A 52,435-nucleotide genomic window follows, 5' to 3' on the forward strand; every position below is an offset into this window, starting at 1 on the left:
TCACGGCGCGCCCCTGCACCGCCCCGGCCGGGACGAACTGGCCGACTGCCTGCGGGAGGTCGGCGCGGTCGTCGTCCTCGACGACCTCGGGTTCGGCGGGGCCGCCCTGGACGAACTGCTGGACGCCACCCCCGAGTGCGCCTTCCTGCTCGGCGCCACACCGGACGTGCCCGCCCCGTCCGCCGACTCCGGTGTCGAGGAGATCGCCCTCGACGGCCTCGACCGCGCGGCCGGCCTGGAACTGCTGGAGCACGCCGTCGGCCGGCGCCTCACCGAGGACGAGTCGAACTGGGCCGGTGACCTCTGGTTCGAGTCCGAGGGCCTGCCGCTGCGTTTCGTCCAGGCCGGCGCCCTGCTGCGGCAGCGCGACCGGCTGCGCGTCGGCACCAGCGCCGTCGACGAGTTCGGCGTCTTCGAGGACACCCCGCCCGAGGACCTGCCCGAGGACGCCGTCGAGGGCGTCGAGATCCCGCTGCCCTCGCTCGGCGAGGCGGCCGCCCCCGCCCCGCTGCTCGCCTCCCGGCTCAGCACCTCCGCCCGCGCCACCCTGAGGTTCGCCGTCGCGCTCGGCGGTGAACTCCCGCACCAGGCACACCTGCCCGCGCTGGTCGGCGACACCCACGCCGACGCCGCGCTCGGTGAACTGGCCGCGTGCGGACTGATCTCCGCCGTCGGCTCCCGCTACCGGCTCGCCGCCGGTGTGCCGGCCCAGCTGGAGGCCGCCGGGTACACCGACGAGGCCGAGGCGCAGGCACGTACCGCCGCCCAGCACTACGCCTGGTGGACCGGGCACCCCTCCGTCACCCCGGAGCGGGTCTGCGCCGAGGCCGACGCCGTGCTCGCCGCGCTCGGCCTGCTGTCTCCGCCCGCCTCGTCCGGCGGCGAGGGCGAGCCCAGCACCGCCGTGCAGCTCGCCCGCTCCGCCGCACCCGCGTTCGCCGCGGGCCTGTACTGGAGCGCCTGGGAGCGGGCGCTGCGGGCCGGCGCGGAGGCCGCCCGGCTCGCCGGGGACGTGGCGGAGGAGGCCTACTTCCACCACGAGCTCGGCATCCACGCCCTGTGCACCGGCGACCTCGACCGTGCCCGCGCCGAGCTGGAGGCCTCCGTCGCCCTGCGCGGCGCCCTCGCGGACAAGCGCGGCACCGTCGCCGGACGCCGCGCGCTGGCCCTGGTCGCCGACCGCTCCGGCATCCCGATGACGCCGACCGCGGGGGAGGAGGTGCCCGACGCCCACTTCGAGGAGTCGGTGTCGCCGCCCCGCGGGGTGCCGACGGCCTTCCCGGAGCTCCAGCCGCCCGCCGACACCGGGCTGGTCGTCCACCGCACCGTGCCCGTGCCGGGGCCCGCGCCCGGTTACAAGGCGGCCGGCGGCCTGAAGGGCATGGCCAGGCGCAACCTGGTGGCGGCCGGCGCGGGCGCGCTGCTCGTGGCCGTGCTGGGCACGGTGGTCACCCTCGGAGCCACCTCGGAGAACGAGGTGGGCACCCCGTCGGAGAACGTCGGTGTCAACCCGTCCGCGAGCCAGGGCGTCGACGACGGCAGCCTGGGCGCCGACCCGCGTGCCGACGAGAACGGCGACACCGGTGACGCCACCAGCCGGCCGACCGACCCCGGCCCGGACGGCACCCTCGGCACCTCGGACGACCCGACGCCGACGGCCACCGGGTCGGGCGAGCCCTCGGACGACCCGAGCGACACGACGGAACCGGACGACCCGACGACCGGCACCGGTCCGACGACGCCCACCGAGCCGCCGGAGTCGTCCGTCGAGCCGTCGGACTCCGACAAGCCGACGGATCCCTCGGACGACCCGACGGAACCCAGTGAGGAGCCGACCGAGGAGCCGACCGAGCCGACCGAGCCGGCCGAGCCCACCGAGGAGCCCTCGTCGCCCGAGACGTCCAACTCGGCGAGCGGCCCCGCCCCCTCCACTCCGGCCGAGACGGCGTCGGAGGCGAGCGGTCCGGCGAGCGCCCCGCAGAGCAGCGACGCGGGCACGCCCGGCAACTCCGGGACGACGGTGATCTGACGGACGTCACCGCGCGGCGAAGGGCCGGATTCCTCTCCTGAACCCGAGGAGAGGAATCCGGCCCTTCGCATATGCCGTGGTGACGTGACGGCGGGCACCGCGGCGACGGGCACCGCGGCGACGGTCAGAACAGGCGCAGCTTGTCGTCCTCGATGCCCCGCATCGCGTTGTAGTCGAGGACCTGGCAGCCGATGCCCCGGTCGGTGGCGAGCACCCGGGCCTGCGGCTTGATCTCCTGGGCGGCGAACACACCGCGCACCGGGGCGAGATGCGGATCGCGGTTCAACAGCTCCAGATAGCGCGTGAGTTGCTCCACGCCGTCGATCTCACCGCGCCGCTTGATCTCCACTGCGACGGTCTGTCCCTCGGCGTCGCGGCAGAGGATGTCGACCGGGCCGATGGCGGTCATGTACTCGCGGCGGATGAGGGTGTAGCCCTCGCCGAGCGTCTCGATGCGGTCCGCCAGCAATTCCTGGAGGTGCGCTTCCACGCCGTCCTTGATCAGGCCGGGATCGACGCCCAGTTCGTGCGAGGAGTCGTGCAGGACCTCCTCCATCGTGATGATGAGTTTCTCGCCCGCCTTGTTGACGACGGTCCAGATCCCCTCCTCGTCGCCGGTGCCCTCCTTGAGGGCACAGGGCGGCGACATCCAGTTCAAGGGCTTGTAGGCCCGGTCGTCGGCATGGATGGACACGCTGCCGTCCGCCTTGACCAGGATCAGACGGGGTGCCGAGGGCAGGTGCGCGGTGAGCCGCCCGGCGTAGTCCACGGAGCAGCGGGCAATGACGAGACGCATGGTCGGCAACGCTACTCGACGGGCCGGGGTCGATGCGATTCGCCCTCACGGGCACCCCGCCGACGCACCCGCGCACAGCACCGCGGCAGATCCCGCACGGCTCCCGCACGGCTCCCGCACGGCTCCCGCACGGCTCCCGCACGGCTCCCGCACGGCTCCCGCACGGCTCCCGCCACCGACTCCCGAGAGCCCCTCCAGGCCCACGCGGCGCGTCCCGTATCTCCTGGAAAACGCGTGTTCGCCGATGGCCGATTACCGGCCCACAGGAAGTCCCGCATCCGGGGATTCGCCTGGTGCGGTCATGGTCCGTTGCTTACGGTATTGAACGGGAGGTCGCGAGGTGTGTACGCAGCGTGTCCACATGTGCGAGCTCCCGTATCTGTCAGGCAACCCCCGCGCCGCGGGGGTGCGAGAGGAGAACCCATGTCGCTCGACGTCTCACCGGCCCTACTCGAACAGGCCGAGCGAGGCGAGGTCGACGAAGCTGACTTCGTCGACTGCGTCCGGACCTCCCTGCCCTACGCATGGGAGATGATCAGCTCCCTGGTGGCCCAGCTGAAGGTCGACGGCGGAGAGTTCGCCGACAACCAGACGCCCCCGCCGGACGAGCAGGCGCGCGGTCAGCTGCTGCGTGCGCTCGCGAGTGACGCGATACGCGGCGCCCTGCAGCGGCACTTCGGTGTCCGGCTGGCCTTCCAGAACTGCCACCGGGTGGCTGTGTTCCCGCTGGACTCCTCGGTCGACGACAGGCTGGCCAAGTTCACCTCGGTCCGCGGTCAGCTGCTGAACCAGTCACCGGAACTGCGCGACTGCTGACGCGCCACGTCGGTCGCTTGCCGCTCCGTACGCGGGAGGTGCGGTTTTTCGTACCGGGCGGCAAGCCACTGTCTGACCCCCGGCTCGTTCAGGGCCTGTCGGCGAGTTGGGGGATCACCTCGCAGCCGAGCCGCCGCACGGTCTCCTCGGTCGCCGCGAGGTCGCCGGAACCCTCGACGAGCAGCGCGAACCGGGAAATGCCGGTCCGCTCCCCGGTCGCGGCGAGCCGGTCCGCGCACAGCCGCGGGGTGCCCACCGGGTGCAGCCCGCAGAGCAGTTCGGTGTAGGCCAGCGGGTCACGCATCCGCCGCCGGCGGCCGTCCACGGTGACATGGGCCCCGAGCCCCTGCCGCAGCCAGCCCGGCATCGCCTTCAGCAGCACCTCCGCCGCGTCGGTGCGCCGGTCGGCGATCTGGCAGACACCGGCCGACACATGGGACGCGCGGCGGATCTCCGGCTCAGGCCGCCCGCACGCGCGCGCGTGCCGCGCCCACAGGGCGACCATCTCGGCCTTCTCCTCGTCCCCGACATGCATGCCGAGCAGCATCGGCAGCCCGCGCTCGGCGGCGAGCCGCACGCTCGCCGGGGAGGTGCAGGCGAGCACGACCTCGGGGCCCGCGGCCTCGGTGAGGGCCTCCGACGGGCGTGGCACGACGGGCACTTCACGGAAGCGGTACCGCTCCCCGTCGGCCGCGACGGACGGCTCGCGCAGCCAGCGCACCAGCAGGTCGAGCGATTCCGGGAACCCCTGCTCGTACGCCTTCAGGCCGGCGCCGAACACCTCCAGGTCGACCCACGGCCCGCCGCGCCCGACGCCCAGCGAGAACCGGCCGCCGCTGGTGACGTGCAGCAGCGCGGCCTGCTCGCCGAGCGCCACCGGGTGGACGGTGGGCAGCACGCTCACCGCCGTACCGACACGGATGCGGCGGGTGCGGCCGAGCAGTAACGCCGCCAGGGTGATCGCCGAGGGACAGGTGCCGTACGGCACGAAGTGGTGCTCGCCCAGCCAGACCGCGTCCAGCCCCGCCTCCTCCGCCAGTTCGGCGGAACGGACCGCCCGGTGCAGCGCCTCCCCTTCGCCCTGCCCGGGGAACCGGGCGCCCAACACGAAACTTCCAACGCGCATTGCTTTCCTGCTTCCTCGGCTCCGACACGGAAGCTCCCCCGCAGGGCATAACCGTCTGACACGTGCCGAGGACACGGCCGGGAGGGGGAATGCGCTGATTGTCTACAGAATGGGCGGTTCGGGAGCCGGTGTTGTGCCGCCGTGAAGGGAGGCTTGTGATGATTGGTTCCGTACACGCACCCGGCTCCGCCCCGCGTAGGCTGGACGCGGTCCCTGCATCCTGTATAGCCCCGTGAGGTGTCCTGTGTCCCCGCGTCGCAACCGAGCGAAGGGAGCCGGTTCGTCCGGCTGGAGCGCCGAGGACGACCGGGCCGGGCGCTACGGCGGCTGGCAGTCCGCCGAGAGCTGGCAGGGCGAGGAGTGGAACGTACGGCACGTGGCGGGGGCCGGCGCCCAGGGCAAGGCGTACCGCTGTCCCGGCTGCGACCAGTTGATCCCGGGCGGGGTGCCGCACGTGGTGGCCTGGCCGGACCACTCGGGGGTCGACGAACGCCGGCACTGGCACAAGTCCTGCTGGAACGCCAAGGACCGCCGCACCACGCGGGTGCAGCGGTCCCGTAACGCGCCGAGGTTCTGAGACCCTAGACGTCCCGCCTTCCGAGGAGGGTGAAGGCGCCGCCCAAGACCACGGCCGTGAGGCCGAGCATGATCCACAGTGGGTCCCAGCCGGACGGGCCGGACGTGCTGAGGGAGTTGGCGTAGAAGATGCTCAGCTGGTTCGGGATGGAGTACTCGAACAGCGCGGTGCGCACGTCCTCCAGAGACGAGGCGAACATGAACATCGCGATCACCAGCGGGGCGAGCACGGCGCCGATCATGAGGGTGATGGCGCCCGCCGAGTGCCGGACGATCGAGCCGACGGCCAGCGAGAGCGTCCCGAGCAGCGCGATGTAGAGCGAGATGCCGACGGTGGCCTTCAGCCACTCGCCTCCGGTGGGTTCGCTTACGTTGTTGCCCTCCAGCATCGCCACGTGCAGGAAGGCGACGACCGTCACGGACACCAGCGCGACCACGAAGGCGATCAGGAAGAACACCAGGGCCTTCGCCGCGAGCACCCGGCCGCGCGAGGGGCAGGCGACCATGGTGGTGCGGATCATGCCGGTGCCGTACTCCGAGGCGGTGGTCAGCACGCCCAGCGTGATGATGCACATGATGCCCAGGAGCAGCCCGAAGAAGCCCATGGACAGTGCGTTCTCACCGCCGAGGTCCGGGTCGGTGCTCGCCACCACCACACCGGTCAGCAGGCCGATGCCGACGACGAGGAGCACGAACACACCCAGCGTCCACATCGTGGAGCGCACCGACTTGATCTTCGTCCACTCGGAGGCGAGCGCATGCCCGAAGTGGGTGCGCACGACCGGGATCGGCGAGGTGTAACCGGGGTACGGGGATCCGGGCGCAGCCGTCTGCCATGCGGGCGCGGCCTGCTGCGTCGGGGGCTGGGGCGTGCTCATCGGGCGTCCTCGGGCTTGGTCACGTCGGAGCCGGCCGGGCCGACCGGGGCAGCGGGGGCGGCGGGGGCGGCCGACGGGGGAGCGGCCGGGGCGGCGCCCGGGCCGGGCTGCGGGACGGGCCGGGCGTACGGGTTGGCCACCGGCGCGCCCGGGGCCGCTCCAGGGCCGCCCGGAGCGACGTACGGGCCCGCGGGGGCCTGCGGCGCGCCCGGCGCCGCCGCGAACTGCTGACCGCCCTGCTGGGGCGGCGGCGGGGCGTACCAGCCGGGCTGGCCCTGACCCGGCACGGCTACCGGCGGCTGCGCGCCCGGCGGGAGCGGTTCCCGGAACCCCTCCTTCTGGTCGGTGGTCGAGCGGTAGTCGACCACGCCCTGCGTCATCCGCATGTACGCCTCCTCCAGCGAGGCCTGGTGCGGGGACAGCTCCCACAGCCGTACGCCGGCCTCGTGGGCGATGTCGCTCAGGCGGGGCAGCGGCAGCCCCATCACCCGCAGCGCGCCGTCCTGCTCGGGCAGTACGTGGCCGCCCGCCTCGGTGAGCGCGACGGACAGCTTCTCGCGCTGCTGCGGTTCGCTGTCCGGGGTGCGCACCCGGGCGAAGTCGGCGGAGTTCGCGGAGATGAAGTCCTTCACGCTCATGTCGGACAGCAGCTGCCCCCGCCCGATCACGATGAGGTGGTCGGCGGTCAGCGCCATCTCGCTCATCAGGTGGGAGGAGACGAAGACCGTGCGGCCCTCCGCGGCGAGCGTCTTCATCAGGTTGCGCACCCAGAGGATGCCCTCGGGGTCGAGGCCGTTGACCGGCTCGTCGAAGAGCAGCACCTGGGGGTCGCCGAGCAGCGCGGCGGCGATGCCGAGCCGCTGGCCCATGCCCAGGGAGAAGCCCTTGGAACGCCGCCGTGCCACCTCGTGCAGCCCGACCACGCCCAGCACCTCGTCGACGCGGCGGGCCGGGATGCCGGACAGCTGGGCCAGGCTCAGCAGGTGGCTGCGGGCGGACCGGCCGCCGTGCACCGCCTTGGCGTCCAGCAGGGCGCCGACCTTCCGGGCGGCGTTGGGCAGCCTGCGGTAGGGATAGCCGCCGATCGTGACATGGCCCGCGGTGGGGTTGTCGAGACCGAGGATCATCCGCATCGTCGTCGACTTGCCCGAACCGTTGGGTCCGAGGAAGCCGGTGACGGCGCCGGGCCGCACCTGGAAGGAAAGGTTGTACACAGCGGTTTTGTCGCCGTACCGCTTGGTCAGGCCGACTGCCTCGATCATGCTCCGCCCCATCGAGAGGTTCAGGACAACGGGGGCGCACACCCCCGTAAGGGTTAGGAGGATATCGAGAGGCTGACGGTTCCGCCCAAGGCGAGGTAAAAACCGGCCCGTCCTCCGCCGCCTCACGGGGCCTGTCCGGTGGATCACGGCGCGGACGCGGGGCCCGGCACGCCTTTCCGCCGCGTTGCCGTCGGTCGCCGGCCCCCGACTCCCGGCTTCTCCCCGTGGGCGCGAGGGACCCCCGTCGTGTCGACTCCCTCCTCCGCCTCGCGGTCTCCTCCGCCTCGCGGTCTCCTCCGCCTGGCCGTCGCACACACCGGACCCCGCTCGGCCCAGCCGGAAAGGTGCCGCCGGCCACCTCCGGCCCGATCCGCCGGACAGGCCCTACGCGTCGCGCTTCTTCAGCAGCAGGTAGCCGCCGGCGAGCGCCGCGATCACCCACAGCACCATGATGCCGAGTCCGCCCCAGGGGCCGTACGGGGTGTCGTCGTCGAGCGGCGTGACCACCTGCATGATCTTGCCGCCGGCCTGGTCCGGCAGGAACCGGCCGATCTTCCTCGTCGCGGGAACGTTGCCCAGGATGCCGGAGATCAGGAAGAAGAACGGCATCAGGATGCCCAGCGACAGCATCGGGGAGCGCAGCATCGTGGCGACGCCCATGGAGAACACCGCGATCAGCGTCATGTACAGGCCGCCGCCGATCACGGCCCGCAGTACGCCCTCGTCGCCCAGGGACGCCTTGTGCTCGCCGAGCATCGCCTGCCCGAGGAAGAAGGCGGCGAAGCTGGTGGCCATGCTCACCACGAGGGCGAGCGCGGTCGCCACGCCGAGCTTGCCGGCCAGGAAGCCGCCCCGCTGCGGCACGGCCGCCAGCGAGGTGCGGATCATGCCGGTGCTGTACTCGTTCGACACCACCAGCACCCCGAACACGATCATCGCGAGCTGACCGAGACTCATCCCCGCGAAGCTGATGAGCGTCGGGTCGAAGGAGAGCCGGTCCCGGGCGTTCATGGTGTCGAACCCGTTCGCCGACAGGGCCGAGATCAGCATGCCGAGCGCGATGGTGACGACCACCGCCAGGGAGAGCGTCCACACGGTGGACGCCACCGACCGGATCTTGGTCCATTCGGACCGGATGACCTGTGCCGCCGCCATGCTCAGCCCTTCTTCCGGCCGTCGCCCCACTGCTGCCCGTCGCCCCACTGCTGCGGGGGCGCGGGCGCGTCGGAGTGCGCGTGGTACTCCACCGACTCCGCGGTCAACCGCATGAACGCCTCCTCCAGGGAGGCCCGCTGCGGGCTCAGCTCGTGCAGCACCAGCTGGTGCCGGGCCGCCAGCTCCCCGATCCGCTCCGCCCCGGTGCCGTCCGCCTCCAGCGCCCCGCCGCTCTCCACGACCGTGACACCGGCCTCGTGCAGCACGTCCAGCAGCCGCTCCCGCTGCGGGGAACGGATCCGGACGTAAGCACGGGAGTTGTGCGCGATGAAATCGGCCATGGAGGTGTCGGCGAGCAGCCGGCCCTGCCCGATGACGACGAGGTGGTCGGCGGTCAGCGCCATCTCGCTCATCAGGTGGGAGGAGACGAAGACCGTGCGGCCCTGCGCGGCGAGCGTCTTCATCAGGGTGCGGATCCAGTGGATGCCCTCGGGGTCGAGCCCGTTGACCGGCTCGTCGAACATCAGGATGCGCGGGTCGCCGAGCAGCGCGCCGGCGATGCCGAGCCGCTGGCCCATGCCGAGCGAGAACCCCTTGGCCTTCTTCCCCGCCACCGACGACAGCCCCACCGTGTCCAGCACCTCGTGCACCCGTCGCCGGGGGATGCCGTTGCTCTGGGCGAGGCACAGCAGATGGTTGAAGGCGCTGCGGCCGCCGTGCACGGCCTTGGCGTCGAGCAGGGCGCCGATGTACTTCAGCGGGTCCTTGAGCCCGTCGTAGTGCTTGCCGTCGATCCGGACGTCACCGGCGGTGGGCCGGTCCAGGCCCAGCATCATCCGCATGGTGGTGGACTTGCCCGCGCCGTTGGGGCCGAGGAAGCCCGTGACGATGCCCGGTCCGACGGTGAACGTCAGGTTGTTGACCGCCACCTTCTCGCCGTACCGCTTGGTCAGCCCCTCGAGCTCGATCATGCGGCAACGCTAGAACGGGACAAAGCCCTCTGCCACCTCAGTGGCAGAGGGCCTCACCGATGTTCAACCACGGTCTTCCGGCCAGTAACCGGAACCCCTGGCTACCGCGTCTGCTGGGCCGGGACCCCGCGGGAGGCGGGCTCCTCCTCGGCCGGCGAACCGGCCGCGGCCACCGCGGCGCCCGTGAGCGTCGCCAGCATCTCGCGGACGTTGGTCAGCTGGGCGTTGATGGAGTCGCGGCGGTTGGTCAGCGCCGCCAGCTCCCGCTCGGATTCCGAACGGATCCGGTCGGCCTTGGCGTTGGCGTCGGCCACGATGTCCTCGGCCTGGCGCTGGGCGGTCTCCACCGTCTGGCGGGCCCGGCGCTCGGCGTCCGTGCGCAGCTTCTCGGCCTCCAGGCGCAGCTGCTCCGCCCGGTGCTCGATCTCGGCCAGACGCTTCTCGGCCTTGGCCTGACGCGACGCCAGGTCGCGCTCGGACTGTTCGCGGCGCTTGGCGAGGTTCGTCTCGAAGTCGGCGGCGGCCTGCGCGGCCTTCGCACGGGTCTCCTCGAAGAGGGCGTCCGCCTCCTCGCGCTTGGACTGGGCGTCCCTCTGGGCGTCCGACCGCAGCTGCGCGGCCTCGCTCTGCGCCTTCTCGACGATCCGGACGCCGTCGTCCTCGGCCTTGGCCTTGCGCTCGGCGGAGTACGACTCCGCGTCGTTGCGCACCTGCTGGGCGGCGGACTCGGCGAGCTCGCGGTGCTGCTCGGCCGCGCGCCGAGCCTCCTCACGGAGGTCCTTCGCCTCCTCCTCGGCCAGGCGCAGGATCTTCTCCACCCGCGCGCCGAGCCCCGCGTACGACGGCTCGGCGTCGGTGACCTGGGCCTGGGCGTTCTGCGTCTCGAGGTGGAGCTCTTCGATGCGCTTTTCCAGAGCGGTGATGCGGGCGAGAGCGCTGTCACGGTCGGAGACGAGCTTGGAGATTCGTTCGTCCACCTGAGCGCGGTCGTATCCACGCCGCACAAGCTCGAAGCCGTAGGGGGAAGTGTCGCTCATGGGGTTCCTGTCGAATGAGACCGGTGAGGTGATAGGGGAATCCTAGGGGCCGAAGCGCTGTGTCATCGAGCGGATGCACGTTTGATACGGAGAATGACACCCCTTTTGAGTGGCCGCCCCCCGGAGTGCTTGCCAAGTTCATGCTCAAAACCCCTTACTGGCAAGGGATTTGACCTGTCAGTAAGGGATTTCACTCACCCTCGAAGGATTTTACCCGGTTCGTCACGAGAAGCCCTAACTGTCCGAAGACTTGCTCCGCTGGCCGGGCGTACCGGCCGCCGCGGCCGCCTTCACCCCGTTGTCCTTGCCGCCGCCAGGCGCCTCGAACGACTCCAGTGCCTCCAGGACGTCCTGCACGCGTGAGATCTCGACGTTGATGTCCTCGCGCCGCCGCACCAGGACCTCCAGCTCGCGCTTGCCCTCCTCGACCGTGGCCCGCGCCTCGCGGACCGCCTCGGCCTTCAGCTCCTCGGCCTCCTTGACCAGCGCGGCCTTCTTCTGCTCGGCCTCCTTCAGGAGACCCTCGGCCTTCTTCACCGCGGCGATACGCACCTTGCCCGCCTCGGAGTTGGCCTCGGACACGATCTCCTTGGCCTTCGCCTGCGCCTTGGCCAGCTGCTCCTCGGACGCCTTGATCAGCGCGTCGCAGCGGTCGCCGGTGGACTTCATCGTCTCGGACGCCTCACGGCGGGCCCGTTCGTGCAGCTCCTCGATCTCCCTGGTGATCCGGTCCCGCAGCTCCTCGGCACGCTCCCTGGTGCGGGTCGCGTCCCGGCGGGCCCCGATCAGCAGCTCGTCCGCGTCCGTACGGGACTTCTCCACCCGGGAGTTGCCCTCGACCGTCGCCTCGGAGACGAGCCGGTCCGCCTCGGCACGGGCAGCGCCGACCATCGAGTCGGCCTGGGCCTCCGCGTCCGCGGTGGTCTTCTGCGCCTGCTGCTGCGCCTCGGTGAGCAGCTTGTCCGCCTCGGCGGCGGTCTCCGTGATGAGGGTGTCGACCTGCTCGGCCGCCTCCGAACGCCGCTTGTTGGCGTCCTTGCGGGCCTCGTCGAGGGTGCGCTCGGCCTCCTCGCGCGCGGATGTCAGCATCCGGTCCGCCTCCCGCTCCGCGTCGGCCTTGAGCCGCGCGGAATCGGTACGGACCCGCTCCGCGTGCTGCTGCGCCGAACCGACCGTCTGGGACGCCTCGGCCCGCAGCCGCTCCGCGTCGCCGGACGCGTCCGCGATCAGCTTCTCGGCCTTGGCCACCGACTCCGTGCGCAGCCGGTCGGTCTCCGCGGCCGTCTCCGCGGTGAGCCGCTCCGCCTCGCCGCGCGCCTCGGTGATCAGGGTGTCCACCTGGGCCGCCGCGTCCGAACGGATCCGGTTGGCGTCCTCCCGGGCCTCGGCGCGGGTGCGCGCCGCGGTCTGCTCGGCCTCGGCGACCGCGTCCGACGCCTCCGTACGCATCCGCCGGGTGTGCTCGGAGACCTCCGAACGGACCCGCTCCGCCTCGGTGATCGCCTCGGACACCGTGCGCTCGGCGAGCGCCTTGGCGGCCTCCGTCTCCTCCTGCGCCTCGCGCCGCAGCCGGCCCGCGTCCTCGCCGGCCCGCTCCCGCTCCGCGTAGGCATCGGCCCGGACCCGCTCCGACTCCTCCTGCGCCTCGCGGCGCGTGCGGTCCGCCGTGTGCTCGGCGGCCTGGCGCAGCCCGGTGATCTCGTCCTGTGCCTGCTCGTGCAGCCCGGTGACCGAGTCCCGTACCTGCTGGGCGTGCTGCTCGGCCGCCGACACCATCTCGGTGGCGCGCCGGTCTGCCTCCCCGACCAGCCGTACGGCCTCGGCCTGTGCCTCCTCCACCCGCTTGCGGGCGGACGCCAGCAGTTCCTCGCTCTGCTCCCGGGCCCGTTCGCGTTCCTGGTCGGCCTCCGTGCGGGCCGCGCCCAGCAGCTGCTCGGCCTCGCGCCGGCGCCGGGCGGCCTCCTCCTGCGCGACCGCCAGCGTCTCCTGCGCCTCCGCGCCGAGCCGCTCGGCGGCGGCCAGTGCCTCGGCCCGCATCCGGTCGGCGCCGTCCTGCGCCTCCGACTTCAGCCGCTCCGCCTCCGCCGCGGCTTCCGACCGCAGCCGCACGGCCACGGACTCGCCCTCCGCGCGGGAGGCCGACGCGTCCGCCGCGGCCTCGTCGCGCAGCCGCTCCGCCTCCGCCTGTGCCTCCTGCCGGAGCGCACGGCCCCGCTCCGCCGCCTCGGTGCGCAGCCGCTCGGCCTCGTCCGCCGCCTCCCGGCGGATACGGGCCGCCTCCTCGCGGGCGTCGCTCAGCGCCTGCTCGGCCGAGGCGATCCGCTCCTCGGCCTCCGTGTGCAGCCGGGTCAGCTCCTCGGCGGCCTCCGCGCGGCGCGCGGCGACGGTCCGCTCGGCCTCCTCGTGGACCTCGCGCGCGGCCCGCTCGGCGTCCTCCTTGAGCGCGTCGGCCTGCTCGACGGCGTCCGCGCGGTGCCGCTCCGCCTCCTTGCGGGTGCGCTCCAGCGTCTCCTCGGCCTGCCGGCGCAGCGCCGTGGCGCGCTCTATGGCCTCGGTACGGACCTTCTCGCTGTCCGTCTGCGCGGTGGAACGCAGCTCGTCGGCGTCCGCCTTCGCCTTGGCCAGCAGCTCCTCGGCGGACCGGGCGGCCTCCTCGATCTGCGACACGGCCTGCTTACGGGCCTCCGCGCGGATCTTCTCGCCCTCGGCGACCGCGTCGGCGCGCAGGTGCTCGGCCTCGCCGCGCAGCCGGCGGGCCTCCTCCTGGAGCTCGACCGTCTTGGCCCGGTACTCCTTGGTGTCGTCCTTCGCCGCGCCCTTGAGCTGCGTGGCGATGTCGTGCGCCTCGGCCCGCAGCCGGTCCGCCTCGGCCTCGGCCTCCCGGCGGATCCGCACGGCCTCCTCGGCCGCCTCCCTGGTGGTCCGCTTGGCTTCCTCCGACGCCTTGTTGAGCACGTCCTCGGCGGTCCGGGCCGCCTTCGACAACTGGGTGGCGCTCTCCTCGGCGGTGAGCGTACGGGCCCTCTCGGAGGCCTCCGCGACGATCTTCTCCGCCTCCGCGCGGGCGTCGGCGACGATCTGCTCGGCGTCCGCCTTGGTGGTCTCGGCCTCCTTGGTGGCCTCGGTGACCAGCCGGGCGACCTGCTCCTTGGCCGTGCGCGTACGGGTCTCGTTGGCGGACTCGGCGGAGGCCAGCGCCTTCGACGCGGCCTCCTTCGCCTCGGCGAGCACCTTGTCCGCCTCGGCGCGGGCCGCGCGCAACGCCTCCTCGGCGTCCGTCATGCGCTGCTCGGCGGCCTTGGCGAGCTCCTGGGCCTCGCGGCGGGCGGACTCCGACTCGCTGGCCGTCGACGTCCGCAGCTGCTCGGCGTGGTCGGTGGCCTCCTGCGCCTGCGTGGAGGCGGCGTTCAGCAACCGCTCGGCGTCCGCGCGGGCCCGGCGCAGCGTCTGGTCGGCCTCCGTGCGGGCGGCCTCGGCCTCGCTGCGCAGCCGGTGACGGGCCTCGGCGGTCACCCGCTCGGCCTCCGCGCGGGCGGCTGCCAGGGCCTGCTCGGCCTCCGCGCGGGACTCGTCGAGGAGCCGGCGGGCCTGCTGCTCGGAACGGGCCCGCACCTGCTCGGCCCACGCCACGTTCTCGTTGACGTGCGACTCGACGGTCTGCCTGCGCTCCGCCAGCTCCTGGTCGAGCTGCTGGCGCCGGGTCACCGCCTCCTGGTGCAGCTCGGCCTGGAGCCGGGCCGCCTGCTCGGCGTGCTCCTGGAGGATCCGCTGGGTCTGCGCCCGGACCTGGCTCAGCTCGCGTTCGGCGTCCGCGCGGAGCTGGTCGGCCTGCACCTGCGCGTTGCGCAGCAGCTGCTCGGCCTGGTAGCCGAGGTCACCGCCCTCGTAGGCGGGCCGGGACATGATGGTGCGCCGCGCCTCGTGCAGCTTGGCGCGCAGCACCTCGACCTGGTAGCCGAGGTCGTCGGCGTGCTGGATCGCCTTTTCCCGCTCGGTCTTCAGCCGCTTCATCTCGGCTTCGAACCGAGAGAGGTGGTCGACGTCAGCCGCCGGATCTCGCTCCTGGCTCTCGTAGCCCCGCACTGCGCGGTCCCATCCGTCCCCTGGTCGCAACTCTGGCCGAGTCCCGTCCATCCGCCGAACGGGACCCCCGGGGAATGGTGTCAGATCAACGGAGGAACATGCGCCGCCGACCCCGCGCTCGCCCCCGAAACCCGGACCCCGGTACGTCCTGCTGTCAAGGCCGGCGACGCTCACCCGAACGGAGGCAGTCGTCACCCTTCTGACGGCAGGACCCGATCGCCCTGGATCGAGCGGCGACCGCACCCAACCCTACCGGCCCTTATGTACGTGGGTCAGTGCTCAGGTGACTCAACTGGCGCCGAAGTGACCAGTTCTGTCAGTACGCCATGGCAGTCCTTGGGGTGCAGGAAGGTGATTCGTGACCCCATGGAGCCGCGTCGGGGCTCTTCGTACAGGACACGTACCCCCTTGTCCTTGATCGCGGTGGCCTCGGCGTCGACGTCCGCCGTACCGAAAGCGATGTGGTGGACCCCCTCGCCGTTCTTCGCGAGCCACTTCGCGACGGTGGAGTCCTCCCGGGTCGGTTCCAGCAGCTGGAGGTAGGAGGCGCCTCCGTCCGAGGTCTCGTTGATCTTCAACATGGCCTCGCGCACGCCCTGCTCCTCGTTGACCTCGGAGTGGAACACCTCGAAGCCGTAGGTGGCCCGGTAGAACTCCACGGTCGCGTCGAGGTCGTGGCAGGCGATTCCGATGTGGTCGATTCGCGTCAGCATGGAATCAGTGGAGCGTTACCGGGGCGGTTACGCAACGTGCGCGCGATCACACCGACGGCCCGATGACGGGGCGGACCGCAGCTCAGTACATTCGAAGTAAACCCTCGTTCACTCCTCGGCTGTGCAGCCGGAAGGGGATCGCAGCTCATGGCTTCCGCATCTTCCGAAACGTCCGCACCATCCACATCGTCCGCGGCGAACGGCACGACGTCCGTCATCGTCGCGGGTGCCCGGACCCCGATGGGCCGGCTGCTCGGCTCGCTCACGTCCTTCTCCGGAGCCGACCTCGGCGGCTTCGCGATCAAGGCCGCCCTCGACCGTGCGGGGATCGGCGGCGACCAGGTCCAGTACGTGATCATGGGGCAGGTGCTCCAGGCCGGGGCAGGGCAGATCCCGGCGCGTCAGGCCGCCGCCAAGGCCGGCATCCCGATGAACGTCCCGGCGCTCACCGTCAACAAGGTGTGCCTGTCCGGCCTCGACGCGATCGCGCTGGCCGACCAGCTGATCCGGGCCGGCGAGTTCGACGTGGTCGTCGCCGGCGGCCAGGAGTCCATGACCAACGCCCCGCACCTGCTGCCGAAGTCCCGGGAGGGCTTCAAGTACGGCGCGGTCCAGATGATCGACGCCATGGCGTACGACGGTCTGACCGACTCCTTCGAGAACGTCGCCATGGGCGAGTCCACCGAGAAGCACAACACCCGCCTCGGCATCGGCCGCCCGGAGCAGGACGAGATCGCCGCCCTGTCCCACCAGCGGGCCGCCGCAGCGCAGAGGAACGGCATCTTCGAGGCGGAGATCACCCCCGTCGAGATCCCGCAGCGCAAGGGCGCCCCGGTCCTCTTCAGCCGGGACGAGGGCATCCGCGCCGACACCACCGCCGAGTCGCTGGGCAAGCTGCGCCCCGCCTTCGCCAAGGACGGCACGATCACCGCCGGTTCCTCCTCGCAGATCTCGGACGGTGCGGCGGCCGTGGTCGTGATGAGCAAGGCCAGGGCGCAGGAGCTGGGCCTCGAGTGGATCGCCGAGATCGGTGCCCACGGCAACGTGGCGGGACCCGACAACTCCCTGCAGTCGCAGCCGTCCAACGCGATCGCCCACGCCCTCAAGAAGGAGGGCCTCGAGGTGTCCGACCTGGACCTCGTCGAGATCAACGAGGCCTTCGCGGCGGTGGCCGTGCAGTCGATGAAGGACCTCGGAGTGTCCACGGAAAAGGTGAACGTCAACGGCGGTGCCATCGCCCTGGGGCACCCGATCGGGATGTCCGGCGCCCGGCTGGTGCTGCACCTGGCGCTGGAGCTGAAGCGGCGCGGCGGCGGCATCGGCGCGGCGGCGCTGTGCGGCGGCGGCGGGCAGGGTGACGCGCTGATCGTGCGGGTACCCAAGGCCTGAGCCGACCATCGTCCCTTTCGTCCGTAGGTCTCGACGGGTCTTACTTGTGAACGGAGCAGTGATGCAGGACGTCTCCACTCTGGTGGCACGGGCCAGGGAGGGCGCGCCGCGTGCCGTGGCCCGGCTGATCTCCCTGGTGGAGGGGGCGTCCCCGCAGCTGAGGGAGGTCATGGCGGCCCTGGCGCCGCTGACCGGCAACGCGTACGTGGTCGGTCTGACCGGTTCGCCGGGCGTCGGCAAGTCGACGTCCACCTCGGCGCTGGTGAGCGCGTACCGCAGGCAGGGCAAGCGGGTCGGCGTCCTGGCCGTCGACCCGTCCTCGCCGTTCTCCGGCGGCGCGCTGCTCGGCGACCGGGTCCGGATGTCGGAGCACGCATCCGACCCCGGCGTCTACATCCGTTCCATGGCGACCCGCGGTCACCTGGGTGGTCTCGCCTGGTCCGCGCCGCAGGCCATCCGCGTCCTGGACGCGGCCGGCTGCGACGTGGTCCTGGTGGAGACGGTCGGCGTCGGTCAGTCGGAGGTGGAGATCGCCTCCCAGGCCGACACGTCGGTGGTGCTCCTCGCGCCCGGCATGGGCGACGGGATCCAGGCGGCCAAGGCCGGAATCCTGGAGATCGGCGACGTCTACGTCGTCAACAAGGCCGACCGCGACGGCGCCGACGCCACCGCCCGCGAGCTGAACCACATGCTGGGCCTCGGTGAGTCCCGCGCCCCCGGTGACTGGCGGCCCCCGATCGTCAAGACCGTCGCCTCGCGCGGGGAGGGCGTCGACGAGGTCGTCGAGGCTCTGGAGAAGCACCGCGCGTGGATGGAGGAGCACGGGATCCTGGCGGAGCGCCGGCTGGCCCGCGCGGCCCGCGAGGTCGAGACGATCGCCGTCACGACCCTGCGGGAGCGCATCGGCGACCTGCACGGCGACCGGCGCCTGGGCGCGCTGGCGGAACGGATCATCGGCGGCGAGCTGGATCCGTACCGCGCGGCGGACGAACTGGTGGCGGGGCTGACGCGGGGCTGAGGCGGGGCCGGGCCGGCGGGGGACCACGTGAAGGGGGCGGTCCGGAGACCTGCTCATAACTCCGCTCAGCGGTCGTCGCGGCCGTCGGCACCGTTGTCGTCCCGGTCGTCCCGGTCGTCCCGGTCGTCACGGTCGTCCCGGCCGTCGTCGTCGCGGCCGTCCGAGTCGTCGTCCGCGGTGACCTTGCCGCTGTTCAGGCCGATCAGCACCTCCCGGTCGTCCCCGCCGTCGGTGACCGTCCCGACCTCCCAGCCCTTGGTGTCGTCGTCGTCCAGGTCCACCGACGTCACGGTGCCCTTGGCGGCCGCCGCCTTCGCGGCCTCCCCTGCCGTCACCGACGTGTCCTTCAGCGCGGCGCGCACTTCGGCGGTGTCGTCGTCATCGTCGTTGTCCCGCTCCGAGCCCAGGACCTTGCCGCTGCCCGGGTCGATCCACACGCTGTGCCGGGCGTCGCCGCCGCCGAGGATGTCGACCTCCCAGGCCGCCCTGCCGCGGTGGTCGTCGTCATCGTCGTCGTCCATCTCGACGGAGACCGCGGTGCCCGACCGGTGCTTCAGCGCGGCGGCGACGGCCTCGGCCGCGGTCACGTCGGCGGAGAGCGCCCGGGAGTCGTCGTCGTCCAGGTCCTCGCGGTCGTCGCGGTCGTCGTCACCGCCGTCGTCGTCGTGCCGGTCGTCCCGGTCGGCGTCGTTCCGGTCGTCGTCGTCCGATCCCCGCGTCTCCACCTGGTTCGTGGCCGTCGGCTCGTCGTCCCCCGAGACCGCGATGGCCGTCGCGGTGCCTCCACCGACCAGTGCCGCGGCGGTGACGACGGCGATCACGATGTTGCGCTTCATGTGGGTTCCTCCCCAGTCGCTGTGCTTTCGACGTCCTCAATCTCGCCGATCGATGCTGAGAGGAACCTGAAACCGCCTGAAGTGATCTTCAGGTTCGCTCTGCCACCCTGGACCGATGCGCCTGTTGATCGTGGAGGACGAGAAGCGGCTGGCCCTGTCCCTCGCGAAGGGTCTGACCGCCGAGGGATACGCCGTGGACGTCGTCCACGACGGCCGGGAGGGCCTGCACCGGGCCACGGAGGGCGCGTACGACCTCGTGATCCTCGACATCATGCTGCCCGGCCTCAACGGCTACCGCGTCTGCGCCGCCCTGCGCGCCGCCGGACACGACGTGCCGATCCTGATGCTCACCGCCAAGGACGGTGAGTACGACGAGGCCGAGGGCCTGGACACCGGCGCCGACGACTACCTCACCAAGCCGTTCTCCTACGTCGTCCTCGTCGCCCGGGTGAAGGCGCTGCTGCGCCGCCGGGGGCAGGGCGCCGGGGCCTCGCCGCTGCATGTGCTCGGGGACCTGAAGGTGGACACCGCCGCCCGCCGGGTCTTCCTGGCCGAGGACGAGGTGACGCTCACCGCCAAGGAGTTCTCCGTGCTCGAGCAGCTGGTGCTGCGGGCCGGCGAGGTGGTGTCCAAGCCGGAGATCCTGGAGCACGTCTGGGACTTCGCCTACGAGGGCGACCCGAACATCGTCGAGGTCTACGTCAGCGCCCTGCGCCGCAAGCTGCGCGCCGGGCTGATCCGGACCGTGCGCGGCGCCGGGTACCGGCTGGAGACCGCGCCATGACCCGCCTGTTCGGCTCGGTCCGCTCCCGGGCGACGCTCGGCGCCACCCTCGTGGTCGTGGTGGCCCTCGTGGTCACCGGTGCCGCGGTCCTGCAGGCGCTGCGCTCCAACCTGACCGCCGAGGCGGGCACCCAGGCGGAGCGCACGGCGCGGGCGGTCGCCGCCGAACTCGCCGCGCGGACCCCGTACGACCAGCTGTCCGGGCTGGACGGCGAGACCGGGCCCGTGCAGGTCGTCGACGGGGACGGGAACCTCGTCGCGGCCACCGAGGACCTGCGGTGGATCACCGGCACGACCACCGACCAGGTCGAGCCCCGCCCGTCGTCCTCCCCTTCGCCCTCGCCCTCCGCGTCGGCGTCCCCCCCGCCGTCGGCCCCGGCCCGCGACGACGACGATGACGATGACGACGACGGCGATGACGACGGCGATGACGACACCGAGGCTCCGCGGAGCCCTGCCGCCCCGGAGGACTCCGGCGAGTCCGAACCGTCCCTCGCCCCCGGCGAGACCAGCGGGCAGACCACCTTCGCCAGCGGTGCCGCGACCCTGGACGACGAGACCGCGGACTACCGCTTCGCGGCCGTCGACGTGCGGACCCACGAGCGGGGCCTGCTCACCGTCCACGCGGGTGCCCCGCTGGCCGCCGAACACAGCGCCGTACGCACCGCGCTGACCGTGATGCTGATCGGCTTCCCGCTGCTGGCGGCGCTGGTCGCCGGGATGACCTGGGTGGTCACCGGGCGTGCCCTGCGTCCGGTCGCCGGTATCCGCGAGGAGATGGCGGCGATCACCGCGTCCGAGGACCTCACGCGCCGGGTCCCGGAACCGGCGACCCATGACGAGATCGCCCGGCTCGCCCGCACCACCAACGAGACGCTCGCCGCCCTGGAGGCGTCCGTGGGGCGTCAGCGGCGATTCGTCGCCGACGCCTCGCACGAGCTGCGCAGCCCGATCGCCTCCCTGCGCACCCAGCTGGAGGTGGCCGCAGCGCACCCCGAACTCCTCGACCTGGACGGCGCCGTCGAGGACACCGTGCGGCTCCAGCACCTCGCCGCCGACCTGCTGCTGCTCGCCCGCCTGGACGCGGGGGAGCGGCCCGTCGACGCGCGGGTCGACCTGGCCGCGCTGGCCCGCGAGGAGGCGGCGGGACGCACGGGGGTGACCGTGGACGTGGCGCCGGGGGAGGCGGCGGAGGTGACCGGGTCGCGGGGGCAGCTGGCCCGGGTGCTCGGCAACCTGCTCGACAACGGACGCCGGCACGCCCGCGGGACGGTCTCGGTGACCGTGCGCCGGGAGGGCGACTGGGCGGTGCTCGGGGTCGCCGACGACGGCGACGGGGTGGCCGAGGCCGACCGGGAGCGGATCTTCGAGCGGTTCGTCCGGCTGGACGCCGCCCGCAGCCGCGACGACGGCGGGGCCGGTCTGGGCCTCGCCATCGCGCGGGACGTCGCGGTACGGCACGGCGGGACACTCACGGCGGGTGCGGCTCCGGCGGGCGGAGCCCTGTTCGAACTTCGCCTGCCGCTCGCCTGAGGGGCGGGCGCGTCAGAAACGCCCGCGCTCTCCGCGCAGGTGCTCGGCGATGGGCTTCAGGGCCTTGTCCAGCTCGCCGAGGGCCTCGGGGGAGAGCAGGTCGATGAAGTGCCGGCGGACCGACGCCACGTGATGCGGCGCGACCTCCTGCATGGTCTCCATGCCGAGGTCGGTGAGGACGGCGAAGAGGCCGCGCCGGTCGGACTCGCAGTTCTCCCGCCGGACCAGGTCCGCGTTCTCCATACGGGTGACCTGGTGCGAGAGGCGGCTCTTGGACTGGAGGGTGGCGGCGGCGAGGTCGCTCATCCGCATCCGGCGGTCCTCCGACTCGGAGAGGTTCACCAGGATCTCGTAGTCGTTCATTGTCAGGCCGAAGGGCTGCAGATCCTTTTCGAGCTGGTACGTCAACAGCCTGTTGACCTCCAGGTGGGTGCGCCAGGCGCACTGCTCCGCATTGGTCAGCCAGCGCGTGGCCGTCTCGGTCTCCATGAATGAAGTCTACCTAAGAAGTTGAAAGGCGAACTAGTGAGGGTTTCCCTGTGACGGTGACGGCGTGCACGCGTTCGATGTCACACTCCGCAGACTACCGCTCACAGACCGAAGCGACGCTGGAGGTCTCCCAGCTGTCCGGGAAGACGCGGTGCCCCCGCGCCCTGTCCGTGTGCTCCGGGCGCCCCGCCGCCGGGCACTCCCGGCTGCTGCGGAGTGGCCCCCGTGGACTGCTCCGGCATCAGCGACTCGGACGACTGCAGCAGTACGGTGCCGGCCCCCACGAACTCGAACTGGTGCTCCTCGCCGGAGGCCCCGCCGAGGCCCGTCAGCGCACGTAGACCACCCATGACGCCGGTCATGTACCCGTGGTCGTAGTGGTGGCACGGGGAGGGGCAGTCCGCCCACCCGACCAGCGCCTGCGGGTCCACCCGGAGCGGGGGTTCCATGAACACCACCGGGCCGTTGGACGCGGCCACGAATTTTCCGGTTCCGATGAGCGTCAGGAAACCCGGCACGATCGACTGCTTCAGCGACAGACTTGGCTGAAAAGCGAGCAGATTGCCCGAGCGAATGGTCAGGTTGCCGTCCTCGAGGTCATACGAATCCACGTCGAACGCCCGGTCGGCGAGGAGCATCTTGCCCGAGCCCTCCGCCACGACCCAGTCGCTCGCGTGCAGAGGCGAATGAAACGACGTACGGACCATCCGGTCGAGCCGGCCGTGCCCGATGCCGTTGAACTCGATCGTGCCGTAGTAGGCGATCATCTTCCCCTTCTGCAGGAACCACCGGCTCCCCGCGAGCTCCACGCAGAAGGTGTAGTGATCGACGTTGTCGTCGGACGGCAGCGTCGTCGGGTCGAAGACCGTCACGCCCGGCTGCGGGCCCGCGCCCGGGATCCCGTACGTACTCACAGTTTTTCCTCCGAGGCCTGGACGAACACCGCGCCGCTGCCGCTGAGCTCCAGCTGGAACGCCTCGCCGGAGCCGCGCCCCACCATGTCCCGCCAGCCGAGCGCGGTGGACAGCCTGTTGCGGACGTCGCCGTGATGGGCGACGTAGGCCTGCGGATCGACGTGGATCGGGCGCTGCGGCGTGATCGGGATCTCGATCACACCCCCGTGCGCCATGACCGCCACGGAGCCGTGCCCCTTGAGCGTGGTGGTGAACAGGCCCTGCCCGGAGACCTGGCCCCGGACCATGCCCATCACCCCGCCCTGCGAGCCCAGGAACATCGTGCCCTGCTCCAGCGTGCCCTCGAACGCCAGCAGGCGGTCCGCCTCCACGTACAGGGTGTCCCCGGAGAGGTCGATCACCTGGATGTGGTGGCCTCCGTGCCCGAACAGGACCGTGCCGTTGCCCTCGACGGTCATCAGGGGCGTGTCCTCGCCCGCCACCCGCCGGCCGATCATCGAGCGGAGCCCGCCCTGGCCGCCCGTCGTGCTGGGGGTGAAGCCGACCTCGCCGCGGTAGGCGAGCATCGCGCCCCGCTGGCTGAACAGCCGCCGGCCGGGTACCACGGTCGCCTCGACGACCTTCGAGTTGATCTCCTGGAAGGGCATGTCAGACGTCTCCCGCGATCGTGTTCCGCTCACTGGGCTGGACGTACACCAGCCCGTCGCCCTCGAACCGCATCTGGAACGCCTCGCCGCCGCCCTCCCCGAGCAGCGTGCGGAACGTCACCCCGGACTGGAGGGACTGGCGAAGACTCCCCTGGTGGGCCACGTACGCGCCGGGGTCGACGGTCAGCGGGTACTGCGGGGCGACCCGGAGCACCACCGCGGGACCGTCCGACATGATCGCCGCCTGGCCGTGGCCCTCGACGGTGGTGGTGAACAGTCCGTTGCCCTGCGAGGCGCCGCGCAGGCCGGTGAAGCCCGTCCCCGTGCGCAGGCCGCCGTCGGTCGCCAGCAGGTTGCTCGACTCCACGTAGAGGGTGTCCCCCTGAAGGCCGACCAGGTTGATCTCGGCGGCACGGTCCGCGAACCAGCAGACCCCGTGCCCCTTCACCTCCATCACCGTCATCTGCTCACCGGCCAGCCGCCGGGTCACCATCCCCCGGATCCCGTCACCGCCGCCGCTGAGCTTCCTGAACGCCATGTCGCCGTCGTACGCGACCATCGAGCCGTTCTTCGCCTTGACGGCGTCCCCGGTCATCTCGACGGCGAGCACCTTGCTGCTCTGAAGTCGGAACATCGCCACGTGTGCGACGGTAACCGCAGCCCTGCCCCCGGAACAGGTCCTGTCGGGGGACACGCACCCTGAAGATTCCCCTAGGGCGGACCCAGGACCCGCCCTGCGTCGAACCCGTACCCCCTCCATCGGCCGCGGACGGTGTTTGCCACAATGGGCGGACGCTTGTGCATGCGTTCACAAACCGTCAGGCACAGGACGATCGGGCCGCCCGGCCCGGTACGACCCGTAGACACCGCTGTCTCTCCCCCCGAAGGTGATCCGTGGACCTCAAGACCGCCAGTGCCCTCCGCCGCCTCCGCCTGGTATCGGGCCCCGAGGCGATCTCGTTCCTGCTGCTGCTCGTCGCCTCGGTCCTGAAGCGGACCACGGAGTTCAACGCCGTTCCGGCGCTGGGCGCGATCCACGGATTCCTCTTCGTCGTGTACGCGCTCTTCTGGGCCGACGCCTGGAACCGCGCCAAGTGGACGCTGAAGACCGCCGCCTTCTACTTCCTGATGTCGGTCCTGCCCACCGGCGGCTTCTTCGCCGAGCGCCGGCTCAAGCGTGAGGCCGAGGACGCGGTGACCGCCTCCCGCGCGCGCACGGAAGGGGCCGTGAGCGCGTGATCGTCGCCTTCTCCGTGACACCCCTCGGCGTGGGCGAGGACGTGGGGGAATACGTCGCCGACGCCGTGCGGGTGGTCCGCGAGTCCGGACTGCCGAACCGCACCGACGCCATGTTCACCTCGGTCGAGGGCGACTGGGACGAGGTGATGGACGTCGTGAGGCGCGCCGTGGCCGCCGTCGAGGCACGCGCCCCGCGGGTCTCCCTGGTCCTCAAGGCGGACATCCGCCCCGGGGTCGAGGACGGCCTCACCTCCAAGGTCGACACCGTCGAGCGGCACCTGGGCCGGGGCGCCGGCAAGAGCGCGTAGCGGACGGTGGCCCTGGACACCACCGCGGCAGCCCGGGGAGGTTTTGGGCTGCCGCGGTGGCGGACGGAGTGCGCGCCCCCGGCCGTCCACCACCGGCACCGATCGAAGGGCGAGACGGAGCTGACCGGCATGTGACCGGCCGATAGGGTCTGCTGCGTGTCGAAGCCGCTCAGTCTCTCGTTCGATCCCATCGCCCGTGCCGACGAACTCTGGAAGCAGCGCTGGGGGAGCGTGCCGTCCATGGCCGCGATCACCTCGGTCATGCGCGCCCACCAGATCCTGCTGGCCGAGGTCGACGCGGTCGTCAAGCCGTACGGGCTCACCTTCGCGCGGTACGAGGCGCTGGTGCTGCTGACCTTCTCGAAGTCCGGTGAGCTGCCGATGTCCAAGATCGGCGAGCGGCTCATGGTGCACCCCACGTCCGTGACGAACACCGTGGACCGGCTGGTGCGGTCGGGCCTGGTCGGCAAGCGCCCCAACCCCAACGACGGCCGCGGCACCCTGGCGAGCATCACCGACAAGGGGCGTGAGGTCGTCGAGGCCGCCACCGCCGACCTGATGGCGATGGACTTCGGCCTCGGCGCCTACGACGCCGCGGAGTGCACGGAGCTCTTCGCGATGCTCCGGCCGCTGCGCCTCGCCGCCGGGGACTTCGAGGGGAAGTGAGCGACGGCATCCCGGACCCGGTCCGGGACCCGCCGGAACGGACCGTTACGCTCGACGCCATGAAGCGAAGCGTGCTGACCCGCTACCGGGTCATGGCCTATGTCACCGGTGTCCTGCTCGTCGCGCTGACCATCGGCATGATCGGCAAGTACGCGCTCGAGATGGACGGCGCGGCCGACTTCACGCAGGTCGTCAGCATCGCCCACGGCTGGCTGTACATCCTGTACCTGGTCTTCGCCTTCGACCTCGGCTCCAAGCTGAAGTGGCCGGTCAAGAAGCAGATCTGGGTGCTGCTGGCCGGTACCGTCCCGACGGCCGCCTTCTTCGTCGAGCGCCGGATCTCCCGCGAGCTGGAGTCGGCGTCCGCCGCCGACGCGCCCGCGACCGCCCAGGCGTAGTCACCGGGCGTCACGGCCGGGCGTCACAAGGGATCCCGGTCCCGCGCCCTCGCTGAGCCTTACCGTCGTACGGAGCAGTGTGCGGCGGTGAGCCATCGACATTTACTAGGACGTCCTAGTAAATTCGAAGGTATGGATGCTGACGCCATCGAGGAGGGCCGCCGTCGCTGGCAGGCCCGGTACGACGCCGCACGCAAGCGCGACGCGGACTTCACCACGCTCTCCGGCGACCCCGTGGAGCCGGTGTACGGGCCCCGGCCCGGGGACGCCTACGAGGGGTTCGAGCGGATCGGCTGGCCCGGTGAGTACCCCTTCACCCGCGGCCTGTATCCGACCGGCTACCGGGGGCGTACCTGGACGATCCGGCAGTTCGCCGGGTTCGGGAACGCCGAGCAGACCAACGAGCGCTACCGGATGATCCTGGGCAACGGCGGCGGCGGACTGTCCGTCGCCTTCGACATGCCCACGCTCATGGGTCGCGACTCCGACGACCCGCGCTCCCTGGGCGAGGTCGGGCACTGCGGGGTGGCCATCGACTCGGCCACCGACATGGAGGCCCTGTTCAAGGACATCCCGCTCGGGGACGTGACGACCTCGATGACGATCAGCGGGCCGGCCGTGCCCGTCTTCTGCATGTACCTCGTCGCCGCGGAGCGCCAGGGCGTGGACCCCGCCGTGCTCAACGGCACCCTGCAGACGGACATCTTCAAGGAGTACATCGCCCAGAAGGAGTGGCTCTTCACGCCCGAGCCGCATCTGCGCCTGATCGGCGACCTGATGGAGCACTGCGCGGCCGGCATCCCCGCCTACAAGCCGCTCTCCGTCTCCGGCTACCACATCCGCGAGGCCGGTTCCACGGCCGCCCAGGAGCTGGCGTACACGCTGGCGGACGGCTTCGGGTACGTGGAGCTGGGGCTCAGCCGCGGGCTCGACGTGGACGTGTTCGCCCCCGGCCTGTCCTTCTTCTTCGACGCGCACCTCGACTTCTTCGAGGAGATCGCCAAGTTCCGCGCCGCGCGCCGCATCTGGGCCCGCTGGATGCGGGACGTGTACGGCGCGAAGAGCGAGAAGGCGCAGTGGCTCCGCTTCCACACCCAGACCGCGGGCGTCTCGCTGACCGCCCAGCAGCCGTACAACAACGTCGTACGCACCGCCGTCGAGGCCCTCGCCGCCGTGCTCGGCGGGACCAACTCCCTGCACACCAACGCCCTGGACGAAACCCTCGCGCTGCCCAGCGAACAGGCCGCCGAGATCGCGCTGCGCACCCAGCAGGTGCTCATGGAGGAGACCGGCGTCGCCAACGTGGCCGACCCGCTCGGCGGTTCCTGGTTCGTCGAACAGCTGACGGACCGGATCGAGGCCGACGCCGAGAAGATCTTCGAACAGATCAAGGAGCGCGGCCTGCGCGCCCACCCCGACGGCCGGCACCCCATCGGCCCCATCACCTCCGGCATCCTGCGCGGCATCGAGGACGGCTGGTTCACCGGCGAGATCGCCGAGTCGGCGTTCCGCTACCAGCAGTCCCTGGAGAAGGGCGACAAGAGGGTCGTCGGCGTCAACGTCCACACCGGCTCGGTCACCGGTGACCTGGAGATCCTGCGGGTCAGCCACGAGGTGGAACGCGAGCAGGTCCGCACCCTCGGCGAGCGCAGGGCCGCCCGCGACGACGCGGCGGTACGCACTGCCCTGGCCGCGATGCTCGACGCGGCCCGTTCCGGCGCCAACATGATCGAGCCGATGCTGGACGCCGTCCGCGCGGAGGCCACCCTCGGCGAGATCTGTGACGTACTGCGCGACGAATGGGGGGTGTACACGGAGCCGGCGGGCTTCTAGCCGGCCGGCTCGTCGCGCGAGGACTGGTGCGGTGCCGGATTGCGGCGCTGCACCAGACTCCTGCGGGGGATCGGACCGGCATGGCGTACGAGACGAAGCCGGTCCACGCACCGGGGGGAGAGAGCGAGCCGCGGGCCGCGCCTGTCCTCGGAGGTTCGGACATGGACCGTGGTGGGACGGGCGGTGACTTCGAGGCAGTCGCCGTCGCCACCTGTCGCGCGCTCGATGAGCGCTTGCTCGATGACGAAGCCGAACGCGGGGGGCGGCTTCCGGTCCAGCGGCTGCTGCCGCTTCGGACGCGCGGCCACCCGGCGGTCCATGCTGCCTTACGCGGCGCGCCTGTGTTGCCCAGGACCTCTTCCGCGCCGTTATGGCCATGTGGGGTTGTCGGCGGTTGTGGCACCCGTCAGGCCCGTGAGCAGGACGCGGGTGAAGTCGTGCACCCACGTCTCGTCCACCGGCCGGCCGCTGACCAGCGTGCGGTGGACCACCGCGCCGGCCACCATGTCGAAGATCAGGCCCACGGTGCGGGCCGCCTCCCGCGGGTCCGGCTCCGGCGGCAGCTCGCCCCGGTCCTGGGCGCGGGCCCGGCCGGTGTGGACCAGGTGCTTCTGCCGTTCGACGATCGAGACGCGGATGCGTTCGCGCAGGGCCTCGTCGCGGGTGGACTCCGCGACCACCGCCATCAGTCCGCTTCCGGCTTCCGGACGGGACAGCAGGGCCGCGAACTGGAGCACCACGTTCTCGATGTCGGCGGCGAGGCTGCCGCCGCGGTCGGGGAGTTCGAGTGCGTCGAAGAGTTCGGCGACCGCGTCCACGACCAGTTCGTTCTTGCCCGCCCAGCGCCGGTAGAGGGTCGTCTTGGCGACTCCCGCGCGGCTCGCCACGTCCCCCAGGGTGAGCCCGGACCACCCCAGCTCGGCCAGCGCCTCCCGCGTGGCGGCCAGGATCGCGGCGTCGGCGGCGGCGCTGCGCGGGCGGCCGGTGCGGCCGGCGGGCGTGCGGGTGCGCATCGCACGACCATAACCGCGGTTTCCGTGCGGATCCGTGCGGGTGCGGCCGTGAGGGAGATCACCGGGGTGTGCTGTTCCGCACACTCCGTGTCGTATTACGCTACGACCCGTAGCGAAAGCGTGGCCGCCCCGTCGGGCCCACACGCTCGAGCGACGACCACCGGCGCGGGGTGGGGACCCGGCGCCCGACAGTACGGCGCGACGGTACGGCGGCCAACAGTGCCCGGACGTACCGGTTTTCCGGATGCTTTTCGCAGACACGCGGGGTACGGGGGAGGATGGGCGCATGCAGCCACGGAACATGTCCATGAGCGGAGTCGTCGACCTCGCCGCGGTGAAGGCGGCCCAAGAGGCCAAGACGAAGGCGGAGCAGGCCCGCGCTGAATCGGTCCGGCAGGGCGGCGGGGGTGCCGTCTCCCCGGCCGACCTCGTCATCGACGTCGACGAGGCCGGCTTCGAGAGCGAGATCCTGCAGCGGTCCGCCGAGGTCCCGGTCGTCATCGACTTCTGGGCCGAGTGGTGCGAGCCCTGCAAGCAACTGAGCCCCGTCCTGGAGCGCCTCACCGTCGAGTACAACGGGCGCTTCCTGCTCGCCAAGATCGACGTCGACGCCAATCAGATGCTGATGCAGCAGTTCGGGATCCAGGGCATCCCGGCGGTGTTCGCGGTGGTGGCCGGACAGGCGCTGCCGCTCTTCCAGGGGGCCGCCGGCGAGGCGCAGATCCGCCAGACCCTGGACCAGCTGGTGCAGGTCGCCGAGGAGCGGTTCGGCCTGACCGGGCTCACCGTCGATCCCGACGCCGTGCCCGGGGGCGGCGGCGCGGCCCCGGAGGCCGCGGAGCCCGTCGGCCCGTACGACGCCCTGCTGGAGGCCGCGGTGCGGGCGCTGGACGCCGGTGACCTGGACGGCGCGATCCAGGCGTACAAGAACGTGCTCGTCGACGACCCGGGCAACCCGGAGGCCCAGCTGGGCCTCGCCCAGGCCGAACTGCTCCACCGGGTGCAGGGCCTGGACCCGCAGCAGGTGCGCGCGGACGCCGCCGGCAGGCCCAAGGACGTCCGGGCGCAGATCGTCGCCGCCGACCTGGACCTGGTGGGCGGCCATGTGGAGGACGCCTTCGGCCGGCTCATCGAGACGGTGGCGCGTACGGCGGGCGACGACCGTGACGCCGTACGGGTGCGGCTGCTGGAGCTGTTCGAGGTGGTCGGCGCCGAGGATCCGCGGGTCGTCGCGGCGCGTCGGGCGCTGGCGCGCGCCCTGTTCTAGAGCGGGGCGGGCACCTGGTTTCCGGCCGCCCGAAGACGGCTTCCGGACAAGTGATGCCCGAGTGAAGGAATGGCCGAAGGGGGCCGATGCGGCCGCGTTTTACCAAAACTTGGTAATCGCGGCCGCTGTTACTGCGAGTAAGTCGCCCTTGTGGGTCTGTCGCATTCCATCCAGCGATCAACCGCTTTGCGAGCCCTCCTCGGGACACCGAGGGTCGCCGTCCGGTGCCGGCGTGTCGCCCCCTGGTCGCCCGGCCGTTACTGGCAAGTAATGAACCCCCTTGTGCGGGCGGCGAGAATGCACCACGATCGGCGACGCTCGGTCCATTGCCCGTACCCCGACATCCGGTCGGGACGCGGGCGCCCTGGGTCCCCACCGAGCAGAACCGGTGGCAGTGGAGCCGGTTCTCGGACAGGGGGGTCTTCGCTTGTTCGGCGAAGCCTGTCCAGCAGGTTGTGCGTGATGCGTGTCAGGCGCGACCAGTGGTTGTCGCTCGGGGGTGATCGCCGGTGATTCGGACGCTTCGTGCGCTGCCGAGTGCGGCGCTCCCCTTCCCGAGGACGTAGCACTTCTCCCATCCCTGCCCGGCCGTCCGCCCACTGGCGGCGCGTCGGAGCAGGAGATGTACGTCCGAGAAGGAGGAAATATGGAGTCCCAGGTGCGTGGCGGGACCAGATGGAAGCGGTTCGCCGTGGTCATGGTGCCCAGCGTGGTCGCCACGGCCGCGGTGGGTGTCGGCCTGGCGCAGGGTGCCCTCGCGGCGTCGTTCAGCGTCTCCGGTCAGCAGTTCAAGGTGACGGCCCAGCATCTCGAGGGATGGGGCTTCGCCCAGTACGGCGGTATCGACACCGTCTACACATCGACCAAGGGTGACAAGCAGACGCAGGTCCCGGTGGCGATCTCGTCGTTCGACACGGCCGAGATCACCAAGATGTGCCAGTCCGTCAAGACGGAGATTCCCGTCATAGGGAAGACGGTCTACCTCCGTCTGGAGGCGGGTCCGAACGAAGAGAACAAGGTCGAGGCCAAGAACCTCTACATCGACGTCGCCCAGCTCGACGCCGACGCGACCTTCACCAACATCGACATCGGTGTTGCGATCAAGGACAAGAGCCGTGGCCCCGCGGTGAAGGAAGGCGAGAACTTCCTGCCGGGCGGTTTCGCCCAGCAGGCGGAGAAGGCCGACCTCTACGGCGTCAAGCAGACGGCGTGGGCGACCACGGCAGGGACGTTCAAGCTCAGCGGCCTGAAGATGCGTCTGGGCGCGGACCCCAAGATGGAGTGCTACTGACGGTCTCCGTTCCGGAGCCGTCCTCGGCCGGCTGAGCGGCCGAGTGGGGGCGGGGAAGCAGTCGCTTCCCCGCCCCGCACACCCAGCCCGGTGCCTCGTGTCCGGGTGTTTGCACAGACTCAGACTTTCCGGCTTCTCCACCCCCAGGCCGAGCCGGTATGTACCTTCACCGGACCAGGGAGCTGTTTTCCATGAGTGCCGAGACTCCGGTCCAGAGCGTCGGGACCTTCACCCGGCTGCGTCTGCGATTCCGTGACTGGCGGGGCCACCGGCCGTTCTGGGCGGGCCTGTTCACCCTGTTCGGCGGGGTGCCCATCGCCTACTTCCCCTACGCCACGCTGAAACTGGGCCACATGTCGATCGCCATGGCGACGACCGCCGGCGCGGGCTCCCTGATCATCGGTGTCCTGCTGATCACGCTGGGACTGACCATGTGGTTCCAGCAGGTCACTCGCATCTTCGCCGGTGTGGCGTCGATCCTTCTGGCCCTGGTGTCCCTGGTGGTCTCCAACATAGGTGGCTTCGTGGTCGGCTTCCTGCTCGCGCTGGTCGGCGGTGCGCTGGCTCTCTCCTGGGTGCCGGACAAGCCGCAGGCCGAGGCGGGCGGGCGCTGGAGGTTCCCCGGCGGGCCCTCCGGGAACGGCGCACAGAAGGACACCCCCGAGGGCGCTCCCGAGGGCACCGGGACGGAGCGGCCGCATCCTCCGTACGGGACCGGCGGGCCCGGGGAGGCGGACGACGCCCGGATCGAGGACCACGACAGGGGGCACCGTGTCGGCTGACGAGACCCGAGCCCCGAGCGCTGCCGCGGCGTCCGCCCCGGAGAGAAAGGGGCCGCGCCACGCGGCCCCCAGGAAGCCGCTGTTCACCAGGTTCCACATGCCTGCCGGGAAGGCGATAGCCCTCGCGGCGATGCCGACCGCGGTCCTCATGGGCATGGGGTTCACGCCGACGCTGGCCCAGGCCGACGAGCAGCAGCCGCTCTCGAACAGCCTGACCGCCGACGAGTACAAGGCCTGCGTGGCGGCCCTGGAGGACTCCGAGGACGGCGCGTCCTCCTCGCCCGTCCCGTCCGCCTCGGCGAGTGACACGGCCTCCCCGGACGACGAGGAGCCCGCCACGGGGCCGAGCCCCTCGGCCTCCGCCGGCGGCGACGCGGCCGAGGACTCCGGTGCGGACTCCGGCGCGGACCCGGACGCGGGCAAGGATACGGACGACGACTCGTCCTCTTCGCCGGATTCAGGTTCCGACGACAAGGACGGGGCGGCGCCCGCCGACTCCGGGTCCGCCGGCGACCGGGCAGAGGAGCCCGAGCCGTCGCCCTCGGAGACCGAGCGCAACGCTCTGGAGAAGCTCGGTGACTCCCTCACCGACCTCCTCACCCCCAAGGACAAGCAGACCGACGAGGCGACCGCGAGTCCCGCTCCGTCGGCCTCCGCCCCGTCGGCCTCCGCGTCCGCCGGGGACGAGGCGGACCCTGTGGAGGAGTCCGCCGGGAAGGGCGCCGAGAAGGCCGCCGACGCCGTGAAGGACGCCGCCGGGGAAGCGGCCGGCCAGGCGGACGAGGCAGCCGAGGGAGCGGAGGACGCCGCCGCGGAGGCCGCGGAGGCCACCGCGACCCCGGAGGCCACCGCCTCGCCGAGCCCCGGCCCCTCCGAGAGCGCCACGACCGGCGCAGAGGACTGTCCGGTCGCCACCGACGCCGAGGGCGGGGTCGACAACAAGATCCTGCTGCCCGAGGACCCGTGGTTCCTGAACGCCGGCTCGCTGCTGCTGAAGGGCGCCGACTACCAGGGCATCGTCGAGGTGCGCACCGCGAGCGGCAAGATCAAGAAGGTCCTGAAGTACGTCGTCTCCGACGGCACCGACATCGGGGACCTGCACCAGACGGTCGAGGACAAGCAGTCCGGCAGGACCCACCACGTGCAGGCGGCCGAGGGGTCGACGTCCACCATCCGTGACGGCGAGACCGTGATGTACACGGAGTCCATCTCCGGCAAGCTGCTCGGGCTGATCCCGGTCACCTTCGACCCGGAGAACCCGCCGCCGCTCAACATCCCGCTGATCTACTTCACGGATGTGACGGTGCAGCAGGCCGGCCAGTTCGGCGGGACCCTGCACATCCCCGGGTTGCGCCAGTACGTCACCTGAACCGGTACGTCGCCCGAGCACCCGACGGACCACTCCGGGAGCCGCGGAGAAACACCGAGGGCGCCCCCCGGCACGGGGGGCGCCCTCGGTGCCGTACACGCGCTGCGCGCGCCGGCCGGGTCAGCTGGTGGCGCCGCCCATGTGGTGGACGCGGACCATGTTGGTGGTGCCGGGGACGCCGGGAGGCGAGCCGGCGGTGATCACGACGATGTCACCCTCGTCGAAGCGCTGCAGCCGGACCAGCTCCTGCTGGACCAGGTCGATCATCTCGTCCGTGCTGTTCACGAACGGCACGACGTGCGACTCCACGCCCCAGCTGAGCGCGAGCTGGTTGCGGGTGGACTCGTCCGTGGTGAACGCCAGGATCGGCTGGCCCGCGCGGTAACGGGACAGCCGGCGGGCGGTGTCGCCGGACTGGGTGAAGGCCACCAGACCCCTGGCGCCGAGGAAGTCGGCGATCTCGGCGGCGGCACGCGCCACCGAACCGCCCTGCGTACGCGGCTTCTTGCCGGGCACCAGCGGCTGCAGGCCCTTGGACAGCAGCTCCTGCTCGGCCGCCCGGACGATCTTCGACATCGTCCGCACGGTCTCGATCGGGTACGCGCCCACGCTCGACTCGGCCGACAGCATGACCGCGTCCGCGCCGTCCAGGATCGCGTTGGCCACGTCGGAGGCCTCGGCGCGGGTCGGACGGGAGTTGGTGATCATCGACTCCATCATCTGGGTCGCCACGATCACCGGCTTCGCGTTGCGCCGGCACAGCTCGATCAGGCGCTTCTGCACCATGGGGACCCGCTCGAGCGGGTACTCGACGGCGAGATCGCCGCGGGCGACCATCACACCGTCGAACGCCATCACGACGTCCTCCATGTTCTCCACCGCCTGCGGCTTCTCCACCTTGGCGATGACGGGCACCCGGCGGCCCTCCTCGTCCATCACGCGGTGGACGTCGGCGACGTCCTTCGCGTCCCGGACGAAGGACAGGGCGACCAGGTCGCAGCCCATGCGCAGCGCGAACCGCAGGTCCTCGATGTCCTTCTCGGACAGCGCGGGCACGTTCACGGCCGTGCCGGGCAGGTTGATGCCCTTGTGGTCGGAGATGACACCGCCCTCGATGACGATCGTCCTGACCCGGCTGCCCTCGACGTCCAGCACCTTCAGCTCGACGTTGCCGTCGTTGATCAGCACCTGGTCGCCGCGGGACACGTCACCGGGCAGGCCCTTGTAGGTCGTCCCGCAGATCGTCCGGTCGCCCGGGACGTCCTCGGTGGTGATGGTGAACTCGTCACCGCGCACCAGCTCGACGGGACCCTCGGCGAAGGTCTCCAGCCGGATCTTCGGGCCCTGGAGGTCGGCGAGGACGCCGATGGCCCTGCCCGTCTCCTTGGCGGCGGCACGGACCCTGTCATACCTGCCCTGGTGCTCGGCGTGCGAGCCGTGGCTGAAGTTGAAGCGGGCCACGTTCATGCCGGCTTCGATCAGAGCGACAAGCTGTTCGTGGGAGTCGACCGCGGGGCCGAGAGTACAGACGATTTTGGAACGGCGCATGGGGCGATCCTAACGGTTTGTTTCGCTCCGGAATATTCCGTCTGGCGGAAGGTACACATGAGAATGCCGCCGCTCAGTTGTCCTTTCCGGCCAGTGCGTAGGTCTGGGTGGCGATCTCCATTTCCTCGTCCGTCGGTACCACGGCGACCGCGACCCGCGCACCCTCGGGCGAGATCAGCCGTGGCCCGTCGCCGCGCGCGCCGTTGCGCCCGGCGTCGACCTCCAGGCCCAGCCCGGCCAGGCCCGCCACGGCCGCCTCCCGCACCTCGGCGGCGTTCTCGCCGACCCCGGCGGTGAACGCCACCGCGTCCACCCGGCCGAGAACGGCGTAATAGGCGCCGATGTACTTCTTCAGACGGTGAATGTAGATGTCGAACGCGAGCTTCGCCTGTTCGTCGCCCGCGTCGACCCGGCGGCGGATCTCCCGCATGTCGTTGTCACCGCACAGGCCGACCAGACCGCTCTTCTTGTTGAGAAGAGTGTCGATCTCGTCGACGGACATGTCGCCAACGCGCGTCAAATGGAAGATGACGGCCGGGTCCATATCTCCCGACCGGGTACCCATCACCAGCCCTTCCAAGGGCGTCAGCCCCATCGAGGTGTCCACGCATCTCCCGCCCCGCACCGCCGACGCGGACGCGCCGTTGCCCAGGTGCAGCACGATGACGTTCACGTCCTCGGGCGCCTTCCCGAGCAGCCGGGCCGTCCGGCGGGACACGTACGCGTGCGAGGTGCCGTGGAAGCCGTAGCGGCGGATCCGGTGCTCGTCGGCGGTCGCCACGTCGATCGCGTAGCGGGCGGCCGACTCCGGCATCGTGGTGTGGAAGGCGGTGTCGAAGACGGCGACCTGCGGCAGGTCCGGGCGCAGCGACATCGCGGTGCGGATGCCGGTCAGGTTGGCCGGGTTGTGCAGCGGGGCGACCGGGATGAGCCGCTCGATCTCGGCGAGCACCGCGTCGTCGACGACCGTCGGCTCCGTGAAGTGCATCCCGCCGTGCACCACCCGGTGCCCGATCGCGGCCAGTTCGGGGGAGTCGAGCCCCAGCCCGTCGGCGGCCAGTTCCTCGGCCATCGCCTTCAGGGCGGCCTCGTGGTCGGCGACCGGTCCGGTCCGCTCCCTGGGCTCCGCACCCGAAGCCTGCGGCGTGTGCCGGACCAGGGAGGTCCGCTCGCCGATCCGCTCCACCAGGCCGGACGCGAGCCGGCCGCGGTCCCGCATGTCCAGCAGCTGGTATTTCACCGACGAGGAACCGGAGTTGAGGACGAGGACACGGGTACTCACTGGGTCGCTGCCTTCTCGCTCGGGGCGGGGGACTGGGCCGGGGCGGGGGACTGGGCCTGGATGGCCGTGATGGCGACGGTGTTCACGATGTCCTGGACGAGGGCGCCCCGGGACAGGTCGTTGACCGGCTTGCGCAGACCCTGGAGCACCGGGCCGACCGCGACCGCGCCGGCCGAGCGCTGCACGGCCTTGTAGGTGTTGTTGCCGGTGTTCAGGTCGGGGAAGATCAGCACGGTCGCCTGCCCGGCGACCTCGGAGTCCGGCAGCTTGGTCGCCGCGACCGACGGCTCCACGGCCGCGTCGTACTGGATCGGCCCCTCGACCCGCAGGTCGGGGCGGCGCGCGCGGACCAGCTCGGTCGCCTCGCGCACCTTGTCCACGTCGGCGCCGGAGCCGGACGTACCCGTCGAGTACGACAGCATCGCGATCCGCGGCTCCACCCCGAACCGTGCGGCCGTGGCCGCCGACTGCACGGCGATGTCGGCGAGCTGCTCGGCGTCCGGGTCGGGGTTGACCGCGCAGTCGCCGTAGACCAGGACCCGGTCGGCCAGGCACATGAAGAACACGGAGGAGACGATGGAAGCGTCCTCCCTGGTCTTGATGATCTCGAAGGCCGGGCGGATGGTCGCGGCGGTGGAGTGCACCGAGCCGGACACCATGCCGTCGGCGAGCCCCTCCTGCACCATCAGCGTGCCGAAGTAGTTCACGTCCGAGACGACGTCGTAGGCCAGCTCGAGGCTGACGCCCCGGTGGGCGCGCAGGGCGGCGTACTTCTCGGCGAAGGCGTCGCGCAGTTCGGATGCGGCCGGATCGATCAGCTGGGTGTCGCCGAGGGCGATGCCGAGGTCGGCGGCGTGCTTGCGGATGCGGTCGACCGGTCCGAGCAGGGTGAGGTCGCACACGCCCCGGCGCATCAGCACCTCGGCCGCGCGCAGCACCCGCTCCTCGTCGCCCTCGGGCAGGACGACCCGCCTGAGGGCGGAGCGGGCCTGCTCGAGCAGCTTGTGCTCGAACATCATCGGCGTCACCCGGTCGCTGCTGGGCGCGGAGACCCGCCGGGTGAGTTCGGCGGTGTCGGCGTGCCGCTCGAAGAGGCCCAGCGCGGTCTCCGCCTTGCGCGGGGTGGCCGCGTTCAGCTTCCCCTCCAGGGAGAACAGCTGCTCGGCGGTGGGGAAACTGTTGCCGGGCACCGACAGCACCGGGGTGCCGGGAGCGAGCCGGGCGGCGAGGGTGAGGATGCGGTCGCCGGGCACCTCGTCCAGGGTGAGCAGCACGCCGGCTATCGGCGGGGTGCCGGCGCTGTGCGCGGCCAGCGTGCCGACGACCAGATCGGCACGGTCGCCCGGGGTGACGACCAGGCAGCCGGGGGTCAGGGCGGCGAGGAGGTTGGGCAGCATGGCGCCGCCGAAGACGAAGTCCAGGGCGTCGCGGGCCAGTCCGGAATCGTCGCCGAGCACCACCTTCGCGCCGAGGGTGTGGGCGATCTGGGCCACCGTGGGGGCGGCGAGCGCGGGTTCGTCGGGGACGACGTAGCAGGGCACGGGCAGCCGGGAGGCGAGCCGCTCGGCGATCTCGTCGCGGTCCTCGCGGGCGACCCGGTTGACCACCATGGCGAGCACGTCGCAGCCCAGGGTGTGGTAGGCGCGGTAGGCGTTGCGGGTCTCGGCGCGCACCGACTCGGAGGTCTGCTTCCGGCCGCCCACGACCGGGATGACCGAGGCACCGAACTCGTTGGCCAGGCGGGCGTTCAGGGACAGCTCGTCGGGGAACTGGGTGTCGGCGTAGTCGGTGCCGAGGACGAGGACGACGTCGTACTCGCGGGCGACCAGGAGGAACCGGTCGACCAGCGTCGACACCAGTTCGTCGGGGCCGCGTTCGGCCTGGAGGGCGGACGCCTCCTGGTAGTCCATGCCGTAGACGGTCGCCGGGTCCTGGGTGAGCCGGTAGCGTGCGCGCAGCAGTTCGAAGAGGCGGTCCGGACCGTCGTGCACCAAGGGACGGAAGACGCCCACCCGGTCGACCTGCCTGGTCAGGAGTTCCATCACTCCCAGTTCGACGACCTGGCGGCCGTCGCCACGGTCGATTCCGGTGACGTACACACTGCGGGTCACGCGTGCTCCGTTTCGTCGGGGTCTCGCGGTGCTTCGGGCCCTGCGGACCGGGGCCTTCCGGCGCCGGCCGACACCCGCCCGCCGGGCGCGCGGATCCCCCTCGACAGTACCTCCGCCGCTGGTCGGGGTGCCCGCCCGAGGGGCGGGGCGCGGAGCCGGGGGACACGGCCGCAACGGGGCGGCCGGGGCGTGTCCCGGGGGGGCCGGGAAGAGACGGGACCGCAGTGCGTCCGGCGGCATGGAACAATCGGAGACGGCTCACCGGCATCCACAGCGACCAGGAGACGACTGCACGATGCGTATCGGAGTTCTCACCGCAGGCGGCGACTGCCCCGGCCTGAACGCAGTGATCCGGTCGGTCGTGCACCGAGCGGTCGACAATTACGGCGACGAGGTCATCGGCTTCGAGGACGGCTACGCGGGCCTGCTCGACGGCCGCTACCGCAGCCTCGACCTCGACGCGGTCAGCGGCATCCTGGCCCGCGGCGGCACCATACTCGGCTCCTCCCGCCTGGAGCGCGACCGGCTCCGCGAGGCCTGCGAGAACGCCTCGGACATGATCCGCGACTTCGGCATCGACGCGCTCATCCCGATCGGCGGCGAGGGCACGCTCACCGCGGCGCACATGCTGTCGGAGGCGGGCCTGCCGGTGGTCGGCGTCCCGAAGACGATCGACAACGACATCTCCTCCACCGACCGCACCTTCGGCTTCGACACCGCCGTCGGCGTCGCCACCGAGGCGATGGACCGGCTGAAGACCACCGCCGAGTCCCACCAGCGGGTCATGGTCGTCGAGGTCATGGGCCGGCACGCGGGCTGGATCGCCCTGGAGTCCGGCATGGCCGCCGGCGCCCACGGCATCTGCCTGCCCGAACGGGCCTTCGAACCGGCCCGGCTGGTGAAGATGATCGAGGAGCGGTTCGCCCGCGGCAAGAAGTTCGCGGTGATCTGCGTCGCCGAGGGTGCCCACCCCGCCGACGGCACCATGGACTACGGCAAGGGCAAGATCGACAAGTTCGGCCACGAGCGCTTCCGGGGCATCGGCACGGCACTGGCCCACGAGCTGGAGCAGCGCCTCGGCAAGGAGGCCAGGCCGGTCATCCTCGGCCACATCCAGCGCGGCGGGACCCCGACCGCGTACGACAGGGTGCTCGCCACGCGCTTCGGATGGCACGCGGTGGAGGCCGCGCACCAGGGACGGTTCGGCCGGATGACGGCGCTGCGCGGCACGGACATCGTGATGGTCCCGCTGGCGGAGGCCGTCACCGAGCTGAAGACGGTCTCGAAGGACCGGATGGACGAGGCCGAGTCGGTCTACTGACGGGACCCGGGCGGCCGGGGCGGCACCTGCGCGGTTACCCCCGTGCCACTGCGCGATCGCCGTCCGGAAACACCCGGCGGCCCGGCCGGAGAACTCCCGGCCGGAGAACTCCGGGCCGCGGCCCCGTGCCGCCGTTGCCACCGGTCCCCTCGCCCCTCGACCGCCCGCCAGGCGCGGGACGGACGCGGGCACATCCGGTGGGTTGCGGCTCGTGCCACGTCCTCGCGGGCTCGTGTCCAGGCGCCGGCCAGAGGTCCGGTCGAGGAGGAGGCCGTCGGTGCGCCCGGCCGGCGATGGGATCCGTCACACCTCCTTCCGGCCGCCGGGCACCGGCTGGCACATGTGGCTTTCAAGCAGTTCGTACCACTTGAAGGCGTGCGCATGGACCAGCCCGATGCGCCCGGCCCTCTGTTCCCCTTCACTATCGACCTGACCGCCGGGGAGGCGCGGCGCCGGGCCGAGGTCGTCGCGGCGCTCGGAGCCGACTGGGACCCCGTCGCCGTGCTGGAGGGCGAGGACGCCGCCACCGCGCTGCTGTACTCGGACCTGGATCCGGCACAGCGGCGCACGTACGACATGCTCGCCGCGGCCGGTGTGCTGCCGGCGACGGTCCGGGAGCCCTGGGACGCGGCTGCCCCTCGCCCCCCAGGCGGACCGGGCGCGCCGGGCCTGGCTCGCCTGCCCGGGCTGCTACGACGCCCGCGACCGCGACGTCTGCGCCGACCGGCGCAACTGCCCCACCCACTGGCGGCACCTCATACGCAACGAGGGCCCGCGCGTCCACCAACGGGGCTGTCCTCCAGGGACGCGTCCGGCATCGCCGGGGTGAACAGGTCGAGCCGCCGGTACAGGTAGTACGCGGCGCAGGCCCCCTCGCTGGCGACCATGGTGGCGCCGAGCGGTGTGCGCGGAGTGCAGGTGGTGCCGAACGCCTCGCACTCGTGCGGCGTGAGCAGCCCCGGACCCCTCCCTGCTCACGCACGGGGAGAGGGCGTGCCGGCCCGTGCGTCTCCGGTGTGATCCGCCGGCCAGGCCCTGACCCCGTGCTCAGCGCCGCCGCCACGGACACCGGGCGGCGCGGGCGTGCGGGCCGCACCTTCCGGTCCCCCTCCGGCCCCCCGGCTCAGGAGGGGGACGCCCTCCACCGGTACTGCAGCTCCGGCCGGCCCACGGTGCCGTACTGGGGGCGGCGGGCCGCGCGGCCCGAGTCGACCAGGTGTTCCAGGTAGCGGCGGGCCGTGATGCGGGAGATGCCGACGGCCTCCGCGACGCCGCTGGCCGTCAGGCCCCCGTCGGCGTCGCGCAGGGCCAGGGTCACGCGTTCCAGGGTGGGTGCGCTCAGGCCCTTGGGCAGGGCGGCCGGCCCGGGGGCGCGCAGGGCGGCCAGCGCACGGTCCACCTCGTCCTGGCCGCTGGCCTCGCCCACCGACGCCCGGAACTCGGCGTACCGCACCAGACGGTCCCGCAGCGTCGCGAAGGTGAACGGCTTCAGCACGTACTGGACGACGCCGAGGGACACGCCCTCGCGCACCACCGCCAGGTCCCGCGCCGAGGTCACCGCGACGACGTCCGCGTGGTGCCCGGCCGCCCGGAGGGAACGGGCCAGCTGGAGTCCGTGCACGTCGGGCAGGTGCAGGTCGAGGAGGAGCAGGTCGACGGGGGTGCGCTCCAGCACCCGGCGGGCCTCGGCGCCCGTCGCCGCCTTGCCGACGGCGACGAACCCCGGCACCCGGCCGACGTACATCACATGGGCGTCGGCGGCGACGGGGTCGTCCTCCACCACCAGGACACGGATGGGCCGCGCGCCGGTCATGCCGTGCCTCCGGAAACAGTGCCGGTGCCCGAACCGGCGCCCACCGTCGGAGTCCGCAGCGGGAGGCGTGCCTCGAAGCGGGCGCCGCCGTCCTTGGCCGACGTCACCGTCAGCGTGCCGCCGTGGCGGTTCACCGCCTGCCGTACCAGCGCCAGGCCCAGCCCCCGGCCGCCCGGCCCGGACGGCTTGGTCGTGAAGCCCCGCTGGAAGACGGCCTCGGTGTGGTCCGGGTCCACGCCCGGACCGGTGTCGGACACCCGCAGGATCAGCTCCGCGCCGGCGTCGGTGAGGGCGGTGACCGTCACCCGGGGACCCATGCCGCCCAGTGCCGCGTCCACCGCGTTGTCGATCAGGTTGCCCAGGATGGTGACCAGGTCCCGGGCGGGCAGGGTGTCCGGCAGCAGCCCGTCGTCCAGCCGGCTGTCCGGCGTGACCACCAGCTCCACGCCCCGCTCGTTGGCCTGGGCGGTCTTGCCCAGCAGCAGCGCCGCAAGGACCGGCTCGCCCACCGCCGCCACCACCTGGTCGGTGAGCGCCTGGGCCAGTTCCAGCTCGGCGGTCGCGAAGTCCACCGCCTCCTCGGCCCGGCCCAGCTCGATCAGCGAGACGACGGTGTGCAGCCGGTTCGCCGCCTCGTGCGCCTGCGAGCGCAGCGCCTGTGTGAAGCCGCGCTCCGAGTCCAGCTCGCCCATCAGCGACTGGAGCTCGGTCACGTCGCGCAGGGTCACCACGGTTCCGCGCTGCTCGCCGCCGGACACCGGCGAGGTGTTCACCACCAGTACCCGGTCCGCCGTCAGATGCACCTCGTCGACCCGCGGCGCAGAGGCGAGCAGCGCACCCGTCAGCGGTGCCGGGAGGCTGAGTTCCGCGACCGGCCTGCCCACCACGTCCTCCTCCGGTCCCACGCCCAGCAGCTCCCGGCCGCCGTCGTTGATCAACGCCACCCTGTACTGCCCGTCCAGCATCAGGAGCCCCTCGCGCACGGCGTGCAGCGCGGCCTGATGGTAGTCGTGCATGCGGCTGAGCTCGGACGCGTTCATCCCGTGGGTGTGCCGGCGCAGCCGGGCGTTGATCACGTACGTGCCGATCGCGCCGAGCCCCAGGGCGGCGGCCGCGGCCGCGAGCAGGGCGGTCAGCTGGCCCTGCGCGCGCTGGCTGATCTCCTCGACCCGGATCCCCGCGCTGACCAGGCCGACGATCCGGTCGCCGTCCAGGACCGGAGTGACCGCGCGGACGGACGGGCCGAGGGTGCCGGTGTACGTCTCGGTGAAGGTGTGGCCCTCGAGCGCGGCAGCGGTGTGGCCGCGGAACGGCAGGCCGATCTGGGCCGGGTCGGGGTGGGTCCAGCGGATGCCCCGCGGATTCATGATCGTGACGAAGTCGATGTCGGTGTCCCGCACCACCGCCAGCGCGTACGGCTGGAGCGCCGCCGAGGGATCGGCCGTACGGATCGACTCCCGCACCGAGGGCGAGTCCGCGACGGACAGGGCCACCGCCGTGGCCTGGCGGCCCGCCGCCGCCTCCGCCTGGCTGCGGTCGCCGACATAGCTGAACAGCGCGTACCCCACCACGAGCACCGCTATCAGCACCGCCTGCATGGCGAAGAGCTGGGCCGCGAGGCTGCGGGGTTTCGGGAGGGCGATGCGCATCCCGCCAGTGTGCATCCCCACGCGGGCGCGAACTCAATGAACGTAAGGGTGACCGTGTTCACAAGGCAGGACATAGTCACGGCAGTCCCCACCCCCCCGACCCCATCCCCACCCCACCCCCGGACGTGAGCCGCACGCCGGTGATGCCGACGACGTCGTCAAGGAGGCCGCCGTGACCAGCACAGCCGATACGGCACCTGCCGCTCCCCCTGTGAAGCGGGACCGCACGCACTATCTCTACATCGCGGTGATCATCGCGGTCGCCCTCGGTATCGCCGTCGGCCTGCTGGCACCCGGTTTCGCGGTCGAGCTGAAGCCGATCGGCACCGGGTTCGTGAACCTGATCAAGATGATGATCTCGCCGATCATCTTCTGCACGATCGTGCTGGGCATCGGCTCCGTACGGAAGGCCGCCAAGGTCGGTGCCGTCGGCGGCATCGCCATGGGCTACTTCCTGGTGATGTCTCTGGTCGCGCTCGGCATCGGCCTGGTCGTCGGCAACATCCTGGACCCGGGGACGGGTCTCGCGGTCACCGACGCGGTCAAGGAGACGGGCCAGGCCCAGGTCGACGCGGAGGCCAAGTCCACCACCGACTTCCTGCTCGGCATCATCCCGACCACGATCGTGTCCGCCTTCACCCAGGGCGAGGTCCTGCAGACCCTGCTGGTCGCCCTGCTGTGCGGCTTCGCGCTGCAGGCCATGGGCAAGGCCGGCCGGCCGGTCCTGCGTGGCATCGAGCACATCCAGCGGCTGGTCTTCCGGGTCCTCGCCATGATCATGTGGGCCGCCCCGGTCGGTGCCTTCGGCGCCATGGCCGCGGTCACCGGAGCCTCGGGCGTGGACGCGCTGAAGAGCCTCGCGGTGCTGATGCTCGGCTTCTACATCACCTGTGTGCTGTTCATCTTCGTGGTGCTCGGCGCGATGGTGCGGATCGTCGCGGGGCTGAACGTCTGGTCGCTGTTCAAGTACCTGGGCCGTGAGTTCCTGCTGATCCTGTCCACCTCCTCGTCCGAGTCGGCGCTGCCGCGGCTCATCGCGAAGATGGAGCACCTGGGCGTCAGCAAGCCGGTCGTCGGCATCACCGTCCCCACCGGCTACTCCTTCAACCTCGACGGCACCATGATCTACATGACCATGGCCTCGCTGTTCATCGCCGACGCCCTGGGCACGCCGATGTCGATCGGCGAGCAGATCCCGCTGCTGCTCTTCCTGCTGGTCGCCTCCAAGGGTGCCGCCGGTGTCTCCGGCGCCGGCCTCGCGACGCTGGCCGGTGGTCTGCAGTCGCACAAGCCGGCCCTGGTGGACGGCATCGGTCTCATCGTCGGCATCGACCGCCTGATGAGCGAGGCCCGCGCCCTGACCAACTTCGCGGGCAACGCGGTCGCCACGGTGCTGATCGGCACCTGGACCAAGGAGATCGACAAGGAGCGGGTCGGACAGGTCCTCTCCGGCAACCTCCCCTTCGACGAGGCCACCCTGCTCGACGAGCACGACAACGACGGCCCCGCCGACCCCGCCGACCACGCCGGGGCCCCCGCACCGGGCGGCGAGAAGGAACTCGCCAAGGCCTGACACGCGGGCTTCCGCCTGCCGCACCGGGGCCGGCGCCCCCGTGCTCCCCCCGCCGCCGAGCGGCCGGACTCCCTCCCCCGTGAGCCCGGCCGCTCGGCCCTTTTGCGTTCCCGTGCCGGGCTCATCGCCTCCCGTCTTGCCCTGACGCCGACGTCAAGGCTTACGTTCACCGGTATGCGAATCGGCGAGCTGGCCGCACGCGCCGGGACCACCACGCGGACGCTGCGGTACTACGAATCACGGGGACTGCTGTCCGCGCGGCGTACGGGCAACAACCACCGGACGTACGACGAGAGCGACCTGAAGCTGCTGCGGCAGATCCGGACGCTCCAGGACTTCGGGTTCGAGCTGGAGGAGACCCGGCCCTTCGTGGAGTGTCTGCGGGCCGGACACCCGGAGGGCGACTCGTGCCCCGCCTCGCTCGCCGTCTACCGGCGCAAGCTGGACGAACTCGACGCACTCATCGGCGAGCTGCGGGCCGTACGGGCGACCGTCGGGGAGCAACTGGCGCGGGCGGAGAGGGCACGCGACGGACTGGCGGCCGACGCCGCGGTTCCGGGAGGTCCGGAACCGGTGTGCGAACTGGGAGGACACAGGTGAGCAGGGCGAAAGGCGTGAGGGAAGTGACCGACGCGGACTTCGCGGCGGAGGTGATCGAATCGCCGCTGCCGGTGCTGGTGGAGTTCACCGCCGACTGGTGTCCGCCGTGCCGGCAGATGGCCCCGGTGCTGAGCGCGCTGGCCGCCGAGGAGGGCGAGCGGCTGAAGGTCGTCCAGCTGAACGTGGACGCCAACCCGGACACCACCAACGCGTACAAGGTGCTGTCGATGCCGACGTTCATGGTGTTCCGAGGAGGTGAGCCGCTGCGGTCGATGGTGGGCGCCAGGCCCAAGCGGCGGCTGCTCGAGGAACTGGGCGAGGTGATCTGAGCCGGCACCGGCGCCGTACGGAAGAAACCCCCGGGCAATTGCGCCCGGGGGTTTCTTCTGCGTATATTCATTGACTCGCGACTTCAATGGGATTGAGTCGCAAATAAGTTCAGTGAGCACAGTGTATCCGGGCGGGAGTGGAATTGTCAAACAGCGAATATCCGGACCATGAATTCCAGCAGGAACAGGAATTCATCGACGGACTGTACGCACGCGTGGACGCCCTGCGCGGTGACACCGAGGTGTCCCTCACGGACGCGCTCGGGCAGGGCAACACGCCCCTGCAGGCCAGGCTGGAGCGGGACATCCTCGTCGCCGAGCGGTCCGGGCTGCTCGCGGCGCTGAACGCGGTGGACGGTTCGCTGTGCTTCGGCCGGATCGACCTCTCCTCGGGCGACAGCCACCACATCGGCCGGATCGGCCTGCGCGCCGACGACGCCGAGCGCACCCCCGTCCTCATCGACTGGCGTGCGGACGTCGCCCGCCCCTTCTACCTGGCCACCGGCCACACCCCGATGGGGCTGAGGCGCCGGCGGCACATCACCTCCGAGGGGCGCACGGTCACCGCCCTGCACGACGAGATCCTCGACCTCGGCGACGCGACCCGTACCGGCCACGAGGACCCGACCGGCGACGCCGTGCTGCTCGCCGCGCTCGACTCCGCGCGCACCGGCCGCATGGGCGACATCGTCCGCACCATCCAGGCCGACCAGGACCGCATCATCCGCGCCCCGCACCACGGGGTACTCGTGGTCGAGGGCGGGCCCGGCACCGGCAAGACCGCCGTCGCCCTGCACCGCGCCGCCTACCTCCTCTACGAGCACCGCGAGGTGCTGGCCCGCCGCGCCGTGCTGATCGTCGGACCCAACCCGGCGTTCCTCGGCTACATCGCCGAGGTGCTGCCCAGCCTCGGCGAGACCGGCGTGCTCCTCGCGACCGTCGGCGAGCTGTTCCCCGGCGTGAAGGCCACCCGGGCGGACACCCCCGAGGCCGCCGCCGTGAAGGGCCGGGCCGCTTTGGCGGACGTCCTCGCCGAGGTCGTCCGCAGCCGGCAGGCGCTGCCCGACCCGGTGATCACCATCGAGCACGACCGCGAGATCCTGATGCTGGACGACGGCCTGGTGCGGGTCGCCCGCGAACGCACCCGCGCCGCCAAGCTGCCGCACAACGCGTCCCGCGAGTACTTCGAGGGCCACATCCTCAACGCGCTCACCGACATGGTCGCCGAACGCATCGGCACCGACCCGTACGACGGCAGCAACCTGCTCGACCCCAGTGACATCACCCAGATCCGCGACGAACTCGCCGAGAACCCCGACGTGTGGTCCGCCGTCGACCGGTTGTGGCCCCGGATCACCCCGCAGCGGCTGATCGCCGACTTCCTCGCCGCACCCGAGGAGTTCCTGCCGGCCGAGGACGCCGCCGCGATACGCCGCCCGGTGACCCGGCACTGGACCGTCGACGACGTGCCGCTGCTCGACGAGGCCGCCGAACTCCTCGGTGAGGACGACCGGTTGGTGCGCGAGCGGGCCGACCGGGAACGGCAGACGCAGATCGCGTACGCCCAGGGCGTCCTGGACGTGTCGTACGCCTCGCGGACCTTCGAGTTCGACGACAAGGAGGACGACGACCCCGAGTCCTCCGAGGTGCTCTCCGCGCACGACATCATCGACGCCGAACGCTTCGCCGAGCGGCACGAGGAGGAGGACCACCGCAGCGCCGCCGAACGGGCCGCCGCCGACCGCACCTGGGCGTTCGGGCACATCATCGTCGACGAGGCGCAGGAGCTGTCGCCGATGGCCTGGCGGCTGCTGATGCGGCGCAGCCCGACCCGCTCGATGACCCTGGTCGGCGACCCGGCGCAGACCGCGGAGGCGGCCGGCGTCGGCTCCTGGGCGGACATCCTCGCCCCGTACGTGGAGGACCGCTGGGAGCACACCCGGCTCGGCGTCAACTACCGCACCCCGGCCGAGATCATGGACGTCGCGGCGGCCGTGGTCCGCGCCGAGCACCCCGGCTTCGAGCCGCCCGGCTCGGTCCGCTCCACCGGTGTACGCCCCTGGGCCCGAGCCACCGACGACCTGCCCGGCGCCGTCGCCGAGGCCGTCGCGGAGCTCGGCGGGCCCCAGGGCGGCCGGCTCGCCGTCATCGCCCCGCGCGACCTGCACCGCGCCCTGGCCGCCCGCCTCGACGGGGTGACGGCGGGCGCCGAGCCCGACCTGACGCAGGAGGTCGTGCTGCTCGACCCGCGGCAGGCCAAGGGCCTGGAGTTCGACTCCGTCCTCGTGGTCGAACCGGGGCGCTACGGCACCAGCGACCTGTACGTGGCGCTGACCCGCGCCACCCAGCGGCTCGGCGTCCTGCACACCGGGCCGCTGCCGAAACCGCTGGCGGACACGCTGGCATGACACAGGCATGGCAGAAGGGCCCGGCGGTGGCCGGGCCGGTCAGGCCGGGCGCAGCCAGACCGTGGCCAGGGGCGGCAGGACCAGCCGGACGCTCGCCGGGAAGCCGTGCCGCCCCTGCGGCTCCGGTTTGACCGGGTCCGGGCTGGCCACGTCGCCGCCGCCGTAGCGGCCCGCGTCGGTGTTCAGGACCTCGTGCCAGGCGGGCACGTCGTCCGGGACGCCGACGAGGTAGTCGTGCCGGACCACGGGGGCGAAGTGGGACACGGCGAGCAGCGGGGTGCCGTCCCGGTCGTACCGCAGGAACGCGAGCACGTTGTCCTCGGCCGCGTCCCCGGCCACCCACCGGAACCCGGCCGGCTCGGTGTCCCGCTGCCACAGCGCCGGGGTGTGCCCGTACACGGTGTTCAGGTCGCGCACCAGGTCGCGCACCCCGCGGTGGTCGGCCGCGGCACCGTACGCCGGGTCCAGCAGCCACCAGTCCGGGCCGTGCTGCTCGGACCACTCGGCGCCCTGTGCGAACTCCTGTCCCATGAAAAGCAGTTGCTTGCCGGGGTGGGCCCACATGAGGCCGAGGTAGGCGCGCAGGCCGGCGCGCTGCTGCCACCAGTCGCCGGGCATCTTCGAGACCAGCGACCGCTTGCCGTGCACGACCTCGTCGTGCGAGATCGGCAGCACGTAGTTCTCGCTGTAGGCGTACACCATCGAGAACGTCATCTCGTGGTGGTGGTACCTGCGGTGCACCGGCTCGTGGCTCATGTACTCCAGCGAGTCGTGCATCCAGCCCATGTTCCACTTCAGCCCGAAGCCGAGCCCGCCGAAGCCGCTCGGGCCCTCGTGGTGGGTGGCCCGGGTGACGCCGTCCCAGGCCGTGGACTCCTCCGCGACCGTCACCACACCGGGCACCCTGCGGTACACCGTCGCGTTCATCTCCTGGAGGAACGCCACCGCGTCCAGGTTCTCCCGGCCGCCGTGCTCGTTCGGCCGCCACTGGCCGGGCTCGCGCGAGTAGTCGAGGTACAGCATCGAGGCGACGGCGTCCACGCGCAGCCCGTCGATGTGGAACTCCTCGCACCAGTACAGGGCGTTGGCCACCAGGAAGTTGCGCACCTCGCGCCGCCCGAAGTCGAACTCCAGGGTCCCCCAGTCGGGATGGGCCGCCCGCAGCGGGTCCGCGTGCTCGTACAGCGGCCGGCCGTCGAACTCGGCCAGCGCCCACTCGTCACGCGGGAAGTGCGCCGGCACCCAGTCCATGATCACGCCGATGCCGGCCCGGTGCAGGGCGTCGACCAGGTACTTGAAGTCGTCCGGGGTGCCGAGGCGGGCCGTGGGCGCGTAGAAGCCGGTGACCTGGTAACCCCAGGACGGGCCGTAGGGATGCTCGGCGACCGGCATCAGCTCGACGTGCGTGAACCCCAGATCCTTCACGTACGCGGGGAGCTGGTCCGCAAGTTGACGGTACGTCAGGCCCGGTCGCCAGGAGGGCAGGTGGACCTCGTACACCGAGAGGGGCGCCTCGTGCGCGGGCACGTGGGCACGGCGCTCCAGCCACTCGGCATCCCCCCACGTGTACCGCGACGACGTGACGATCGAGGAGGTGGCCGGCGGGACCTCCGTCCGCCGTGCCATCGGGTCGGCGCGCAGGGTCCTCGAACCGTCGGGCCGGGTGATGTCGAACTTGTACAGCTCACCCTCGCCGATCCCCGGCACGAACAGCTCCCACACCCCGGACGAGCCCAGCGACCGCATGGGGTGCCCGGTGCCGTCCCAGAAGTTGAAGCCGCCCGCCACCCGCACCCCCCGCGCGTTCGGCGCCCACACCGCGAACCGGGTGCCCCGCACGCCCTGGTGGGTCATGGGGTGTGCGCCGAGCGCCGTCCACAGCTCCTCGTGCCGCCCCTCGCCGATCAGGTGCAGATCGAGTTCGCCGAGCGTGGGCACCAGCCGGTACGCGTCCTCGACCTCCCGCACCGCCCCCTCGTACGCTACGAGCAGCCGGTACGCCGGGACCTCCCGCAGCGGCAGCAGCGCCGAGAAGAACCCGCTCCCGTCGTCGTGCAGCTCGACGGTGAGGCCCCCGGAGACCACGGTCACGGCCAGGGCGTACGGCTTGAACACCCGGAAGACGACCCCGCCCGGCACCGGATGCCCGCCCAGCACCGCGTGCGGGTCGTGGTGCGTGCCGTCCAGCAGCCGCTCCCGGTCGGCGGTGCCCAGAGCGGGGGAGACCGCGAGCTCCGCCTCCGGCGGGGCGAGCCGGTCGTCCGCCGGGGCCGCTGCGGAGGCCGCCCCCTGCACGGCCCCGGCCTTCTTCACCCTGCCCTGCTTCGGAGCGCCCTTCTTCGACGCGTCCGCTTTCGCCGTGCTCTTCTTCCCGGCGCCCTTCCTCGGGCCGCCCTTCTCGGATATCGCCTTGGCTGCCGCGGGCTTCTTCTTCCGCGTGGACGCGGACGGCTCGGCGGGCCGCTGTTCGGCCGGCTGCTCCGGATGCGAACCGCTGGACTCGGGACGGGGGGTCACGGACGGAGCCTCCTGGGAGAAGGACGGATGGGGAGGGGCGGGTCAGGTCTGTCCGGTCCCGGCGAGTCTGCGCACCGCCGCCATCGGGACCGGAAGCCACTGAGGCCGGTGCCGGGCCTCGTACAGCACCTCGTAGACGGCCTTGTCCGTCTCGTACGCGCGCAGCATCACGGGATCGGTGCGCGGGTCCCTGCCCGACGCTTCCGCGTAGCCGGAGCAGTACGCCGACCGGCAGTGCTCGGCCCAGTCCGGCTGCGGCGGGTCCGCGGAGCGGGCCGCGTAGTCGAAGGACCGCAGCATGCCGGCCACGTCCCGGACCACGGGCTGCGGCATCCGCCGCTCGGCGAGCGGCCGGGCCGGTTCGCCCTCGAAGTCGATCAGCGACCACTTGCCGGCCGGGGACCGCAGGCACTGGCCGAGATGCAGATCGCCGTGCACCCGCTGGGCGGTCCAGGTCTGCCCCTCGGCGGCCAGGTCGTCCAGCGCGGTGTACGCCGAGCCGAGCCCGGCCGCGTACGGCCGCAGCGCGGGCACCGCCCGGACGGCCGCCGCCAGCCGCTCGGCCATGCCGGCGACCATGACCCGCAGCCGGCTGTGGCCCAGGGTGACCGTCGGCAGCGCGCGGGCCAGCGCGGTGTGCACCTCGGCGGTGGCCCGCCCCAGCGCCCGCGCCTCGGCGACGAAGCCCTCGCCCTTGGCCGGCTCCCGCAGCGCCAGCTCCCATCCGTCCGTCGCACCCTGCACGAACGGCTGGAGCACGCCCAGCACATGCGGTTCACCGGGGTCGGCCGGGTCCGGGTCCGCGACCAGCCACGCCGTGGGCGGCGGCACCCGCGGGCAGCCCTCGCGGGCCAGTGCCAGCGGCAGCTCCAGATCGGGATTGATCCCGGGCACGATCCGGCGCAGCAGCTTCAGGATGAACGTATCTCCGTAGACGACGGACGAGTTCGACTGCTCGACCGTCATCAGGCGCGGCACCAGACCGGGCCGGATCTCCTGCCCCGGGTCCCGCTCGAAACGCAGAACACCGATCCGGGCCCGCGTGCGCAGGGCCTCCAGGAGCAGTTCGGCGGGCCGGGCGTCGTGCAGGGCCTCGTAGACCGTCCGCCCGGCGAGCGGGCCCTCGCTCACGTGCCCGATCAGCGCGGCCGCCAGCCGGGGCGGCAGCGCCTCGCGCACACCGATCAGCAGCTGGTAGCAGTCACCGGGGTGGGCGGTGCCGCCGTCGAGGACCGACGAACCGGGCGGGACGGACGGGTCGGGCTGGTGGGCGCGGACGAGCAGGTGGTACAGGCCCAGCCTGGCGGTGGGCGGCAGCAGCTCGGTGGCCGCGACCAGGGTGAACCCGGTGACCGGGCGTCCCTTGCCCGCGAACCAGCGCTGTCGCGGCAGCCATTCCCTGAGCAGTGGATCCAGTGACCCAAGGAGGCCGGGCGGGGGTGCGACCGTACGTATGACGGCTTCCGACATTTCAGTCGCGTCCTTTCCCCGGATCGTCGGGGTGTTACTGATGCGTGCCCCGGGCGGGGCGGGAGAAACCGCCCCGCCCGGGTTCCCCGTGTGCTACGCGGCATCCCCGCGCAGGCGGAACCAGTAGAAGCCGTGCCCTCCGAGGGTCAGCAGATACGGCAGCGCTCCCACGGCCGGGAAACGCACCCCGCCGAACAGCTCGACCGGATGACGGCCCTCGAAGGCGCTCAGGTCGAGTTCGGTGGGCTGCGCGAAGCGGGAGAAGTTGTTGACGCAGAGCACCAGGTCGTCCTCGTACTCCCGGAGGAAGGCGAGGACGGCGGGGTTGGAGGAGGGGAGTTCGGTGTAGGTGCCGAGGCCGAAGGCGGGGTTCTGCTTGCGGATCTCGATCATCCGGCGGGTCCAGTGCAGCAGCGACGACGGCGAGGCCATGGACGCCTCGACGTTGGTGACCTGGTAGCCGTAGACCGGGTCCATGATCGTGGGCAGGAACAGCCGCCCCGGGTCGGAGGAGGAGAAGCCGGCGTTGCGGTCGGGGGTCCACTGCATGGGGGTGCGGACGGCGTCGCGGTCGCCGAGCCAGATGTTGTCGCCCAT

The 52,435-nt window shown here is 71.9% G+C and carries 45 protein-coding genes and 2 pseudogenes (1 of these 47 only partly in view); 22 read left to right on the forward strand and 25 right to left on the reverse strand.

Going from position 1 to position 52,435, the window contains the following annotated elements; all coding sequences use genetic code 11:
• Positions 1–2,029, forward strand: partial view of an ATP-binding protein gene (locus tag ACFWVE_RS06435; RefSeq protein WP_384008811.1) — the 3' portion only. 524 nt of this gene lie to the left of the window's left edge; only the last 2,029 of its 2,553 coding nucleotides appear in the window; its start codon lies beyond the left edge, outside the window; it ends in the stop codon at positions 2,027–2,029.
• A 124-nt stretch (positions 2,030–2,153) separates the two neighbouring features.
• Here the strand turns inward: ACFWVE_RS06435 and nucS are convergent, their stop codons facing one another.
• The gene (gene nucS / locus ACFWVE_RS06440; RefSeq protein ID WP_384008813.1) at positions 2,154–2,825 is read right to left on the reverse strand and encodes an endonuclease NucS; all 672 of its coding nucleotides are present in this window, start codon (positions 2,823–2,825) and stop codon (positions 2,154–2,156) included.
• Positions 2,826–3,248: 423 nt separating this feature from the next.
• On the opposite strand from nucS, the gene ACFWVE_RS06445 reads away from it, so the two are divergent.
• Complete coding sequence (locus tag ACFWVE_RS06445) at positions 3,249–3,641, forward strand: SCO5389 family protein (protein ID WP_384008814.1); 393 nt, start codon at positions 3,249–3,251, stop codon at positions 3,639–3,641.
• An 88-nt stretch (positions 3,642–3,729) separates the two neighbouring features.
• On the opposite strand, the gene ACFWVE_RS06450 is transcribed toward ACFWVE_RS06445, so the two are convergent.
• Positions 3,730–4,767 (reverse strand): LLM class flavin-dependent oxidoreductase, encoded by a 1,038-nt coding sequence (locus tag ACFWVE_RS06450; protein ID WP_384008816.1) that lies wholly within the window; start codon positions 4,765–4,767, stop codon positions 3,730–3,732.
• A gap of 244 nt (positions 4,768–5,011) precedes the next feature.
• On the opposite strand from ACFWVE_RS06450, the gene ACFWVE_RS06455 reads away from it, so the two are divergent.
• Entirely contained in the window at positions 5,012–5,344 is a 333-nt protein-coding gene (locus tag ACFWVE_RS06455) for an ATP/GTP-binding protein (protein ID WP_384008818.1), read from the forward strand.
• Positions 5,345–5,348: 4 nt separating this feature from the next.
• On the opposite strand, the gene ACFWVE_RS06460 is transcribed toward ACFWVE_RS06455, so the two are convergent.
• The 7 genes from ACFWVE_RS06460 to mce all read right to left on the reverse strand — a co-directional run bounded on the left by ACFWVE_RS06460 (position 5,349) and on the right by mce (position 15,442).
• Positions 5,349–6,221: an ABC transporter permease subunit gene (locus tag ACFWVE_RS06460; RefSeq protein WP_384008820.1), complete on the reverse strand. Its 873-nt coding sequence runs from the start codon at positions 6,219–6,221 to the stop codon at positions 5,349–5,351.
• On the reverse strand, positions 6,218–7,483 hold the full coding sequence (locus tag ACFWVE_RS06465; protein ID WP_384008821.1) for an ABC transporter ATP-binding protein: 1,266 nt from the start codon (positions 7,481–7,483) through the stop codon (positions 6,218–6,220). The genes ACFWVE_RS06460 and ACFWVE_RS06465 overlap by 4 nt, the downstream gene beginning before the upstream one ends.
• Positions 7,484–7,867: 384 nt before the next feature.
• Positions 7,868–8,644, reverse strand: a complete 777-nt coding sequence (locus ACFWVE_RS06470; RefSeq protein ID WP_384008894.1) for an ABC transporter permease — start codon at positions 8,642–8,644, stop codon at positions 7,868–7,870.
• On the reverse strand, positions 8,641–9,609 hold the full coding sequence (locus ACFWVE_RS06475) for an ATP-binding cassette domain-containing protein (RefSeq protein WP_384008823.1): 969 nt from the start codon (positions 9,607–9,609) through the stop codon (positions 8,641–8,643). Before ACFWVE_RS06475 ends, ACFWVE_RS06470 begins: the two co-directional genes overlap by 4 nt.
• A gap of 101 nt (positions 9,610–9,710) precedes the next feature.
• Entirely contained in the window at positions 9,711–10,646 is a 936-nt protein-coding gene (locus tag ACFWVE_RS06480; RefSeq protein ID WP_042167623.1) for a cellulose-binding protein, read from the reverse strand.
• Positions 10,647–10,880: 234 nt separating this feature from the next.
• Positions 10,881–14,729 (reverse strand): polarized growth protein Scy, encoded by a 3,849-nt coding sequence (gene scy / locus ACFWVE_RS06485; protein ID WP_384008826.1) that lies wholly within the window; start codon positions 14,727–14,729, stop codon positions 10,881–10,883.
• A gap of 272 nt (positions 14,730–15,001) precedes the next feature.
• Positions 15,002–15,442 carry a methylmalonyl-CoA epimerase gene (mce, locus tag ACFWVE_RS06490; RefSeq protein WP_384008828.1) on the reverse strand — a complete coding sequence of 147 codons (441 nt, stop codon included), beginning with the start codon at positions 15,440–15,442 and terminating at the stop codon, positions 15,002–15,004.
• Between the two features lie 147 nt (positions 15,443–15,589).
• Between mce and ACFWVE_RS06495 the strand changes: the two genes are divergently transcribed.
• Positions 15,590–16,831, forward strand: coding sequence for an acetyl-CoA C-acetyltransferase (locus ACFWVE_RS06495; protein ID WP_384008830.1), 1,242 nt, complete (start codon positions 15,590–15,592; stop codon positions 16,829–16,831).
• A 61-nt stretch (positions 16,832–16,892) separates the two neighbouring features.
• Positions 16,893–17,849: a methylmalonyl Co-A mutase-associated GTPase MeaB gene (gene meaB / locus ACFWVE_RS06500; RefSeq protein WP_384008832.1), complete on the forward strand. Its 957-nt coding sequence runs from the start codon at positions 16,893–16,895 to the stop codon at positions 17,847–17,849.
• Positions 17,850–17,914: 65 nt separating this feature from the next.
• Here the strand turns inward: meaB and ACFWVE_RS06505 are convergent, their stop codons facing one another.
• Complete coding sequence (locus ACFWVE_RS06505; RefSeq protein WP_384008834.1) at positions 17,915–18,685, reverse strand: PepSY domain-containing protein; 771 nt, start codon at positions 18,683–18,685, stop codon at positions 17,915–17,917.
• 115 nt (positions 18,686–18,800) lie between these two features.
• On the opposite strand from ACFWVE_RS06505, the gene ACFWVE_RS06510 reads away from it, so the two are divergent.
• On the forward strand, positions 18,801–19,469 hold the full coding sequence (locus ACFWVE_RS06510) for a response regulator transcription factor (protein WP_384008836.1): 669 nt from the start codon (positions 18,801–18,803) through the stop codon (positions 19,467–19,469).
• Positions 19,466–21,001, forward strand: coding sequence for a sensor histidine kinase (locus tag ACFWVE_RS06515; RefSeq protein WP_384008838.1), 1,536 nt, complete (start codon positions 19,466–19,468; stop codon positions 20,999–21,001). Before ACFWVE_RS06510 ends, ACFWVE_RS06515 begins: the two co-directional genes overlap by 4 nt.
• A gap of 12 nt (positions 21,002–21,013) precedes the next feature.
• On the opposite strand, the gene ACFWVE_RS06520 is transcribed toward ACFWVE_RS06515, so the two are convergent.
• The 4 genes from ACFWVE_RS06520 to ACFWVE_RS06535 form a co-directional block, all read right to left on the reverse strand.
• Entirely contained in the window at positions 21,014–21,490 is a 477-nt protein-coding gene (locus ACFWVE_RS06520; RefSeq protein WP_384008840.1) for a MarR family winged helix-turn-helix transcriptional regulator, read from the reverse strand.
• A gap of 101 nt (positions 21,491–21,591) precedes the next feature.
• A complete protein-coding gene (locus ACFWVE_RS06525) occupies positions 21,592–22,404 on the reverse strand; it encodes an AIM24 family protein (protein ID WP_384008842.1) in 813 nt (270 codons plus the stop codon).
• Positions 22,401–23,051 (reverse strand): AIM24 family protein, encoded by a 651-nt coding sequence (locus ACFWVE_RS06530; RefSeq protein ID WP_384008844.1) that lies wholly within the window; start codon positions 23,049–23,051, stop codon positions 22,401–22,403. Before ACFWVE_RS06530 ends, ACFWVE_RS06525 begins: the two co-directional genes overlap by 4 nt.
• A gap of 1 nt (position 23,052) precedes the next feature.
• Complete coding sequence (locus tag ACFWVE_RS06535; RefSeq protein WP_384008895.1) at positions 23,053–23,685, reverse strand: AIM24 family protein; 633 nt, start codon at positions 23,683–23,685, stop codon at positions 23,053–23,055.
• Positions 23,686–23,945: 260 nt separating this feature from the next.
• On the opposite strand from ACFWVE_RS06535, the gene ACFWVE_RS06540 reads away from it, so the two are divergent.
• The 5 genes from ACFWVE_RS06540 to ACFWVE_RS06560 all read left to right on the forward strand — a co-directional run bounded on the left by ACFWVE_RS06540 (position 23,946) and on the right by ACFWVE_RS06560 (position 27,495).
• Complete coding sequence (locus ACFWVE_RS06540; RefSeq protein WP_384008845.1) at positions 23,946–24,290, forward strand: DUF3817 domain-containing protein; 345 nt, start codon at positions 23,946–23,948, stop codon at positions 24,288–24,290.
• Positions 24,287–24,598 (forward strand): MTH1187 family thiamine-binding protein, encoded by a 312-nt coding sequence (locus ACFWVE_RS06545; protein ID WP_384008847.1) that lies wholly within the window; start codon positions 24,287–24,289, stop codon positions 24,596–24,598. The genes ACFWVE_RS06540 and ACFWVE_RS06545 overlap by 4 nt, the downstream gene beginning before the upstream one ends.
• A gap of 156 nt (positions 24,599–24,754) precedes the next feature.
• A complete protein-coding gene (locus ACFWVE_RS06550) occupies positions 24,755–25,264 on the forward strand; it encodes a MarR family winged helix-turn-helix transcriptional regulator (RefSeq protein ID WP_384008848.1) in 510 nt (169 codons plus the stop codon).
• Between the two features lie 59 nt (positions 25,265–25,323).
• The gene (locus ACFWVE_RS06555; RefSeq protein ID WP_384008850.1) at positions 25,324–25,662 is read left to right on the forward strand and encodes a DUF3817 domain-containing protein; all 339 of its coding nucleotides are present in this window, start codon (positions 25,324–25,326) and stop codon (positions 25,660–25,662) included.
• Between the two features lie 132 nt (positions 25,663–25,794).
• On the forward strand, positions 25,795–27,495 hold the full coding sequence (locus ACFWVE_RS06560; protein WP_384008852.1) for a methylmalonyl-CoA mutase: 1,701 nt from the start codon (positions 25,795–25,797) through the stop codon (positions 27,493–27,495).
• Here the strand turns inward: ACFWVE_RS06560 and ACFWVE_RS06565 are convergent.
• Both ACFWVE_RS06565 and ACFWVE_RS06570 read right to left on the reverse strand, forming a co-directional pair.
• Positions 27,492–27,803: a DUF397 domain-containing protein gene (locus ACFWVE_RS06565; protein ID WP_384008854.1), complete on the reverse strand. Its 312-nt coding sequence runs from the start codon at positions 27,801–27,803 to the stop codon at positions 27,492–27,494. The two genes, ACFWVE_RS06560 and ACFWVE_RS06565, sit on opposite strands and share 4 nt — an antisense overlap.
• A gap of 60 nt (positions 27,804–27,863) precedes the next feature.
• Positions 27,864–28,508, reverse strand: a complete 645-nt coding sequence (locus ACFWVE_RS06570; protein ID WP_384008856.1) for a TetR/AcrR family transcriptional regulator — start codon at positions 28,506–28,508, stop codon at positions 27,864–27,866.
• 286 nt (positions 28,509–28,794) lie between these two features.
• On the opposite strand from ACFWVE_RS06570, the gene ACFWVE_RS06575 reads away from it, so the two are divergent.
• The 4 genes from ACFWVE_RS06575 (at position 28,795) to ACFWVE_RS06590 (ending at position 33,217) form a co-directional block, all read left to right on the forward strand.
• On the forward strand, positions 28,795–29,775 hold the full coding sequence (locus ACFWVE_RS06575) for a tetratricopeptide repeat protein (protein ID WP_384008857.1): 981 nt from the start codon (positions 28,795–28,797) through the stop codon (positions 29,773–29,775).
• 646 nt (positions 29,776–30,421) lie between these two features.
• Positions 30,422–31,066 carry a DUF6230 family protein gene (locus ACFWVE_RS06580; RefSeq protein WP_384008859.1) on the forward strand — a complete coding sequence of 215 codons (645 nt, stop codon included), beginning with the start codon at positions 30,422–30,424 and terminating at the stop codon, positions 31,064–31,066.
• Positions 31,067–31,257: 191 nt separating this feature from the next.
• Positions 31,258–31,848: a DUF6114 domain-containing protein gene (locus ACFWVE_RS06585; RefSeq protein WP_384008861.1), complete on the forward strand. Its 591-nt coding sequence runs from the start codon at positions 31,258–31,260 to the stop codon at positions 31,846–31,848.
• The gene (locus ACFWVE_RS06590; protein WP_384008863.1) at positions 31,838–33,217 is read left to right on the forward strand and encodes a hypothetical protein; all 1,380 of its coding nucleotides are present in this window, start codon (positions 31,838–31,840) and stop codon (positions 33,215–33,217) included. Before ACFWVE_RS06585 ends, ACFWVE_RS06590 begins: the two co-directional genes overlap by 11 nt.
• Positions 33,218–33,337: 120 nt before the next feature.
• Here ACFWVE_RS06590 and pyk read toward each other — a convergent pair whose 3' ends face one another.
• The 3 genes from pyk to pta form a co-directional block, all read right to left on the reverse strand.
• A complete protein-coding gene (gene pyk, locus ACFWVE_RS06595) occupies positions 33,338–34,765 on the reverse strand; it encodes a pyruvate kinase (protein ID WP_384008866.1) in 1,428 nt (475 codons plus the stop codon).
• 73 nt (positions 34,766–34,838) lie between these two features.
• The gene (locus ACFWVE_RS06600; protein ID WP_384008868.1) at positions 34,839–36,047 is read right to left on the reverse strand and encodes an acetate kinase; all 1,209 of its coding nucleotides are present in this window, start codon (positions 36,045–36,047) and stop codon (positions 34,839–34,841) included.
• Positions 36,044–38,158: a phosphate acetyltransferase gene (pta, locus tag ACFWVE_RS06605; RefSeq protein ID WP_384008870.1), complete on the reverse strand. Its 2,115-nt coding sequence runs from the start codon at positions 38,156–38,158 to the stop codon at positions 36,044–36,046. Before pta ends, ACFWVE_RS06600 begins: the two co-directional genes overlap by 4 nt.
• 295 nt (positions 38,159–38,453) lie before the next feature.
• Between pta and ACFWVE_RS06610 the strand changes: the two genes are divergently transcribed.
• Both ACFWVE_RS06610 and ACFWVE_RS06615 read left to right on the forward strand, forming a co-directional pair.
• Positions 38,454–39,479 (forward strand): ATP-dependent 6-phosphofructokinase, encoded by a 1,026-nt coding sequence (locus ACFWVE_RS06610; RefSeq protein WP_384008872.1) that lies wholly within the window; start codon positions 38,454–38,456, stop codon positions 39,477–39,479.
• A gap of 381 nt (positions 39,480–39,860) precedes the next feature.
• A pseudogene (locus ACFWVE_RS06615) lies at positions 39,861–40,082 on the forward strand (DUF6400 family protein); the annotation flags it as partial.
• Between the two features lie 152 nt (positions 40,083–40,234).
• On the opposite strand, the pseudogene ACFWVE_RS06620 reads toward ACFWVE_RS06615, so the two are convergent.
• The 3 genes and pseudogenes from ACFWVE_RS06620 to ACFWVE_RS06630 all read right to left on the reverse strand — a co-directional run.
• Positions 40,235–40,438 (reverse strand): annotated as a pseudogene (locus ACFWVE_RS06620) (hypothetical protein); the annotation flags it as partial.
• A gap of 164 nt (positions 40,439–40,602) precedes the next feature.
• On the reverse strand, positions 40,603–41,292 hold the full coding sequence (locus ACFWVE_RS06625; protein WP_384008875.1) for a response regulator: 690 nt from the start codon (positions 41,290–41,292) through the stop codon (positions 40,603–40,605).
• The gene (locus tag ACFWVE_RS06630) at positions 41,289–42,941 is read right to left on the reverse strand and encodes an ATP-binding protein (RefSeq protein ID WP_384008877.1); all 1,653 of its coding nucleotides are present in this window, start codon (positions 42,939–42,941) and stop codon (positions 41,289–41,291) included. Before ACFWVE_RS06630 ends, ACFWVE_RS06625 begins: the two co-directional genes overlap by 4 nt.
• A 172-nt stretch (positions 42,942–43,113) precedes the next feature.
• Here ACFWVE_RS06630 and ACFWVE_RS06635 point away from each other — a divergent pair, with 172 nt between their 5' ends.
• From ACFWVE_RS06635 to ACFWVE_RS06650, 4 genes are all read left to right on the forward strand, one after another.
• On the forward strand, positions 43,114–44,514 hold the full coding sequence (locus tag ACFWVE_RS06635) for a cation:dicarboxylate symporter family transporter (protein WP_384008879.1): 1,401 nt from the start codon (positions 43,114–43,116) through the stop codon (positions 44,512–44,514).
• A gap of 174 nt (positions 44,515–44,688) precedes the next feature.
• Positions 44,689–45,114 (forward strand): MerR family transcriptional regulator, encoded by a 426-nt coding sequence (locus tag ACFWVE_RS06640; protein WP_384008881.1) that lies wholly within the window; start codon positions 44,689–44,691, stop codon positions 45,112–45,114.
• Between the two features lie 14 nt (positions 45,115–45,128).
• Positions 45,129–45,443 carry a thioredoxin family protein gene (locus ACFWVE_RS06645; protein ID WP_384008883.1) on the forward strand — a complete coding sequence of 105 codons (315 nt, stop codon included), beginning with the start codon at positions 45,129–45,131 and terminating at the stop codon, positions 45,441–45,443.
• Between the two features lie 125 nt (positions 45,444–45,568).
• Entirely contained in the window at positions 45,569–47,851 is a 2,283-nt protein-coding gene (locus ACFWVE_RS06650) for a HelD family protein (protein ID WP_384008897.1), read from the forward strand.
• Between the two features lie 39 nt (positions 47,852–47,890).
• Here the strand turns inward: ACFWVE_RS06650 and glgB are convergent, their stop codons facing one another.
• From glgB to ACFWVE_RS06665, 3 genes are all read right to left on the reverse strand, one after another.
• Entirely contained in the window at positions 47,891–50,368 is a 2,478-nt protein-coding gene (gene glgB, locus ACFWVE_RS06655; RefSeq protein ID WP_384008884.1) for a 1,4-alpha-glucan branching enzyme, read from the reverse strand.
• Positions 50,369–50,410: 42 nt separating this feature from the next.
• Positions 50,411–51,838 (reverse strand): maltokinase, encoded by a 1,428-nt coding sequence (locus ACFWVE_RS06660; protein ID WP_384008886.1) that lies wholly within the window; start codon positions 51,836–51,838, stop codon positions 50,411–50,413.
• Between the two features lie 93 nt (positions 51,839–51,931).
• A partial coding sequence (locus tag ACFWVE_RS06665) for an alpha-glucosidase C-terminal domain-containing protein (protein ID WP_384008888.1) occupies positions 51,932–52,435 on the reverse strand: 504 nt, incomplete at its 5' end.

It is taken from the genome of Streptomyces sp. NPDC058632 (genome assembly GCF_042717095.1).
Lineage (GTDB): Bacteria > Actinomycetota > Actinomycetes > Streptomycetales > Streptomycetaceae > Streptomyces.

Excerpts from the sequence above, each read along its gene's own strand:
- ACFWVE_RS06610 (WP_384008872.1), top strand. The coding sequence starts at position 38,454 with ATGCGTATCGGAGTTCTCACCGCAGGCGGCGACTGCCCCGGCCTGAAC.
- ACFWVE_RS06530 (WP_384008844.1), bottom strand. The coding sequence starts at position 23,051 with ATGCCCTTCCAGGAGATCAACTCGAAGGTCGTCGAGGCGACCGTGGTA.
- mce (WP_384008828.1), bottom strand. The coding sequence starts at position 15,442 with ATGCTGACGCGAATCGACCACATCGGAATCGCCTGCCACGACCTCGAC.
- ACFWVE_RS06520 (WP_384008840.1), bottom strand. The coding sequence starts at position 21,490 with ATGGAGACCGAGACGGCCACGCGCTGGCTGACCAATGCGGAGCAGTGC.
- ACFWVE_RS06575 (WP_384008857.1), top strand. The coding sequence starts at position 28,795 with ATGCAGCCACGGAACATGTCCATGAGCGGAGTCGTCGACCTCGCCGCG.
- ACFWVE_RS06625 (WP_384008875.1), bottom strand. The coding sequence starts at position 41,292 with ATGACCGGCGCGCGGCCCATCCGTGTCCTGGTGGTGGAGGACGACCCC.
- ACFWVE_RS06560 (WP_384008852.1), top strand. The coding sequence starts at position 25,795 with ATGGATGCTGACGCCATCGAGGAGGGCCGCCGTCGCTGGCAGGCCCGG.
- ACFWVE_RS06460 (WP_384008820.1), bottom strand. The coding sequence starts at position 6,221 with ATGAGCACGCCCCAGCCCCCGACGCAGCAGGCCGCGCCCGCATGGCAG.
- ACFWVE_RS06515 (WP_384008838.1), top strand. The coding sequence starts at position 19,466 with ATGACCCGCCTGTTCGGCTCGGTCCGCTCCCGGGCGACGCTCGGCGCC.
- ACFWVE_RS06475 (WP_384008823.1), bottom strand. The coding sequence starts at position 9,609 with ATGATCGAGCTCGAGGGGCTGACCAAGCGGTACGGCGAGAAGGTGGCG.
- pyk (WP_384008866.1), bottom strand. The coding sequence starts at position 34,765 with ATGCGCCGTTCCAAAATCGTCTGTACTCTCGGCCCCGCGGTCGACTCC.
- ACFWVE_RS06445 (WP_384008814.1), top strand. The coding sequence starts at position 3,249 with ATGTCGCTCGACGTCTCACCGGCCCTACTCGAACAGGCCGAGCGAGGC.
- ACFWVE_RS06630 (WP_384008877.1), bottom strand. The coding sequence starts at position 42,941 with ATGCGCATCGCCCTCCCGAAACCCCGCAGCCTCGCGGCCCAGCTCTTC.
- ACFWVE_RS06660 (WP_384008886.1), bottom strand. The coding sequence starts at position 51,838 with ATGTCGGAAGCCGTCATACGTACGGTCGCACCCCCGCCCGGCCTCCTT.
- ACFWVE_RS06640 (WP_384008881.1), top strand. The coding sequence starts at position 44,689 with ATGCGAATCGGCGAGCTGGCCGCACGCGCCGGGACCACCACGCGGACG.
- ACFWVE_RS06480 (WP_042167623.1), bottom strand. The coding sequence starts at position 10,646 with ATGAGCGACACTTCCCCCTACGGCTTCGAGCTTGTGCGGCGTGGATAC.
- ACFWVE_RS06510 (WP_384008836.1), top strand. The coding sequence starts at position 18,801 with ATGCGCCTGTTGATCGTGGAGGACGAGAAGCGGCTGGCCCTGTCCCTC.
- ACFWVE_RS06450 (WP_384008816.1), bottom strand. The coding sequence starts at position 4,767 with ATGCGCGTTGGAAGTTTCGTGTTGGGCGCCCGGTTCCCCGGGCAGGGC.
- nucS (WP_384008813.1), bottom strand. The coding sequence starts at position 2,825 with ATGCGTCTCGTCATTGCCCGCTGCTCCGTGGACTACGCCGGGCGGCTC.
- ACFWVE_RS06535 (WP_384008895.1), bottom strand. The coding sequence starts at position 23,685 with ATGTTCCGACTTCAGAGCAGCAAGGTGCTCGCCGTCGAGATGACCGGG.
- ACFWVE_RS06505 (WP_384008834.1), bottom strand. The coding sequence starts at position 18,685 with ATGAAGCGCAACATCGTGATCGCCGTCGTCACCGCCGCGGCACTGGTC.
- ACFWVE_RS06570 (WP_384008856.1), bottom strand. The coding sequence starts at position 28,508 with ATGCGCACCCGCACGCCCGCCGGCCGCACCGGCCGCCCGCGCAGCGCC.
- ACFWVE_RS06465 (WP_384008821.1), bottom strand. The coding sequence starts at position 7,483 with ATGATCGAGGCAGTCGGCCTGACCAAGCGGTACGGCGACAAAACCGCT.
- ACFWVE_RS06555 (WP_384008850.1), top strand. The coding sequence starts at position 25,324 with ATGAAGCGAAGCGTGCTGACCCGCTACCGGGTCATGGCCTATGTCACC.
- ACFWVE_RS06495 (WP_384008830.1), top strand. The coding sequence starts at position 15,590 with ATGGCTTCCGCATCTTCCGAAACGTCCGCACCATCCACATCGTCCGCG.
- ACFWVE_RS06580 (WP_384008859.1), top strand. The coding sequence starts at position 30,422 with ATGGAGTCCCAGGTGCGTGGCGGGACCAGATGGAAGCGGTTCGCCGTG.
- meaB (WP_384008832.1), top strand. The coding sequence starts at position 16,893 with ATGCAGGACGTCTCCACTCTGGTGGCACGGGCCAGGGAGGGCGCGCCG.
- ACFWVE_RS06585 (WP_384008861.1), top strand. The coding sequence starts at position 31,258 with ATGAGTGCCGAGACTCCGGTCCAGAGCGTCGGGACCTTCACCCGGCTG.